Raw genomic sequence first — 45,091 nt, forward strand, 5'->3', positions numbered from 1 at the left:
TTGGCTCAGTATGCGACGAACCGTCATCTTCAGGTGTCCCACGAGTGGGTGACTGAGCACACCTTCCGGATGCTCAAACAAACACTGGGCTGGACCAGCCCGAAACTGCGCGACCCGGCTGCCGCCGACCGCTGGACCTGGCTCCTGCTCGCCGCCTATACCCAGCTACGCCTCGCCCGGACGCTGGTCGCTGATCTACGCCGGCCCTGGGAACGCCCGGCCCCGCCACAGCGACTCACCCCAGCCCGAGTCCGGCGAGGGTTTCGGCACCTACACGCTCAAACAGGCACTCCCACCAGCGCACCGAAACCCTCCCGGCCAGGACCCGGCCGACCCACCGGCCGGCGAAACCAGCACCCTGCCACCCGCCACGACGTCCACATCGTCACCAAGGCCAAACCTCAAAACGGCACGAAATCCAAGAAGACCTCGACCACCCCACGGCCACGCCGAACGGGTTAAAACTCAAGCTAGCCCGTGTTTCGTAAGTGGGCCGGGCTGCGCCGGGCCCAGGCGCCGCCTGGCCGCACGCCGGGACCGCCCAGATACAACACCGGTATCCGGACGATCCCGTCGCACACCCAGCCGACCCCTGGACTCCGCCTCGCCGTCGACCCCCTTACGAAACACGGGCTAGACCGGTCAGCCGATGGCCACCTTGATCGCCGCGGTCGCGGCGGCCAGGCCGATCTGCTCACCGATCCGCAGCGCCCACTGCCCCGCCTGGGCGAGATGCTGCCGCATGCCCTGCTCATCCCCCCGGGTAGCAGCGTCCCGCGCGGCCTCCACAGCCGCCACGGACTCCTGTTCCGCAGGTGTGCGTGCGGCTCCCGCGAGCAACTCGCGCAGCTCACCCAGCTGCCCGGCCAGCTCGCGCAGCTCGGTGCCGCCGGCCACGTGCTGGTTGACCTGCCCGGTTTCCACCCGGTTCTCGTTGCCGATGCTCGCGGCGTTGACCGGTGCGTTGAAGGTGAAGTCTCCTGGTGCCACGGCGTGTCCTCCCTGTCCACCCTGGATCTGCATGACGATCTTGTTGGCGTTGTCGAGCTTGGCGTTCAGCGCCGCGATCTCCTTGCGGAAGGTCAGTTCGCGGTCGCAGCGGCGCAGCGTGTTCTGCAGCAGCGTGTCGGTGTCGCCGGATTCCGGGCGCTGGGCGATGATCTCGTGGTAGACGTTGCGGGCGGCGATGTGCGCGGCCCGCCGCCAGTGGTTGCGGGCGCGGCGCACCAGCTCGCGGCATTCGGCCCAGCGTTCCTCGTCGACCGCGAGCTCGGCGGCCGCCCAGCTGAGCCAGCCGTTGACCCGGGCCAGCTCCATCTCGTACAGCGATCGGGCGTTGCGTGGCATCTGGCGCGCGACGGCCTCCCGCAGCAGGCGTTCGTAGCGTTCGACGGCGTCCTCGCCGGACACGACCGCGTCGCCGTAGTGACCGCTCTGCGCTTCCCGCAGCGTCTCGACGAAGCTCTGCACCGCCTGCAGATACCGCATCCCGTCGGTCAGCTGCCGGCGGAGCTCGTCGTACTGGGTCCGTGCCTGGCCCGGCGTGGATGGTCGCTCGCCGTCGGACTGGTGCCGCAACTCGTCGAACGCCACGTACGCGTTGTCGAAGCTCTGGTACGCACCCTTGAAGTCGCCGTTGCGCATGTGCCCGAGCCCGGCCATCAGCTGACTGGCCGCCCGGGTCAGCCGCAAGCGCCAGGTGCCCACCGGGTGCAGGGGCAGGTCGCTGCCGGCGAGTTGCTCGAAGCACTTCATCGCGGTGGCCAGGTAGCGCAGGGCGGTGTCGAAGTCACCGGCGAGGCGTCGCTCGTCGGCGCGGCACACGTACTGCAGGCCCTCGGCGAGCAGCACGTTGCCGGCGGCGGCGTCGCGGACGCCGGCCAGCCGGTCCCGGTACGCCGCGTCGCCGTCCTGGTGCCGGCGTTCGCGCTCGCAGAGCTTGCGCTTGGTGTCGTTGAGCTGCAGGAACTGGGCCAGCAGGGCGTCGGCGCCGGCGAAGCTCAGCTCCTGCTGGCGCCGGGTGGCCTCGCCCATGACGATGTCCCCGAGCGCGGACGCGGCCAGCAGGTAGCGGTCGAATTCCGGCGCGTCGAGGCCGGGCAGGTGTTCGTAGTAGTCGACCTCGGCGAGCAGGCTGGGGAAGTCGTCCGTGGCCGACACCGGCGGCGGCACGGTGCCTGGAGTGGTCATGGTGGCTCCCCGGCGCTGAGGGCGTCGACCGCGAACGGCGGGGAGCCCTCGCCGCGGCGGTGCACCAGGATGCGGGTGCCGGGCGCGGGCTGGTGCTCGAGGATCCACCGGTTGAGCGGGATCCGCACCCAGCGTTCCAGCAGCGGGCTGCGGATCTGCCGGGCGCCGAGGGCGGCGCCGCTGCGCACGATCTCGTCGACCACGGCGCGGCCGATCGCCGTACGGTCGAAGACCAGGTCGTAGCCGCGGGCCCGGGCCGCCATCGCGATCTGGTCCAGGAACTTCGCGGTGATGTCCATGATGACGTTCTCGCGGAGCAGGTCGAACACGACGACGCCGGTGCCGAGCCGGCCGAGCAGTTCGGGGCGGTGCAGGCGGGTGGCGAAGTGCTCGGTGACCGCCTGGCTGAAGTGCTCGCGCACCGCCTCGTAGGACATCGCCGGATCGGTGAAGGTGCGGCCCAGGTCGCCGACCCCGATGTTGGACGTGAAGATCACGATCGAGTGCGAGAAGTACGCGGTGCGCCCCTGCCCGTCGGTGAGCCGCCCGTCGTCGATGAGCTGCAGGAACTTGTCCATGATCTTCTCGTGGGCCTTCTCGATCTCGTCGAACAGCAGCACGCTGAACGGCCGCTCGAGGACCCAGTTGGTGAGCGTCCCGCCGTGCTCGTGGCCGACGTAGCCCGGCGGCGCGCCGGTCAGGCGTTCGCTGGTGTGTTCCTGGCTGTACTCGCTCATGTCGAAGCGGCGCAGCGCCGACTCGTCGTCGAACACCAGCTCGGCCAGGGCCTTGGCCAGCTCGGTCTTGCCGACGCCGGTCGGGCCGACGAAGAAGAAGACGCCCTTGGGGCGGGTGCCGGTCTGCTGACCGGCGGAGACGAAGTCCAGCCCGACCCGGGCGTTCACCAGGACGTCGGTCACCGCGCGGACGGCGGGCAGCTGCCCGATGACCCGCTTGGACAGCAACGCCTCGGCATCCTTGATCTTGCCGAGGTCGAGCTGTTCCCAGGGGTCGTCGCGCAGCCCGAAGCGGTGCCGGGCGACCAGCCGGCGCGGCATGGTGGGCGGGATCCGGGCGACCTGGGAGGTGACCCGCAGCGCGCCGATGTCGACGATCGTCATGCCGTCGGTGAGACTCGCCAGCGTGGTGGTCGCCTCCGCCCGGGCGTCCGGCGTCATCGTGTCGCCGCCGTAGTAACCGGCGACGTCCTCGCGCAGGAAGGCGGCCCGTTCCGCGATCGCCGGCCGGTCCGCCAGCACGGCCACGACGTTCGGATTGTCGCGGTGCAACCAGGACGGCAGGGCGGACAGCTCCCGGGCAACGAAGATCATCGTGTTGTGGTATTTCGGGCTGCCGCCGGGCGTCACCGGATCGGCGGCGAGCAGCCGCCGGACGTACGCCACCTGCGTCACGTGGTCGTTGCTGAAGTGCGAGGGTGCGCCGACGAGCAGGTCGGCGCTCTCCACGATGACCACGCAGGGGCGCTCGTTCTGGTTCATCAGCCGCAGCGCCACCGCCAGGACGTCGACCGCCGTCCGCGGCTCCGCCGACCGCGCCGCCATGAGCTGCTGCTCGAGGACGTCGGCGGAGGTGACGAGCGGGTTGCGGCGCCCACCGTTGTTCGCGGGCGGCTGGCGCGGCGGCGGGGCGGCGGGTCCGTCCGGATCGCTGAGGAAGCGCCGGACGAACTCCCGGCTGGCGTCGTCGTAGTAGCTCAGGCCCTCGACCAGGTTGTACCGGACGATGACCGTGAAGCCCGCCACCGCCAGGAAGTCGGCCACCGTGGCCGCGAACGGCTGGTACCGGTCGTTCCAGCGGATCAGGTCGTCGACGTTGCCGTGCACGACGAGGTGCCGCCGGCGCTGCAGCTCGTGGTAGGCCCGCACCAGCCACGGTGCGCCGCGCGGGGCGGTCACGGTCGCCATGACGGGTTCTCCTCGTGCCGGCTGGACTCCGTGGCGGGCGGGCTCAGCCGGCGCGGCGCGTTGCTCGCCGGCCGGCGCTGGCCGTCGCGTCCCTCCCAGGTGACCGGGCTCATGACGACGCCGTCGCGGCCCGCGCTCTCCTGGAGCACGTCGATGATCTCGAGCAGGCTCCCGCAGGCGGCGGTGCCGTGGCCGGCCCTCTCCTCGTGCTGGACGGCCTCGGAGGCGTACAGGACGCGGTGGCTCTCGTCGGCCTCGGTCTCGGCCTCCACGATCAGGGCGACCGTGTCACCGCCGGGGCGCGACGCCCGCAGCCCGATCGCCCCGTCCTTGCTCTCCATGACGCTGCCCGCGTCGACCGAGAAGCCGACGGCCGGCAGCGCCCGGACCAGCGAGGTCAGCACCGTACGCCGTTCGGCGATCTGGTCGAGGACGGCGTCCAGGTCGTCCTCGATGGCGTCGACGCGCCGTTCCAGCGCGGCGCCGAGCCGCAGCACGTCGGCGAGCTCACCGCGGGCGAGGTGGGCCCGCAGCATGGTGATGGCCTCCCCGGCCCGGTCACCGTCGCGCAACGCTACGTGCGCCGCCTGCCCGTCCGCCCGCAGCCCCGCCAGCCGGGCGGCCAGCAGCTCGATCCGCACCGCCGCCCGCCGGCGCTGCTCCTGGTGCTCGGCGCGGGCCGCGGCCACCCGGTCGAGGTGCTCCCGCACCCGGTCGGCGAGGTCGTCGACCTCCGCGTCGCCGGGCTCGGCCACGCTACGCAGCTGGGCGAGCCGGGAGTCCAGGGTGATCGCGTCGCCGGGATCGTAGCGGCCCCGCTCGGCGTCGGCGTCCCGGACCATCGCGGCCAGTGCGGCGATCCGGTCGGCCGGGCGACCCGAGCGTACGGCGGCGCCGGCCCGCATCGCCCTGATGCCGCGCTCCGCGCGTTCGAACTCGCCCGCGGCCGCCGCCAGCTCGGTGAACGAGGCAGCCTCGCGGACGTGCCCGGCGGCTTCCTCAAGCGCCTGCCCCCGCTCGATGCTCTCGGCACCGAGCCCGGCCAGCGTCGTGGCCAGCGGACCGTACCGCTGCAGGATCTCGCTCCGGGCCACGGCCAGCAGCTCATCGCGGCGCCGGGCCGCCGCGGCCTCACGCCGCAGGTGCCGGGCGTCGCGGTCGTGGTGCACCTGGTCGCGGACCTTCTTGCCGAGCTGCGCGAAGCTGTACTTCGGGGATCTGCTCATCCGGCGCCGGCCCTCCCCCGCGCGCCGGCCGGCATCCCGAGCGCCTGCTCGAGGCACTCCCGGAAGCCGGGGACGGGCGGGACTCCCAGCCACTGCAGGGCTCCGGCCGCGGTGACCTCGAACTGCAGGCCCGCGCCGGGCTCGGTGCCGTCGCCGAGGTCACCGTGGCGCGCGGTGAGGCAGTGGATGCGCTGGTTGGCCGAGCCCCGCCAGCGCAGGTCGGCGTGCCGGTGCGCCTGGTACGGGCCGTCGATCAGGATGTCGAGCTCGGCGAGCAGACCACGCTGGTCGGCGGTGCCGTGCTCCCGCAGGTGGCGCAGGGTGAAACCGGTGTAGGACAGCACGGACAGGTCACGCCGTACCCGGACCAGCTCGACCAGCCGGCGGACCGCCGCGGCCTGGGCGAACGGTTCCCCGCCGGAGAGGGTGAGGCCGTCGACGGCCTCGTCGGCGATGCGCCGGGCGAGCTCGGCCACCGCGACCGGCCGGCCGCCCCGCGCCGGAATCCATTGCGGACTGACGCAGCCGGGGCAGTTCAGCGGGCAGCCCTGGACCCAGACCGCGAACCGGTTGCCCGGCCCGAGCACGGTGCAGGCCGGGTGCGTCGCAGCGATGACGAGCGTCCGGCCGGTCACAGGGAACCATTCCCTGCGGCGACGATCAAACCTGCGACGAAGATCAGCAAAAGCACGACTACGGCCACCACCACCACGAGGCGAGCCACCCTGGCCTTCGAGATCTTCTTCTTCGCGGCCGGCACCGGCGTCGCCGGCGCGTCGGCGTACGGCCGGGGCGGTGCCGGAAAGGTGATCGCCGTCCGGGGCATCGCCACGGTGCCGACAGCGACGCCGGCCCTGGGGACGCGCTGGAGCGGGACGAGTCGTGGCGGCTCGGCCCCGGCGGGCGGCACCCAGCCCGGCGGCGGCGGGAAGTGATCGCCGAATCCCCCGGCGATCCGCGCACACCACACACATCCCGCCGCCGAGCGGTGGTACGCGTGCCGCGGGTTGTACCGGCACCCCATCAGCTCGAAGCTGGTCTGCTCCAGCGCGTGCGCCCAGGTGCTGCCGGACGGACGGATCAGCGGTTCGTCGTACCCGTTCTCGAAGCACTGCCGGATCAGCTCCCGCACCTTGGGCGGCAGCACCTCGGCCGGGATGCTGCCGGACGTGGGCACGAGCCGGTCCGGATGGGTCAGCCGGTTGTTGCGCTGTTTGATGTTCTCCTCGACGCTGGTCGACGGTGGCACCGCCGTGGAGACCCCGCCGAACGGGTGCTCGCCCTCCATCACCAGCTGGCAGATCACCACGCCGAGCCCGAACAGGTCGTGCTCGCGGGTCAGCCCCTTGACGTCGAGCACCTCGGGCGCGGCGTACTCGGGGGTGTACTTCTCGCCGAGGTGCAGCACGCCGGTGGCCGGGTCGGTGAACTGCACGCCGTCGCAGTCCAGCAGGGTCACGTGGCCGTGCCGGTCGACCAGGACGTTGGTGGGACTGACGTCGCCGATCACGATGCCGGCGCCGTGCAGCATGTCGAAGAGCCGCCCGACCCGCGCCGCGATCGTGAAGGTCGTGCGCCACGTCGGTTCGTCCAGCAACCCGATCCGGGCCCGGGCGTCGAGCAGGCGCAGCAGCGGCGTGCCGTCGATGCGCGGGACCACGACGCCGCGCAGCTGGCCCTTGTCGTCCCGCAGGGTCGTCCGGGGCCAGGCCACGTGCAGGTGCTCCGGGCAGTCGCCGCCCCAGGTGACCGGGGCGAGCCGGCTGAGCGCGTCGAGCCGCGGCCCCAGCTCCGCCGAGCGCTCGAAGTCGGAGTAGATCTTGGCGCAGACGTGCGGCGAGTCGGCGACCGGGTAGACGACACCCTCGGCGCCGCTGCCGATCTCCTCGTCCACCACGATCTCGACCGGCCGGCCGGCCGGGGTGTGCAGCCGCCGGGTCCTCATCGGTGCACCGCCATCAGCATGGTCTTGTCGTCACCGGACGAGGCCGCGAACTCCTTCGACTGCAGCTTGCGGCTGAGCTCGCTGCCGTCCACGCCGGGCATCCGGAACGCCGCGAAGTACGCGTCGAAATCCGCCGGGGCACAGGGGTACGCGATCCCGTCGGGTCCCCGGCTCACGTCGAGCATCCCGTCGATCAGTCCATCGGTGCACAGCGCGAGCCCGCGGGCGCCGGTGTCGACGATGAGCCCGCTGCGCAGATCGTCCCGGCGGCCGGCGGAGGTCATGAAGACCGTCTCGTTGGCCGTCTGACGGCCCGTGGGAGGCGGGATCACCAGGTGCGAGCCGCCCGGCGCCCGTTCCATCACCAGGAAACCGTCACCCACGCAGACGTAGGCGAAATACGGCGGATCGGCGACGATGGCCAGCAGCGTGGTGGCGAACTCGGCCCGCGACACCGTGCTGACCCCGGTGGCGGTGGGCCTGTTCCGCAACGGGGTGATGGCCCGCTCGACGAGCTCGTCGAACTGGTCGAGGCACGCTTGGGCGTACCGGGCGGTGGCCTCATGCCATTGACCCAGCGTGCGCGGCACCCTGGCGAAGACGTGGTCGGCGGCCTCCCAGGCCGCCTCCACCGACAGCCGGGAGCCGTGCGCGGAGCGCGGCTGTGATCCGGCGCCGTCGGCCACCGCGAGCAGGTGCAGTCCGTCGCCGACCGCACCCTGCCGCAGGCTGTCCTGGTTTTCGATGCCGAGGCTCGTGTGGTTGGGCCCGGCCACCGACGCGGAGATGACCCGCCAGCGGGTGTCGAACCGGCTATCGGCCATCGGAGCCGGCGCCTTCCTCATCGAGCCAGCGACGCATCTCCTCGTTCTTCTTGTTGTCGCGCTGGAAATGCTCGTAGATCGCTTCGGCCGGGGCGTCGCGCGACTCGGCCTGTGCCGAGCCGATGCTGGTGGAGACCAGCCGGAGCACCTTGCTGAAATCGGTGTCACCGAGCAGGTACCAGGACTTGGGCGCCAGGCCACGCAGCACGTCCTGGTCGGCGCCGCGGACGCCGAGCGCGAAGAAGAGCAGGTGCTTTCCCGCCTCGTGCTGGCGCAGCATCGCGGCCACGTCACGCCACCGGTCGGTGCGGTTGCCCTGCAGGTCGGTCGGCACCCCGTCGGTGATCATGTACATCATCGGCCGGTAGGCGAGCCCGAGTCCCTCGGCCGTGAGCTGGCCCTTGCGGACGCTGAGCACCTCGAGCGCGTACTGGATCGCCTCGACCATCGGGGTGAGCCCGCCGGCGGCGAGCTCCGGCGGGTGGAACTCGCGCAGCGGGACGAACGGCCGGCTGGTCTGACCGGTGACCTGCCCGCTCGGGTCGACGGCCCGCACGTGGTCCTTGCCGAACGTGATCAGCGCGATCTCGCCCGACATCTGCAGCGCGTCGTTGCCGCGCAGCTCGGCGCACCACTTCTGCAGGGCGTCGTTCAGCTCGTCGATCGCCCCGGTCTGCTGCATCGAGGAGGACGTGTCGACCACGAGGGTGATCAGAGTGCGGTTGCGGGCCTGCCGCACCGGCAGGGCATCGACGGTCATTGCCGGACCTCCTCGGTGATGCGGCTGGAGACGACCAGCGCGTCGCTGCCCGCGCTCAGCGCCAGCACGGACAACGGCCGGCCCGGATGCACCTGCTCGCCCGGTCGGTCCAGGCTGGCCCAGAGCAGCACTCCGCCGGCGTCGACGAAGCCGCCCTGCGGGCCGAACCGGGTCTGCGCCCGGACCCGCCGGCCGGCCCCGACGGCGCGCACGACGTCCTTGGGCAACGGTCCGGGCGGTGCGGGTGGATCCGGCTGCGGCGCCGGCCGGCGCTGCGGGGCCGGGGTGGACTGCACAGGTACGGACTGAGCGACGTGCCGCACCACGGGCTGCGGCGGCACGCTGTTGACCGGCTCCCGGCCCCGCAGCGCCGTCCGCCGGCGTACGGCGTCCGCGGCGAAGTACAGGACTCCGGCCGTGATGATCGTCATGATCAGACCAACCCTCAGCGCCTGCGGCCAGCCGAAGTCCTTCCCGTGGCGCACGGTGGTGACGCGGTTTCCGAACGACTCGACGCGCGTCGAACCGGTGTATCGCTCCAGCACGGCGGCCGGGTCCGCCCCGAAGGGGACAGCGATCGTGTCTTCTTTGATCCGATCTAAAAAGTCACACGTTTCGCGCGACTTCGCCGACACACAGGTGAATTCGTCGCCCGCCTGCGACCGGGGCAGAATGATGATCACCCTGCTGACCTCAGCCGCCCGCGCGTCATCAAGATGGTTTTTCAGTGGCTCATCATTGATGGCCGGATAATTGCTCATGTCGACCACCGCGACGTCGCCGTTTCCATCGCCGCCTGGCATGATCGCACCGACCGCCAACGGGCCGAGAACCAGCACAGCAGCCACGCCGAGCGCGGCGGCGGCGAGCCATGATCTGCTGGCGGCCTTCCCCTTCATAGCGGCAATCTAAGCGAGCCCGGCGCCCCCGCGGTTCGTTCGGACAAATTCCCGCCACCAGACCTGGACGAACGGTCAGCACCAAGGAAGCCGATACGCCACATTCGGCATTTGTCATTTCCGACGGACCGCCGATGATTCGCCGGTCAACCCGCGGATGTGGAGCGGGGCGGGACCCGAAAGCCGCGGAAAGGCCGACTCGGATGACATTGACGGGCCGTTACTCGTGCCTGCGGGTCACCGCGTGCCGGCCGGTCATCGCGATCGCCGGGTCGCCGCCGGCGGTCTCGGCCCACTCGCCGCAGGCGCCGCCGCCCTCGCTCACCGCGAGCGTGAGGGGCGTGCCGTCCATGCGCAGCGCGGGATGGTAGTAGTCGGCCACCTGGCGCGCATCGGCCTGGATGTAGTGACCGATCAGCGCCCGCCGGAACCGGTCGCGGCTCACGTTGGGCATGCTGCCGTGCACCAGCGAGCCGTTGAAGAAGAGCACGTCGCCCGGCTCCAGCGGGACCGGGATCGCCTGCTCGCGCGCCGGCACCGGCACCGTCACGTCGGTGAAACTGACCGTCGTGTCGGCCTTCTCGGTGCACAGGATCTGCCACCGATGGCTGCCGGGCACCACCATCAGGCAACCGTTCTCCTCGTCGGCCTCGTCCAACGCCATCCACGCCGCCATGCACGTGCCCGGTTCGGCCCGCAGATAGAAGTTATCCTGGTGCAGCGCCTGGCCGCGCGAGCCGGGCGGCTTGAAATACACCATGGTCTGCACCGCGTACGGCTCGGCGCCGAGCAGTCCGGTCAGCCACCGCCGGATCCGGTGGTCCAGCAGCCACCGCAGGGACGTGTCGTCCCACCGGTGCATCTGGGCCATCCGGGGGTAGCGGCGCAGCGGATCACGAACGCCCGCGTCCACGCCGGCCAGGTCGTGCTGGTCGGTGTTTCGCCGCAACGCCATGTAGTGCTCGCGCAGCCGGTCGATCTCCACCCGGTCGAGCACGCCACGGGCCACAAAATATCCATCACGGTCGATTGCTTCTTTGTGCGATGCACTCATACTGTGCCATCGTCGTACCTCGACGGCAGTGCTGCCAGAGAGGAACGACGCGAGGAGTTGTCTGTTTGACTCACGACCTGGCGACCGGCGCGACGCCGCGGCTGCGGTTGACGAGCCCGCCCACCTACTGGCGGTGCGAGCCGGGCTGGTCCTGGCATTCCCAACCGCTGCCCGACAACCTGCTGTGGTGCGTGCTCGACGGCGTGGGCCGGCTGACCGTACGCGGCCGCGAGTTCGAGCTGCTGCCGGGCGCCAGCGCCGTCTTCGCGCCGGGCGACGCGCCGATCGCCACCCACGACCCGCGCCGGCGGCTGCTGGTCTTCGGCATGCACTTCGAGGTGACCGGCGCCCAGGTGGCGCTCCCCCACCGCTGTCACCTCGTACGCGACCAGGCATTTCTCGCCGCCCTGGCCCGGCGGTCCGAGGCCGGGCACCGCCGCGGCGACCCCCTGGGCCGCCGGCAGAGCCTGCTCTGCCTGGAACAGATCCTGCTGCTGCTCTGGGACGAGTGGACCCACCCGGCGCCCGAGCCGGTGGATGCGGCGCTCGCCGACCTGACCCACACCGTCCGGCAGGACCCCGGCCACCGATGGAGCGTCGCCGAACTGGCCGGGCGCGCCGGGCTGTCCCGAGCGCAATTCACCCGCCGATTCATCGCCCACACCGGGCTGTCACCGACCCGGTTCCTGATCCAGGCCCGGATCGACCGGGCACATCAGCTGCTGACCGAGACGACCATGTCGGTCGGGCAGGTCGCGAGCGCCCTCGGATATACCGACGTGGCGTACTTCAGCAAGCAGTTCACCCGCCAGACCGGCCACTCACCACGGCACGCCCGGAGCCCGGACCGCGCGCGGTCCAGACCTCAACCGTGACGATTGCGCCTTCGGCCATGAAGTAGGCACTATCTGTCCCGTCCGAGGCCCCGGCGGATCGCGATCTCCACGGGCGAGTACGCGCCGTCGGCCCGCTCCAGTTCGTACGGCGCGGCCGGCATCAGCGGCGGCTGGGCCATGAAGCGCGGCCGCTCCCCATGGTGCGGCTGCGCCGCGTGCACCAGGAACGGATGGCACAGGAAGACGTCGCCCGGAGACCCGGTGGCGAGGGCGAGTGGCCGGTGGCCGGACGCCGCCACCAGATCGGCCGCCAGGGCCAGCCCGCTCGCCCCGTCCTCCCCGTACTTCTCCAGCACCTTCGGCACGTCGAGGTGCGAGCCGACCCGGATCCGGGTCGGCGCGTCCCGCTCACCGACCTCGCTGAACAGGAACAGCATCAGCAGCGCCCGGCCCCGGGAGCGCAGATTCGTGAAATACCAGCTCTCACCCTCCGGCAGATAGCTTCCCTCGACGTGCCAGCCCGCGTCGTCCGGCTCCTTCTCATGCGGAAAGCGCAGCGGGAACGTGCCCAGCGAATAACGCGGCTCCCAGCGCCCCGCGCCGACGAGCAGGTCGTACGCGCGGTGGAGGAACGGAGAGTTGGGTGCGGCGGCGAAAGGTCCCTGCGCCATGCCGGCCACCCAGTGCACGGGCTGCGTCCACGTCGCTGGATCGTCCGGTTCGCAACCCGTCTCCCGCCACAACAGCCGCGCGCAGTCCGCGGCCACCCGCGGCGCGACGGCGCCCGCCAACTTCACGAAGCCGTCGCGAAGAAAGCGGGATACCAAGGTCGTGTCATCCATGCCCCCATCGTGCGGCGACACCGGTCCCGACCGCCCGACACTTTCCGCACAGCCTTTGTCTGACCGTCATGGCGCCTCGCGAGCCCCGCCGTGCGCACCGCCGCCGGCTCGGCGACCCGAGATCGCAGAAACCCGACAGTAGCGGGGCCGAACCAAACCCCTCGGTGGCCGGACCAACCGGGTGAAGGTCCCAACACTGAAGGAGATCCATCATGCGTACGCATCATCGCGGTCGCATCCGTTCCCGGTTCGTTCTCGCCGCCGTGATCGGCGCGAGCACCCTGGGCCTCGGAGCCTGTGCCCAACCGGCACCGGTCGGCGTGGTCGAAGTCCCGCCGCCCGCCGCTACGTCCGGCACCACGAGCGCCTCCGCCCCGGTCACCGATGCTGCCGCGGCACATTCCCCACCGGGGACCGGCACGTCGTTGCCGCGCGGCTGGAAGCGCTGCGTCAACACCGCCGAGAACTTCTCCATCGGATATCCGGGCACCTGGCACACCACCCAGATCCGGCCGGAGGAGGCCTGCGCCCAGTTCCATCCGAGCCGGTTCACCATCCCGCTGGACAGCGAATACCCGCTGACCGCCCTGAACGCCAAGCGGGTGCAAGCGGCACCGAGCCGCGCCGGCACCGAATACGAGCGCACACTGCTCTGGCAGCAGACCACGGTGGCCGGGCGGCAGGCCGTCCGGTTCGAGACCTCCAGCACCGGCGCGGGCCAGGGCCTGGCCGGCACCAGACAGTACGGCTACGTCATCCGTCTCGGGCACGGCCTGATCTCGATCCACACCACCGCCGAGCCGGGCGAGACCCGCTATGCCGCCTGGAAGACCGTCGTCAACAAGGCGGTCCGCACGCTCACTCCCGCTCCCCCTGGATGCGCTCCGATCCGGCCGGGAACGGGCTTCTATGAGGCCGGGCGGGTCGCGACGGTGCCACTGACCACGCCGGTCTCGCGCTGCACGACGATCAGCGTCTCCGACATCGTCGACCCGGCCAACCCGGCCGACCGCTGCCAGACCTTCCTGGTCGGGTTCTGGCCGCTGGTCAACGGTTCTCTCACCTACACGGAGCCGGTGACGGCGTGCGGCGGAGACCGCACGGTGCTGGCCCGCGGCGTTCCCGACAAGGCCAAATTCATGGTGTTGTACGACGTCGACTACATCGATCCGGATATCCAGAAGGTCAACTTCAAGGTGTGGCGCTGACCGCCCTCGGCCACCGTTCAACAATCGCTCAACCATCGCTCAACGTCGCCCACACATTCTGGAGGGAACAACACTCCTGTTCGACTGTTCCCGAAGGGATCGAGAATGTCCACGATCACCCTGATCTCCATCACCTGCGTCGAGCTGCAGGATTCCATCAGCCACGATGAGACCGAGGTGCGGGTCAATGGGGTCAAGGTCGCCGGCCCGTTCGCCATTCGCAAGAAGCAGACCATTCCGCTGGGCGGGATCACCCGCACCTTCACCGGCAGCGTCAACGTCCAGCTCTTCGAGATGGACAGCAACAGCGCGGACGACAACCTGGGAAGCAACCTCGTCGGCGCCAGCCCGGTCACCAACAACACCCTGGAGTTCAAGGCCGCCAACAAGGCGTTCTACACGATGAAGTACTCGGTCGTCTGAGCCCACCAGCGGCGGGCGGGCGGAGTCAGGCGGCGGAGCGGACGGATTGTTCGCCCCGGTGCAGCTTCGCCCGTACGGCTGTGGCCTCGGGATGGCCGAGGCCCTCGAAGATGGTCAACGCGTTCTGCCAGGCGCGCCGCGCCGCGCCGGTGTCGCCGGCGGCGTGGTGGGCGTCGCCGAGCCTGGCGCACGTGTCGCCCTGCCGATACCGGTCCCCGAGGTCGGCGAACAGGCCGACGGCCTGTCCGTAGTAGACGATGGCCTCGCCCTCCCGGCCGAGTTGATGGTGGGCGTAGCCGAGGCTGTCCAAGGTGCTGGCGGCGCCGTGCCGGTTTCCGAGCTGGTGGTGCAGGGCGAGCGACTTGGCGCAGTAGGCCAGGGCTCGCTGCGGGTCGCCGAGGTGGGCGTAGTGCCAGCCGATGGCGTTGAGGGTGGCGGCCTGGCCGGGCCGGTGCCCGGCGGCCCGATACAGGGCGAGCGCCCGCCGGTCATGGGGCAACGCCTCTCGGTGCCGGCCCTGCCGGGCGTGGACCCGCGCGAGGCTGCGCTGGGTGTGCGCCTGCCCACTCAGGTTCCCGAGGCCGGTGAACAGCTCCAGCGCGTGCCCGAGGTGAGTCCGTGCCTCGTCGTGGCGTCCCAGCCAGACATACGCCAGTGCCAACTCCCGATGGGCGTGGGCCTGCATCCACCGGTCGGTCAGCCGCCGGGCCGCCGCCAACCCGGCCGTGTGTACGGCGACCCCGTCCTGCCAGTAGCCGCACCGGTCGAGGAACGTGGTGAGCGCCCAGGCCAGCTGCCAGACGTGGGTGTCGAAGCCGGTGTCCGCGGCGCAGGTGAGGGCGGCGCGCAACCCGGCGTGCTCGGCGCTGAACCAGGCGAGCGCCGCGCTGTGATCGTCGAACCGTCCAGGTGCGACTCCCGGGTGTGGGACAGCCAGCGCGATCCGGTCGCGGTACGGGGCGAGAAGCCGATCGGCGTCGTCTGCTGTGTGCAGGTAGTGGTCGAGGATCCGGCGCACCGCCGTACGCCGTTCGTCGCCGTCGCCCGTGGTCGCCCGGGCGACCTGCTCGGCCGCGAACAGCCGGACGAGATCGTGCATCCGGTAGCGACCCGGGGCCGGAGTCTGCACCAGATGCCCGGCTGTCAGCTCACGCAGCAGGGCGCCGGCACGGGCGGCGGGCAGGGCGGCCAGGCTCGCCGCGGACGACAGGGCGACATCCGGTCCCGGGCAGAGACCGAGGAGGCCGAAGAGCCGGGCCGCGTCCGGTGTCAGCGCCCGGCATGAGGACGACAGCACGGCCCGCAGGTTGACCGCCACCTCCCCGCCGTCCAGGGCGTCCAGCCGGGAGCCCTCCTCGCGCAACTCGGCGGCCAGGGCGGCCAACGGCAGCTCCGGGTGCGACGCGGCACGAGCGGCCACGATGCTCAACGCCAGCGGCAAACCCGCGCACCAGCGCAGGAGCGCGCCCGCCGCGGCGGGATCCGCGGTCACCCGGCGCGCGCCCACCTGATTCACGAGCAGTTGCCGGGCTTCCAGGTCGGTCAGCACGTCGAGGGTCAGGGGCCGGGCGCCGTACCCGCTCAGCAGGCCCAGCAGCCGGCACCGGCTGGTGACCAGCACCACGCACGGCGCGGTCCCGGGCAGCAGCGGAACGACCTGGGCGGTGTCCCGGGCATTGTCGATGACGATCAGCATGCGCCTGCCGGCGATCAGGCCCCGGTACAGCCCGGCCTGGGCGTCCGGCTCAGCCGGCATGACGGACGGGTCCACCCCGAGGGCCTCGAGGAACGCCCGGATGGCGGTGTCCGGGGACATCGGCTCGCAGGCCGGGTCGAAGCCGCGCAGGTTCACGTAGAGCTGCCCGTCGGGGAACCGGGCCACGTTGTCGTGCGCCCAGCGCATCGCCAGCCAGGTCTTGCCGATGCCACCGGCGCCACCGATCGCGGAGATCACCACCATGGGCGCCTGATCGGTGGGTGCCGCCAGCGCCGCGCTGAGTTCGGCGAGGGCCGCGGACCGGCCGGTGAAGCGGCACGGCGGCGCCGGCAGCTGGCGCGGCACCTGGCCGTGCGGCGGGCTGCCGGCGCGGGCCCGGGTCGCTACCGCCAGGGCCGGATCCCCGTTCAAGATCCGCTGATGGAGCAGCTGCAGCGCGGTGCCCGGATCGGTGCCCAGCGTGTCGGCCAGCAGCCGCCGCAGCCGCTGATAGGTCGCCAGCGCGTCGTTCTGAAGGCCGCAACGGTATTGGGCGAGCATGAGCTGAGCGCCGAGTCGCTCGTCCAGTGGCTGCGTCTCCGCGAAGGCCACCAGGTCCGGCAGCAGCTGACCGTGCCGCCCGACCCGCAGGCCCGCGTCGTTGCGGTCCAGGACGGCTGCCCGCCACTGGCCCTGCAGCCCGGCCCGGGCGCCGTTCAGCCAAGGGGTGTCCACCAGGCCGAACGGCTCCCCGCGCCACAGGCTGAGGGCCTGTTCGAACAGCTCCACCGCGCTGTCGCCGTCCTCGGCGCGCGCCTGAGCGAGCAGGGCGCCGAACCGGTGCAGGTCCACCGCCGCCGGGTCGACGGTCAGGACATAACCATCGGGCCGATGGACGATCTCCACCTCGGTCGCCGAGGCCAAGGCCCGCCGCAACCGCGACAGGTAGGTGCGCAACACGCCTCCGGCGCGCTGCGGAGGGAATTCTCCCCACACCCGTTCGAGGATCCGATCGGCCGGCACCGCGCGGTTGGCCTCGACCAGCAGGACCGCCAGCACGCAGCGCTGCCGGGCGTGGCCCAGCTCGATGCGGCCGCCGTCCACCACCGCCTCCACCGCGCCCAGCAGGCGGAACTCCACCGCCATCAGCCTCCGCTCGGCAGCGCCGGCGACCTGCCGGCTGGTGACAGTGTGAGCGGCGCCATAGCCGAAATCACCGGTGTGTCAGCCACCGGACCTGGCGGTGGGTAAGCGTCCGACTTATTCACTTATGCCACAAATATGCATTTCTGCCGGTCGATGCGGTCTACCGACCGAGATCCAGATCTGTCAGGATGATCTCCTTTCGATGAAGGACGCAACTTTCCGGGTTCTGCTCACGTCTTGATTGCAGGGCCTCGAATGGCGCCGGTCGGCATCCCTCGAATGTGAGAGTCATGATTCAGCGACGTAAAGTGATCATCGGCGCGGTTGGTATGGCTGCGGCTGCCACGGCCGCCGGGTGCTCCTCGTCCGGCAAGACGGACGCCAAGAGCTGGGTCGAGCCGGCGGCGAACATCGAGCAGGCGGCCGCCGCGCCCGTCCGGCTGACCGTGACGCCGGCGAACGAGGACACCGACGTGCTGCCGGTGAAGCCGATCGTCGTCAGTGCCGCGGACGGCAAACTCCAGTCGGTCACCGTCACCGCCGGCAAGGCCAAGATCGACGGTGCGATCCAGGACGACGGGACCTGGCGTTCGACCCAGGACCTCGCGTACGGCAAGAAGTACAAGGTGACCGTCACGGCCACCGACAGCGCGGGCGCGGCGACCACCGAGGCCACCACCTTCACCACGCTGAAGCCGGAGAACATCGCCAAGGTCACGTTCCAGGCCAACAGCATGCTCGCCCTCAAGGAGGGCAGGACCTACGGCGCCGGGCAGCCGGTGGTCGTCCGATTCAGCCGCGCCGTCAACAAGAACGCGGCGGAGAAGGCGATCCAGATCAAGACCTTGCCGGCCGTGGAGGGCAAGTTCTACTGGAAGGACGACCGGACCGTGCACTGGCGGCCGGCGAAGTACTGGGCCGCCGGCACGACGGTCAAGGTGAGCGTCGACATGTTCGGCGTCAAGCTCGGCAAGACGACGTACGGGGCGAAGAACGCCTCGACCAACTTCAGGATCGGCCGGCAGCTGATCGCGATCAGCGACAACCGGACCCACCTGACGAAGGTCTACATCGACGGCAAGCTCGTCCGGACGATGAAGAGCAGCCTCGGCAAGGGCGGCGGCACGACCGGGGCGAACGGCGAGAGCATCAGTTACTGGACGGCGGGCGGCCCCCACGTCGTGCTGGGCAAGAAGCGCAAGCACACCATGAGCTCGGCGACGTACGGCGTTACCGACCCCAAGGACCCGAACTACTACGTGTCGGAGAACATCGAGTTCTGCACCCGGATCACCTACTCCGGCGAATACCTGCACGCCGCTCCGTGGAACGGCTCGCTGGGCCAGGCGAACAAGTCACACGGGTGCATCAACCTCAGCACGGCCGACGCCAAATGGGTCTACAACAACTTCCTGGTCGGCGACATCGTCGACGTCAAGAACACCCCGCGCAAGCTCCCGATCTGGAACGGTCTCGGCGACTGGACGGTCCCGTTCGACAAGTACGGCCGCTGAAGGCGGGTTTCAGCGGCCGGCAGCGCCGCCCTGATCACCGCCCCGAGCCGGTGGTCAGGGCGAGGCGCCGCGCGCGCGGTAGGCCGACGGGCTCAGTCCGAAGTGCGCCCGGAAGCGCCGGGCGAAATAGTTCTGGTCGGTCCAGCCGACCGCGGCGGCGATCTGCGCCACCGGGTCGTGCGTGTTGAGCAGCAGGATGGCGGCGGTCTCCACCCGGTGCCGGGTCAGGTAGGCCATCGGTGGCAGCCCGGTGGACGACTTGAAGATCCGGACGAGGTAGTTGGGTGTCACATGGAGCGCCGCGGCGAGACCGGCGAGCGTCCACGCGTCGGCCAGCCGGGACTCGAGCAGCCGCATGGCCTGCATCGCGGTCGGATGGAAATGGCTGGTCGACAACAGCTCGCGCGGGTCGCGGGCGTCGTCGGCGGCGCGGGCCAGCTCGCCCAGGACCAGGGTCACGTTGCCGATGACGTCGCCGCGGTATCGCAGCAGCGGTTCGCCGCGGAGCTCGGCCAGGGCGCGGAACCGATCGGCGCACCGGTCCAGCGCGCGTCGGCCGAGCCGGAACATCAGCAGGCCATGCCGCTTGGGCGCGTACGGGCCGTCCTTGAGGAGATAGCCGAGCAGCGGGTCGGCCATCGCCCAGGTGAGCTCCTGGCGGAACAACGCCGGATCGAGGCAGATGACGAAGATCCGCAGCGCGCGGCACTCCGCGTAGCCGTGGAAGGCGCCGGCCCGCAGCAGGATCACGTCGCCGCGCGCCAACTGCCGGCGCCCCAGCGGGGAGGTGTGCCAACCGTGGCCGCCGAGCACGGTGACGATCACGAGGTAGCCGTGGTCGTGCGCCGGCACTGTCCCGTCGAGCCGGTGCTGGGCGGCGTCGACGAGGGCGCTCTCGGCGAGAAAACCCATGCGCTGACCCCTGGGTAGATTTTGTGCTACTTGCGGGCGACAGCATGCTAACCGCCTCACCGGCCCGCCGCCTAGTCTATTTCCGTGTCACTCCCGCGACATTCTCGCGGAACATTTCCCGGACGTTCTGCCGAGCAGTCCGACATGAATGAGGATTTATGTCACTCAATAAAAGGGTGCTGCGGTTCATGCTGTCCGGAATCGTCGCCGCGACGGTCGCCGGATGCGGCATCTCCGGAGACCGGGCCGGCGCCGAGGCGACCTCGTTGTCATTCTGGCTCGCCCAGCAGACACCGCAGCCGATCAGGGACGGAATCGCGGCGTTCGGCCGGGAGAACGGAATCGCCACCGAAATCGTCACCGTCCCCGACCCGTTCGAGACGAACACCCTGACCAAGTGGGCCGCGGGCGAACGCCCGGACGTCCTCTACTGGCAGCCGGCCACGAAGTTCTTCATTCAGCTCGTCCCGAAGGCCAACCTGCAGGATCTGTCCGGGATGGACTTCGTCGGCCGGACCAGGCACCGGCTCGCCGTCGAATCCGGCGCCCTCGACGGCCGGACCTACACGGCCACCGTGGGCTTTCCCGCCGTCTTCGGCATCTTCTACAACAAGGACGTCTTCGCCCGGGCCGGGCTGACGCCGCCGAAGAACCCGGGCGACCTGCGCGCGGTGTGCCAGCAGCTGAAGGCCGCCGGGGTCGTGCCGATGTCGGTCGCGGGCGGCGACCCGTGGACGATGCAGGTGCCGGTGTACGAGATGCTCACCGACGCGGTGGCCGGCGGCCTGATCGAACGGATCAACACCGCCCGGGCGGCCTGGACCGACCCGGCGGTCGTCGCCGCGCTGCGGGATTTCAAGGGCGTCGTCGACGCCGGGTTCACCAATCCCGACGTCGCCACCGCCAGCTACGCCGACCAGCAGGCGGATCTGCTCTCCGGCGAGGTCGCCATGGTGGCGCAGGGATCGTGGCTGATCTCGGCACTGACCGACACGGCCGGCGCGGAGCGGGTCGACCGGTCCATCGGCTTCGCCCCGTGGCCCTCGGCGTCGGGCAAGGTGATGTGGCAGTCCTCCAACAATGCCTCGGTCATGCTGCCGAAGACCGGGAACGCGGCGCGCGAGCGGGCGGCCCGCGACTACGTCGCCTATGCCACCTCGACCGGCTATCGGCAGGCTCTCGCCGCCGCGAAGGAGCCCTCGGTCATCGACGGGATCGCCGATCCACCCGGGGTGTCCGCGCTGCGGAAGGCGGTCGCGGACGCGTACCTCAACCGCTCCGTCCCGAGCGTCGACATGCAGGCCGTGGCGAGCTTCGGCGACTTCCCGACCCTGATGAGCGAGCTGATCATGGGCCGGGCCGGTCCCGAGGAGGTGGCCGGCCGGATGCAGGAGGAGTTCCGGCGGAACGCGAAGCTGGTCGGCGTCGAGGGATTCTGAGGGCCTCGCCATGACCACCGCCACCCAGCTGCGGTTGCTCGTCGTCCCGCTCGGCCTGTTCGGCGTGTTCTTCCTGCTGCCCAACGTGCTGAACTTCGGGTACGCGTTCACCGACTGGAACGCGTTCCGCCCGGCCGTCGCGTTCGTCGGCCTGGACAACTTCCGGGAGCTGGCCGCCGACGGCACGCTCTGGGCCGACCTGCGGCGCACCCTGATCTATGCGGTCGCCGTGACGCTGCTGCAGAACGCCACGGGCCTGGCGCTCGCTCTGGCCCTGGAGCAACCCACCCGGGGCAACCGCGCGCTGCGGGCCATCCTGTTCCTTCCGGTCCTGCTCGCGCCCCTCGCGGTGGGGTACGTGTTCCAGGCCGTCCTGGCCTACGACGGCCTGCTCAACCAGGCGATCGGGATGGTCACCGGCCGGGCGGCGACCATCGAGTGGCTCGGCTCGGTGAACTGGACGCTCGGCGTGGTCGCCGCGGTCCACGCCTGGAAGTGGTTCGGGCTCACCACGCTGATCTACATCGCCGGCCTGGCGACCGTGCCCCGGGAGGTGCTGCAGGCCGCCCGGATCGACGGCGCGTCCGGCTGGCAGGCCTTCCGCCGGGTGAAGTTCCCGCTGCTGGCGCCCGCGGTCACGGTGAACGTCACGCTCACCCTGATCGGCGCCCTGACCACGTTCGACATCGTGCTGGCCACTACCCGGGGCGGCCCGGCCCGGGCCACCGAGGTGCTCAACGTCTACGTGTTCCAGCAGTTCGGCACCGGCGCGTTCGGCCAGGCCACCGCGACGAGCGCGGTGCTCTTCCTGACCGTGGCGGCGGTGGCCGTCCCGCTCGTGGGCTACCTGCGCCGCCGGGAGGTGACCGGATGAGCCCGTGGCAGGTGCTGCGCCGGCTCGCGCTCTGGGCGTTCGCGGGCGTGACGGTCGGCATCCCGCTGTGGCTGGTGCTGGTGAACGGCGCCAAGTCGTACGCGGAGGCGCAGGATCTCTCGCTGCGGCTGCCCCGGAAGTGGCAGCTCGGCGCGAACCTGTCCACGGTGTTCACCGAGGGTGCCGTGCTGCGCGGCTTCGTCAACAGCTGCCTGGTCACCGTTCCGGCGCTGCTGTTGTTGCTCTTCTTCGGCGCCATGGCGGCCTGGGTCTTCGGCCGGGGCCGGCGCCGCGGCGTGCGCGCCCTGTACTACCTCGCGATCAGCGGCATCCTCTTGCCGCCCGCGATCGTCACCACGCTCCGGGTGCTCGGGTCCTTCGGCCTGGACGGCACTCGCCGGGGCGCCGTGCTGTTCTACGCCGGCGCGTACATGAGCCTGTCGATCTTCCTGATGACCGGGTTCGTCAAGGCCATTCCGTACGAGATGGAGGAATCCGCACGCCTCGACGGCTGTTCCGCCCTGAGTGTCTTCCTGCGCATCGTCCTGCCGGCGCTGCGCCCGGTGCTGCTGACCACCGGCGTCTTCCTCGCCCTGCAGATCTGGAACGACTTCTTCTACGCCTTCTTCCTGTTGCGCGGCAGCGAACGGCAGAGCCTGCCGCTCGGGCTGTTCAGCTTTGTCAGCGGCAATCAGTACCGAACGAACTGGCACCTGATATTCGCCCACATCGTCGTCGTCAGTGCGCCGCTGGTGATGACGTATCTGGTCGCGCAGAAGCGCATTGTCGCCGGCTTGCTCTCCGGCTCGGTCAAATAAGGAGATCCCGTGTCGCCTCACCGCTGGCTACGCCTGTTCACCGCCGCCGCCCTGACCGTTTCCGCGCTCTCGGTGCCCGGCACGGCCGCCGCGGCCGTCGCCGTCGAGGTGACCGCGGACTACGCCACCACGGTCGGCGAGCTGGACAAGAGCCTGCTGCTCAACGTCTCCCAGGGCGGCTACGCGGCGCTGCGGAACCTGCACCTGCTGCCCGGCCAGGCGGCCGAGCTCGCCGCCCTGGGAGTGCGCCAGATCCGGGTGGACCACGTGTTCGACGACGCCTTCTACGACGTCGTGCAGCGCACGGGCTACGACTTCACCCGGCTCGACGCCGTGCTGCGGCCGTTCGTCGACGCCGGCATCCGGCCGTGGATCTCGCTCAGCTACATGCCCTCGGAGGTGGCGCCGACCGTGTTCAGCCCGCCGTTCGGCAACGACTACACGCGGTGGCGCGAGGCCGTCACCGCCATGGTCGAGCACTTCGGCACCGAGTTCGGCCTCTCCGGGCTGAACTGGGAGGTGTGGAACGAGCCGGACCACGAGGACCCCGACGGCGGCTGGTGGACCGGCACCCCCGCCCAGTATCTCGACCTGTACCGGCACAGCGCCGAGGCGGTCCGGCTGGGTGACCCGGCCGCCCAGGTCGGTGGCCCCGCCCTCGCGTACGCCAGCGACCCCCTGCTCGGCTCGTGGCTGGACTTCATCGCCGCCAACCCGCGGGTGCCCTGCGACTTCGTCTCCTGGCACCAGTACGGGGCCGGCGCCGAGTTCGACACCACGACCCAGGTACGCGATGCGCTGACCGCACGCGGCATCACGGGCAAGAAGCTGTACGTCACCGAGTGGAACAGCACCTTCGAGATGGCCAACGGCCCGGGACGGTGGCCGGACACCCACCAGACCGCGTCCTACGCGGCCGACCGGATGAACGCCGCCCTCGGCAACCCGGACGGCCTGAGCGGCATCTTCTTCTTCACCGGCCTCGAGGCCTGGCATCCGGCCCGGGACTTCAACGGCGACCTCGGCCTGATCACGGTGGACGGGCGCCGCAAGGCGGTCGGCAACGTGTACGCCATGGTCCAGTCCATCGGCACGAGCCGGCTGAACGCCACCTGGTCGGCGCGGAACGCCGGCCTGATCACCAAGAACCCGTCGACCCGCCAGGTGAGCGTGCTGCTCTGGAACAACACGCTCGACGCCGCGTCCCACCGCGTGACCGTGCGCAACCTGCCGTACGCGAACTTCGCCGTCACCCGGTACGACATCACCGCCACCGAGAACAACTCGTGGGCCGACCACGCGGCCGGCATCGCCAACCAGCGGCCCGGCCCGAACGAACGCCTCCGGCCCGGCTCCCGCACCGTCCTGCCGGCGGCGGACACCTGGACGGCGACGGTGAGCCTGCCGCCGAACGGCACCACGCTGATCCAGCTCGCCCCGACCGGGGAACCGACCGGCCCCAAGCCGCTGGCGCCGGTGCCGACCGAGGTGAACCTGGCACGGGCGGGACTGGTGTCGGTGAGCTCGACCTACACCAGCGAGGCCGGTGGCTGGTCGCCGCAGCGGGCGGTCGACGGGCGCCGGCACAGCCTGCCGGCGGCCAACAGCGGAGACCCGACGATGGGCTGGACCTCGCAGGCCCACCCCACCCCGAACGTCGGCACCGCCGGCGAATCCGTCCAGGTCGACCTCGGCTCGGCGCAGCGCTTCACCGGCGTGACCCTCTGGCCCCGCGACGACCGGGCGGGCGACGGCAGATCCTTCCCGGCCGACTTCACCATCGCGGGGTCGGCCGACGGGACGGCCTGGACCAGGCTGGCCGGTGGGACCGGCTACGGCGGCGGCGCCCCGGTCACCGGGCCACAGACCTTCCCGGTCTCCACCGGCCCCTACCGGTACGTGCGCGTCACCGCGACCCGGCTCGGGCTGCCGGTGTCCGAGAACGGCACCGACGTGTACCGCTTCCAGCTCGCCGAGCTCGAGGTGACCAAGCCGGCGAGCAACGTGGCCCTGCCGAACCCCGGCTTCGAGAGCGGCACGCTGCACGGCTGGGCCGCCACCGGCAACGGCACGGTGACCGGCACCGGCGGCCGGTCCGGCGCCCCGGCCGCGACGTTCGCCGGCAGCGGCAACGGCCTGCACACCACCGTCACCGGCCTGGAACCCGGTGCCAGCTATACGTTCTCCGGCTATCTGCGCTCGGCCGTGGAGGGCGACGTCGCCCACCTCGGGGTCAAGAACCACGGCGGTACGGAGACCAGCTCGCCGGTCGGGTCCACATCGTACCGACCGACCTCGGTCACGTTCACGACCGGCGCCGCGCACACGTCGGCCGAGCTCTACGTCTACAAGAACAGCGGGCTGGCGCGGGCCTGGTTCGACGACTTCACACTGGTCCGCAACCGGTGAGCCGGCCCGCCTCCGGTGCGCTCCGGGTCCTGCGCACCCGTACCGCCGACCTGGCCGACCCGGTCGGCATCGACGACCCCGCGCCGCGGCTGAGCTGGCAGCTGGCCGCGGACCGCCGCGGCGCCCGCCAGGTCGCGTTCCAGATCCGGGCGGCGAGCGCCCCGAACCTGCTGCTGTCCGGCCGGCCGGACCTGTGGGACACCGGCCGCGTCGGCGGGCCGCAGCAGCGGGTCGCGTACGCGGGCCGCCGGCTCGGCTCGCGTGCCCGGGTCCACTGGCAGGTACGTGCCTGGGGCGGCCCGGGCGGCGCCGGCCCATGGAGCGCGCCGGCCCACTTCGAGCTCGGTCTGCTCCACCGGGACGACTGGTCGGCGTCGTGGATCACCCACCCGCGCTGGGCGGCCGGCGGCGAGCCCGAGGAAGCGCTGCCCCTGTTCGCGGTCGACTTCACGGTGACCCGCCCGGTGGCCCAAGCCCGGCTCTACGTCACCGGCGTCGGCGTCTGCGTGACCACGATCAACGGCCGGCCGGTCACGGACGCGGTGCTGGAGCCGCCGAACACCGACTTCGCCCAGCGGGTCGTCTACACCACGGCCGGCGTGACAGCGCTGATCCGCCAGGGCCCCAACACGATCGGCGTCGAGCTCGGTCCGGGCATCGCGCACGTGCTGCGCGTCCCCGGCCGGTACACGAAGTTCACCGGGACCCGGGCGGTGCCGGCCGCGCTGGTCCAGCTCGAACTGAGCTTCCCCGACGGCACGCGCACCCGGGTGGTCAGCGACACCACGTGGCGCACCACGGCCGGCCCGACGCTGCTGTCGCACTGGTACGGCGGCGAGGACCACGACGCCCGGCGCGAGCTCCCGGGCTGGGACACGCCGGCCTTCGACCGGTCGGCGTGGCACCGGGTCGCGGTGGTGGAGCGGCCGAGGGTCCGGCTCGCCGCCCGGGCCTGCCCGCCGATCCGGGCCGTCGCCGAGCTGCCCACCCGCGAGGTGCTGCGACCCGGTCCCGGCATCCTCGTGTTCGACCTCGGCACGAACGTCGCCGGCTGGCCGGTGCTCGATGTGGACCTGGCGGCCGGCACGGTCCTGCGGGTGCGGCCCGGCGAGCAGCTCGGGCCGGACGGGCGCGTGCTGCAGGACGACGAGTCCACCGGTGCGCCCATTGTGGACACGTACGTCACCCGGGCCGGCCGGCAGCGGTGGCACCCGCGCTTCACGTACCACGGCTTCCGCTACCTGGAGGTGACCGGGCTGCCGGACGACGCCGGCCCGGCCCGGGTGCGCGCCCTCGTGCTGCGCGCGGCCAACGATCCGGTCGGCGGCCTGCACACCTCACACCCGCTGATCAACAAGATCCACGACATCGTCGACCGGGCCGTGCAGAGCAACATGTTCAGCGTCCTCACCGACTGCCCGCACCGGGAGAAGCTGTGCTGGCTCGAGGAGACCCACCTGGTCTTCGACGCCGTGGCGCGCGGCTACGACGTGGCCGCCTACTACCGCGAGTTGGCCCACAACATGGCCGACGCCCAGACCGGGTCGGGCCTGGTGCCCTCGACCGCGCCGGAGTACGTCGTCTTCGCGGACCGCTTCCGCGACGACCCCAACTGGGGCGGCGCGATCATCATGGTGCCGTGGCTGCTGTACCGCGAGTACGGCGACCTGGAGACCGCCCGCCGGCTGTTCCCGCACATGCAGCGGTATCTGCGGCATCTCGCCACCCGGTCGGTCCGGGACACGCTGGACCACGGCCTCGGCGACTGGCTCGCCACCGACGGGTCGACGCCGGTTGCCGTCGCCGCGACGTGGGGCTACCACCGGGCGGCGGCCACCCTGTCCAGGATCGCCGGCGCGCTCGGCGGGCTCGACGCCGAGGCGCGGCGCTATCGCGACCTCGCCGGGCGGATCGCCCGGGCCTTCCAGGACCGGTTCTTCGACCCCGGCAGCGCCGGCTACGGCAGCGGCAGCCAGGCCTGCGATGCCTTCGCCCTGGACCTGGACGTGGTGCCGGCGCGGCTGCGGGAGGCGACGCTCGGCCGGCTGATCGCGGCGATCCGGGCCGCCGACGACCACCTGACCGTCGGCGAGATCGCCCTGCCGCCGGTGTTGCGGACGCTGGCCGGAGCGGGCCGGCACGACGTGGTCTACCGGCTGCTCACCCAGACCACCCCGCCGAGCTACGGCCACCAGGTGCTGGCCGGAGCCACCTCGCTGGCCGAGGCGTGGGACGGACCGGCCCGCGGCCTGTCGCAGAACCACTTCATGCTCGGCGCCATCGCCGGCTGGCTCGGCCGGTGCCTCGGCGGGGTGGACCAGGCCCGCGGCTCGGTCGGCTACCGCCGACTGGTGATCGCTCCGGTGATTCCGGGCGAGTTGCGCTCGATGGCCTACCGCACCCGGATCCCGTACGGCGACGTGCGGGTCGAGTGGCTGCGGCAGGACGACCGGCTCACGCTCGACGTCACCGTGCCGGTGGGCGCCACGGCGACCGTGCGGGTGCCCACCGCCGGCGGACGCGCGGCGGTGTGCGACGACGACGATCTCCGACCGGTGAGCACGACGACCGCGGCTGCCCGGTACCGGGTCGGCGCCGGGCGGTGGAGCTTCGAAACGGAGGATGCGGCAGTGTTCGCATTGCCGCCGGCCTGAGCAGCATGGGGGGACCTGCGGTGGCTCGGAAGATGGTGGTCCGGTTACTGGGACCGTTCGAGGTGATGGTGGACGGCCGGCCGGCGCGGCTGACGACCGGCCGGTTACGGGCGCTGCTCGCGGCGCTGGCGATGTCGGCGGGCCGGGTGGTCACGATGGAACGGCTGGGCGACGCGGTGTGGGGCACGGATCTCCCGGGAGACGTCCGCCGGAGCCTGACGACGTACGTGACGCGGCTGCGGGCCGCGCTGGGCGACGACCTGATCGGCACCGAGCCGCGTGGCTACCTGCTGCGGGCCGACCGGGACGACGTCGATGTGTACCTCTTCCAGCGGCTGACGGACGAGGCGCGGCGCTGCCCGGATCGGGTGCGGCGGCGGGCCATGCTGAGCGATGCGCTGGACCTCTGGCGCGGCGTGCCGTTCGAGGGGGTCCCGTCCCGCTCGCTGGCCGAAACCGAGGCGCCGCGGCTGGTGGAGGCGTACCTGGGTGCGGCGGAACAGCGGATGGACCTCGACATCGACCTCGAGCGGTACGCGGGGCTGGTGGCCGACCTCACCGAGCTGACCGCCCGGTTCCCGCTGCGCGAATCGCTGTGGTTGCGGCTGATGGAGGTCCTGGACCGCACCGGCAGCCCGGCCGAGGCGCTGGCCCGGTACGACCGGATGAGATCGCACCTCGCCGAGGAGCTGGGCGTGGACCCGCGCCCGGAGCTGCAGGACGCGTACGCCGACCTGCTGGCCGGCCAGCCGATCCGGCCGCCCGGCCGGATCGACCGTCCGGTGCCGCCGGCGCAGCTGCCGGCCGAGGTGGAGACCTTCACCGGGCGGCATCTCGCCCTCGCCCGGCTGGACGCGCTGCTGTCCGGCGTGCCGATCGCCGTGGTGCACGGCGCGCCGGGGGTGGGCAAGAGCGCCCTGGCCGTGCACTGGGCGCACCGGGTCCGGGACAGGTTCCCGGACGGCCAGCTGTACCTCGACCTCCGCGGCTACGACGCGGACCGGTCGGCGCTGCCCGCCGCGACGGCCGTGCGCTGCCTGCTGAGCTCGCTGCCGACCCGGCCCGAGCAGCTCCCGTCCGGCCTGTCGGCGCAGGCCGGGTTGCTGCGCAGCCTGCTGTCCGGCAAGCGGATGCTGCTGGTGCTGGACAACGCCCACGACGCCGCCCAGGTGCGCCCGCTGCTGCCCGGCACGGCCGGCTGCCTGGTCGTGGTGACCAGCCGCGACCAGCTCTCCGGGCTGGTCACCGCGGAGGGCGCGCACCCGATGCGGCTGGACGTCCTCACCGCCGCGGAGGCCCGGCAGTTGCTGGTACGCCGGCTGGGCGCGCACCGGGTGGCGGCCGAACCGGGCCCGACCGATGAGATCGTCGCCCGGTGCGCGGGGCTGCCGCTGGCCCTCGCCGTCGTCGCCGCCCGGGCCACCACCAATCCGGCGTTCTCGCTCTCCGCGCTGGCCGGCGAGCTGCGCGACACGCAGGGCCGGCTGGACGCGTTCGCCGCCACCGACGCGGCGACCGACTTGCGCGCGGTGTTCTCCTGGTCGTACCGCACGCTCAGCCCGGCGGCGGCGCGGCTGTTCCGGTGTCTCGGCCCGCCCGCCGCGCCGGACATCACCGCGACCGCCGCGGCCGCCCTGGCCGGCATACCGGTGCCGCAGGCCCGGCTGCAGCTCGACGAGATGGCCCGGGTCAACCTCGTCCACGAGCACCGGCCCGGCCGCTACGCCGTGCACGACCTGCTGCGTGCCTTCGCCGCGGAACTGGCCGCCGGGCAGCACGACCGGGCGGAGCGGACCGCCACGACGACGGCCCTCCTCGGCTTGGGCGAGCGACACGGCGAGGGCACCAGCCTCGCGGGTCTTGCCGCCGCCCGCCGGGAGATCCGGCGTCTCGCCCGGGCCGGCGGATGAAGCAGGTCTGAAGTCGCCGCTCGCTAGCGTCCTCCACGTTTCCGGTATCAACCTCGATGAATGCATTCGAGCCGGGTGGAAGGAATGAAATGCGGATGATCGCTGCTACGAAATCGGGGCCACGCCTCAGGATCAGACGGTGGTTCGGTTCGCTGGCCATGGTGCTGGCATTGAGCGTCGGCGCGGTCGCGGCCGGCACCGGCTACGACCTGGCCGGTGGGGCCACCGGCGCCTACGCGGCCACGAGAGACGACATCACCAGGGTCGCGAACGCCGAGGTCGGCTATGCCGCAGACGCCAACCAATGCAACAAGTATGCCAGCTTGTGCGATGACTGGTGCGCGATGTTCACCAACTGGGTCTGGCGCACGGCCGGCGTGTCACCGGTGCCCGACTCGTTCGTGGCGACGGCGGTCGGCCAGTGGGGCGTCGCTCGAAACCTCTTCAAGCCCCGGCCGCCGAACTCGGTCGGCGACCCACAACCAGGCGACATCGCCGTCTACGGCGCACCGGGCTCGGGCCAGGGCGGACATGTGTCCATAGTGTTCTCCGTCGACGGCGGCAACCGCATCACCACGATCGACGGCAACTACAGCAACCGGGTCGCGAAGCGGCAGATCGACGCGACGACGGCCACCGCCGGCTCCCGCGACGTAAGAATCTCCGGGTACGTCACACCGCCCAACGTGACTGCCGGAGGGCGCGGGGCGCACGTGGTCATCAGCGGCATGGACAACGCGCTGTATCACGAGATGCGCCTCCCGGGCGGGCAATGGACCGGCTTCCAACCACTGAACGGCTCCGCATCACGGGTCAGCATCGCCGCGATGCCCGACGGCACCGCACAAGCCGTGGTCATCGGCCAGGACGGCGTGGTCTACCACGAAGGCCGACACGCCAACGGACAATGGACCGGCTTCCAACCAATCCCCGGCAACACCAAAGCCAAAGACGTCGCCATCGCCGCCCTACCCGACAACACCTCCCAGGTCGCCATCGTCGGCGACGACGACATCGTCCACCACCAAGGCCGACACGCCAACGGACAATGGACCGGCTTCCAACCAATCCCCGGCAACACCAAAGCCAAAAGCGTGTCCATCGCCGGACTACCCGACAACACCTCCCAGATCCTCATCACCGGCGACGACGACGTCGTCTACCACCAGGGCCGGCACGCCAACGGGCAGTGGACCGGTTTCCAGCCCCTGACCGGTAACACCAAAGCCAAAGACGTCACCATCGCCGGGCTACCCGACCGCAGCTCCCAGGTCGTCATCGTCGGCGACGACGACATCGTCTACCACCAAGGCCGCTACCCCAACGGACAGTGGACCGGCTTCCAACCCCTCAACGGCATGGGCACCACCACACCCGCCAAAGCAAAACGCGTCAGCATCGCCGGACTACCCGACAGCACCTCCCAAATCCTCATCACCGGCCTCAACGACGACGTCGTCTACCACCAACTCCGCAACCCCAACGGACAGTGGACCGGCTTCCAACCCCTCAACGGCATGGGCACCACCACACCCGCCAAAGCCACCGACGTAGCCATCGGCTGAGATCCTCTCCGGGGCTCGGCGGCGACCAACGCGCCGCCGGGCCCCGGGCTACAGGCCGAACAACCGGAACCTGAGAGACATATGATCACTCTCCGTGTGGGCTCCCCCACCACTGTAGACCGGACATGTCCGGCGAGGAACCGGTGTCCTGCGGGGCCTCGTCGAGGAATTCCTCCACCATCGGGGCCAGCAGCGCGGCCCGCTGCGGCAGCGAGGCGTGCGTGGTGCCGGGCAGGATCGCGAGGCGGCAGCGCGGCAACGCGCAGACGTCGCCGGGAACGCCGCCGCCGAGCAGCCGGAACATCCGGACGGCGTGTTCCGGCCGGACGATGTCCGCGTCGCCCAGCACGACCAGCGCGGGGGCCCGCAAGGCCCGGATCTGCGCGGCCGTCCACTCGGGCGGGTGCGCGTCCAGCACGGCCATCTTGGTGACGAGGCGGTCCCAGCCGGCCGGGTCGGGCGCGGTCCGCAGATACTCCTCGTGCAGCTCCGAGCCGTACAGGTGCTCGGGCCGCAGGTCCTGGGCGCCGTCGAGCAGCCCGGGGTGCAGGCCGCCGCGGTCGAAGGCCGCCGAGGCGAGCACGAGCCGGCCGGCCCGCGCCGGGTGGTGGGTGCCGAGCCGCAGCGCGACCGCGGCGCCCAGGCCCCAGCCGAGCACGTCCGCCTCCGGCAGGCCGAGCCGGTCCAGCAAGTGCACCACCTCCGCCGCGAAGCCCTCGACGGTGTACGGGCCAGCGCAGTCCGGACTGCGGCCGTGCCCCGGCAGCTCGATCGCGACGACGCGCCGCCTGCTGGCCAGCAACGGCAACAGCACGCCGTACGACGTTCGGATGCCGGACAGCGCGGCCGGCACGAGGATCAGCGGCAGTCCCGGGCCGGTGCCATGGTCCTCGAAATAGATCTCCATGCGCCCAGCGTGCGTGGTCGCGCTTACGGTCGGCTTACCGCCGTAACATGTCCCGCTGTGCGCTTCGGGATTCTCGGTCCGCTCGCCGTCACCACCGACGACGGCGAGCCGGTGGTGGTGCCCGGCGCCAAGGTGCGGATGCTGCTCGCCGACCTGCTGGCGCACCGCGACAAGGTGGTCTCCGCGGACCGGCTCATCGAGGACCTGTGGGGCGACGACGCGCCCGCGAACCCGTCCGCCGCGCTGCAGGTGCGCGTGTCGCAGCTGCGCAAGGCGCTCAACGACGCCGAACCGGGTGCCCGCGACCTGATCGAGTCGCGGCCACCGGGCTACCGGCTGCGGGCCGACGACGTGGACGCCGACCGGTTCGCCGCGCTCGCCGACGCCACCGACGTGGACCGGCTCGGCGCGGCGCTCGCGCTGTGGCGCGGCCAGGCGTACGCCGACGTGGCCGACCAGGAGTTCGCCCGCGCCCCGGCGACCCGGCTCGCCGAGCAGCGCCTCGTCGTGCACGAGCGGCTCGCCGAGGCCCGGCTGGCCCGCGGCGAGCACGACCTGGTCGCCGCGGAGCTGGCCGAGCTGGTCGAGCACCATCCGCTGCGGGAGGGCCTGCGCGCCCTGCACATTCGCGCCCTGTACGCCGCGGGGCGGCAGGCCGAGGCCCTGGAGAGCTACGCCGGGCTGCGCGAGCGGCTCGCCGACGAGTTGGGCCTCGACCCGGGCCCCGAACTCGCCGCTCTGTACCGGCAGATCCTCGACCAGGACCCGGGCCTCAGCGCCCCGCCCAGGGCCGCGATCGTCCGGAACAGCCTGCCCGCCCAGCTGGACGAGCTGATCGGCCGGGCCGAGGCGCTCGCGGAGCTGCGCACCCTGATCCCGGCCGGCCGGCTGCTCACCCTGGTGGGGCCGGGCGGAGTGGGCAAGACCCGGCTCGCCGCGGCGGCCGCAGCCGACCAGGTGCAGCCGGACGGTGTGCATCTGGTGGAGCTGGCGCCGCTTCCGCCGGCGGACACGCGGGTGGCGGAGCAGGTGCTCGGGGTGCTCGGCCTGCACGAGGCGCCGGGCACGACCGGGTCCGCGGCCGACCGGCTGGTGGCGGCGCTGCGGCACCGCGAGATGCTGCTCGTGCTGGACAACTGCGAGCACGTGATCGAGGCGGCTGCCGCGCTGGTCGGCCGGCTGCTCCGCTATGCGCCCGGGGTGCGCGTGCTGGCCACCAGCCGCGAGCCGCTGCTGCTGGTGGGCGAGCGGGTCTGGGAGGTGGGTCCGCTCGCGCTGCCGTCCGATCCGGACGACGTCGACGCGGTACGGCGGTCGGCCGCGGCACGGCTCTTCGCGGCGCGCGCGGCCGCTCAGCACCGCGGGTTCCGGCTCGACGAGCAGACCGCGCCCGCGGTGGCGCAGCTCTGCCGCCGGCTGGACGGCCTGCCCCTGGCCCTGGAACTGGCCGCGACCAGGGTGCGTACGCTCGGCGTACAGGGCGTCGTGGATCGCCTGAGCGACCGCTTCCGGCTGCTCACCACGCGGCAGCGAGATGTGCCGGAGCGGCAGCGCACCCTGACCGCGGTGATCGCGTGGAGCTGGGATCTGCTGGACCCGGAAGATCGGGCGGTGCTGGCCCGGCTCTCGGTGTTCCGCGACGGCTGCACGCCCGAGGCCGCCGAGCGAGTGTGCGACGCCGACCTCGACGCCGTGGACCGGCTCGTGGAACGGTCGCTCGTGGTGGCCGAGCCGGGGCCGCGCTACCGGCTGCTGGAGTCGGTCGCGGAGTTCGGCGCCGCACAGCTCACCGATGCCGCCGCGGTCCGGAGCCGGCATGCCGCGTACTTCCGGTCGCTCGCCGAGCGCGCCGATCCCCTGTTGCGCGGCCCCGAGCAGCGGGAATGGCTCGCGATCCTGGACGCCGAGCGGGCCAACCTGCGGGCGGCGCTCACGCACGGCGGTGGCTTGCGGCTGGCGCTCGCGCTCACCTGGTACTGGGTCCTGCGGGGCCGGCTCAGCGAGGCGCGCGCTGCCTTGGCGCCGGCGGGCACGGCCGAAGAAGAGCGCCTCGCCGCGCCCTGGCGACTCGGTCTCGCTCTGCTGCAGGGCGAGCAGGTGCCGTCAAACGTACGGGATGTGCTTGCTCTTGATCCGGCCGGGCGGGCCGCCTGGTTCGTGGCGGACGCCGTGCTGGACCGCGGTGACCTGGCGCTCGCCGCCGCGCTGCTGCCGGAGGAGTTCGACGATTCGTGGACCGAGGCGGCGGTGCTGGCGTCGCGGGCGATGCTCGCGCACGCGGCCGGTGATCTGCCCGCGCTGGAGGCGGCCGCCACCCGCAGCGACGCGCTCTTCGCCGAGCTCGGCGACCGGTGGGGGCGGCTGCGGGCCAGCGACTGGCTCGGCGGGCTGGCGGAGTTTCGCGGCCAGAACGAGCGGGCCGCCGCCGTGCACCGGGAAGGGCTGCGCTGGGCGACCGAGCTTTCGCTGTGGCCCGAGGTCGGTGCCAAGCAATCCTGGCTGGCCTGGCTAGCCGTGCAGGGCCGGGACTACGAGGTCGCGCGGGAACTGGCGGAACGCGCCTACCGGCTGGCCGTCCAACAGGGCGCGCCCACCGCGGTGGTGTTCGCCGAATTGAGCCTCGGCATCGCGGCCCGCCGCTCGGGCCGCCTCGACCAGGCCGTCACCCACCTGACCCGGATCGCCGACCATGGCCGGATCGAGCCGCAGCCGCCGCCGTACCTGCCGATGGTCCTGGTCGAGCTGGGCTACGCCCGCGAACTCCAGGGCGACCGAACGGCCGCCTGGGCGCTGCAGGTCGAGGCGTACGACGCCGCCATCGGCTCCACCCGCGACGGCATCGGCGCGGTCGAGGGCATGGCCGCCCTGGCCGAGCCCGCCGTGGCGGCCCGGCTGCTGGGCGCCGCGGCCACCGCCCGCGACCACAACGCGGCCCCGGCCGCCCCGGCCGAGCAGGATGAGCTCGACCGGGCGGCGCGGCGGGCAGTTGCTTCGCTCGGCCAGGAACGCTTCGACAACCTGGTGGCCGAGGGCGCCAAGCTCACCCTCGATCAGGCGGTGGCCTTCGGCCGGTAGGTGGCGACGATGACGCCGTTCTTGAAGACCCGGGTGTCGATCAGCTCGAACGTGGCCTTCACGTCGCTCAGCGCGCCGGCGAAGCTGGGGACGCCCTCGATGACCGGGTGGATCCAGAACTTCACCTCGTCGACCAGGCCGGCCTTGACGAGCCGCGCGGTGACCTCGCCGTAGCCGTACTGAACGATGTCCTTGCCCTCCTGGGCCTTGAGCTTCGCGACCGCCTCGACCAGGTCCCCCTCCAGCACCTCGGTGTTCTTCCAGGAGGGATCCCGCAAAGTCGTCGACGCCACGTACTTCTTCACGTTGTTGAAGAAGGCGGCACCGGTGCTGGGGTCACTCTCGTCCATGGCCGGCCAGGCCTGCGAGAAGCCGTCGTAGGTGGCCCGGCCCATGATCAGCGCATCCGCGCCGGCGGTGAGCCCGGCGGCCACCTCGGCCGCCTCCTCGGCGAAGTAGGGCGACGTCCAGACGGGGTTCTCGATGACGCCGTCGAGGGTGAGGTAGGTGGAGTTGATGAGCTTGCGCATCGGAAGTTCTCCCAGGTGGGTTGCCGTGTCGCTGCTGACAGGGAGAACCTTGCCGAAGGTCGCTTACGATTTCCTTCAGGTCCCCTTCGGGTGGGCGCGGGAGGCCGTGCGGCCGACCACCGGCGGCTTGTCTATTCGCCTCTATTCGCCCAGGAATTCCGGCGTGCGTCGCTGCAGGCTGGCCTCGATGCCCTCCGCGCTGTCCCGGGTCGCCCAAAGGATCTTCTGCTCGGCCAGTTCGTGATCCAGCGCCCGCCGAACCCGGGCCGGCAGATCCCCACGCAGGGTCGCCCGGATGGACCGGACCGCCAACGGCGCCGACGCGGCGACCCGGGCGGCCAGTTCCCCGGCCGCCTCCCGCACCCGACCCGGCTCGGCGAGCCGATCGGCCAGCCCGATCCGCACCGCCTCCTCACCACCGATCCGACGGCCGGTCAGCAACATGTCGGTCGCCGCCTGCCGCCCCACCAACTCCGGCAGAGTGACACTCAGCCCGAAACCCTGATGAAAACCCAACCGCGCGAAGTTCGCCACGAACCGCGTCGACGCCTCCGCGACCCGGAAGTCGGCTACGCACGCCAAACCCAGGCCGCCGCCCACGGCAGTGCCCTGCACCGCCGCGATCATCGGCGTACGCACCTCGAACAGCTCAGCCGCCCGCCGATACAACCGCTCGGCCGCGGCCACCTGATCCCGCGCGAAGTCCCCGCCGCCGAAGTCCGCCCCGGCACAGAAGTGCTTACCCCGCGACGCCAGCACGATCACCCGACACCCCGGGTCGTCGTCGAGACCCACCGCGGCGTCCACAAGCCGTCCGATCAGCAGCTCGTCGAAGTGATTGGCCGGCGGCCGGCACATCTCCAGCAACGCGACACCCTCGCCGACGGTCACGGACAGATCCGCGCTGTTGTCCGCACTCACCACAAGCCTCCCGGGGCAAACCGCTACGAGCTCCGTCCCGACTCCACGGGCTGCACGAAGACGGGTCATCCCATGATCGCAGCCGGACGCGTCGGGGCGGCACGGGGCTCCGCGCCGGGATGAGCTTTCGACCTCATTTCGTGAGGCGGATGAAAACGATCCGGTGAACCAGGTCGACACTTCAGGATTTCCCGGGTAAGACAATTGCGCATTCTCGCCGGGTCGTTCAGCAGCGGCGTGGACACCGACGCTTTCATAGCACCTCCCCTATCTGCCCTGCGATATGGCGGGTGGATTCGGATGGCGCTCAGCCGTCGACCAAATATTGACGTAGGTCAAATCGATGCTTAGCGTTCAGGCACGCACCCGGCGCGGGCCACCCCCTGTCCGCGCCGACTCCTCCGCGCGAAAGGGCGTTGACCATGCTCCGAGGAGTACGTCGCACGACGCTTGCCGCCACCGCACTTCTCCTGCTGCTCGCGTTCGCCGGCCCACCGGCCACGGCGCACGACCCGGACACCCCGGAGGGCAAGGCTGAACAGGCGGAACTGGTCCGCATCTACGAGCCCGCCTGGCGCAGCGGCGAACGCCTCGCCGGCGCCCCGATCACCTGCGTCAACGGCATGGCCGACAAATACCCGTGCAAGAACGTCGACCTGCTCAGCTTCCTGCCGCAGTCCGCGCTGGGCGGCGGCGGCTCGTCGAGCATGTGGTACTGGACCGACGCCCGCGACAGCAACGAGTACATCCTGTACTGCCGCTCCAACGGTGTCTCCTTCATCAACGTCACCGACCCGGGCGACCCGAGATACCTCGGAAACCTGCCGGCCGCGAATGGTGTCAGCTCGTCGTGGTGCGATATCCGCACGTACCAGAATTACGCCTACATCGGCAAGGATTCGGTCAGCCACGGCATCCAGGTCTTTGACCTCAACAAATTGCGCGGCGTGACCACGACCCAGACGTTCACCGCGGACGCTCGCTTCACCGGCCTGACGAACAGCCACACCCTGTGGATCAATCAGAGCACCGGCTTCCTGTACGTCTCCGGCGCGAACACCTGCCGCAAGGGTCTGACCATCTACGACATCAAGACTCCGCTCACCCTCAAGTTGGCCGCGTGCTACGACCGCGAGGTCTACTCGCACGAGTCCGTCGTGGTGAACTACGCCGGTCCGGACACCCGGTTCACCGGGCGGGAAATCGCGTTCAACTACACCGGCCAGGGCAAGAGATTCCAGATCCTCGACGTCACCGACAAGGCGAACATCCAGGTGCTGTCCAGCGTCACCCACCCGGGTGCCAGCTTCGTTCACCAGGGCTTCGCCACCAGCGACTACAAGCACATGATCGTCAACGACGAGACGATCAGCACCCGTGGCGGCAGCCCGGCATTCGTCTACAACATCGAACGGCTCGACGCGGCGCGATACGTGGGCAAGGACGTCGCCGCGCGCGGCGAATTCGTCAACCACAACGGCTACACGGTCGCCAACCGGCACTTCCAGGCGTCCTACCGCGGTGGCCTGCGGATCCTCGACACCACCTCCGCCGCCTCGGCCCAGTTGCCCGAGGTGGGCTATTTCGACGTCGACCCGGCTTCCAACGCCAGCGGCTACAGCGGCAGCTGGATGGTCCTGCCGTACCTGAAGAACGGAGTGGTCGCCGTCCAGAGCATCGGCGTCGGCCTGTTCCTGGTGCGGCCCACCGGCTCGGCGGCCGTACGCTGACCGGTCAGCCCGCCGGCGCCCAGCGTCACCGCCGCCTGATGGCGGCGGTGACGCTCGCGGGGTTCCTCGGGGCCGCCTACCTGTTCGCCGACAGCCGCGGCCCGGCCGCGGCGCCGGCGCCGGCCCGCTCGCCGGTCACCTACCACAGCGACGGGCTCTCCGACGCCTACGACGGCTTCCGCGCGGAGCCGCTGGCCCTGCCGACCAGCCGCGGCCCGGGCACCGTGTCCTTGCGCGTCACCGGCCCGGCCGGGCCGGCCACCGACTTCCAGCGCGTCCACACCAAACCGGTGCACATGTACGTGCTACGCGACGACCTGTCCGGATACCAGCACCTGCACCCCGAGTTCGTCAACGGCACGTGGACCGCGCCGGTGACCATCACCGACGGCGGCGCCTACCGGGTGTATGTCGAGTTCGTCCCGCACGGCCGCCCCACCGGAGCCGAACCCACTGTTCTCGGCGTACCGTTCGTCATCGGCGGCGACACCGCGATGATCCCGGTTCCCGCCCCGCAGGCGCAGGCCAAGTCAGGTCCGTACACCGTGCGCCGCCTCGACGGCACCGCCGACCTGACCTCCGGTGCCCAGACGGCGCTGCAGTTCCAGGTGCTCCGCGACGGCCGTCCCGCAGCGCTCGAACCGTACCTCGGCGCCTACGCCCACCTGTCCAACTTCGAGGTCCGCACCCAGGGCCTCCAACACCTGCACCCACTGCCCACCAATGCCACCGGCGACGCACCGGCCGACAGTGTCCTCGCCTTCCACGCCGCCTTCGCCGAACGCGGCGACAAGCGCATGTTCCTGCAGTTCCGCGCCGACGGCACCGTCCACCAGGTGGCCTTCACCGTCTTTACGACGTGACCCGCGCAGCCACAACGAGGAGCCGCGCCGGCGATCAGGTGCGGTGGGCGAGGGTCAGCCGGGTGAGGTGTCGCTTGGTGATGTGGCCGTGGTGGTCCCGGTCGATGAGGTTGCCGAGACAGGCCAGCAGCCGGTCGCGGTCCGGTTGGGGCAGGGAGCGGGTTGGCGAGTACGTCATCAGCAGATCCAGGTAGCTGCGAGTGGTGTACGCCTGTTCCCACTCGTACCGGTGGAATTGGGCCGGGCCGAAGCGACGAGAGCGGTCGATCTCGCTCGAGTCGTCGGGGATGTCGGCGGCGAGCTGTTGACGCCATCCCGGCGTGGTCTTCGGGTCGAAGCGTTCGTAGCAGTCCTGCGCGTCGATAAAGAAGCGTTCGGTTCCGCCGGCGACGTGTTCGGAGTGGATCAGGGCGAGGGTGCCGTTCGGGCGCAGGATGTCGGCCGCTTTGGGAACGCGGATGTCGGGGTCGATCCAGTGGAACGCGGTTGCCGAGAGCACCAGGTCGAACGGGGTTTCCGGGGGTGTCCACCGCTCGAACGGGCACACGTCGATGGTCACGTTCGGAAACTGGCGCAGGTTACGTCTGGCCACCGCCGCCATCTCAGGGCTGAGCTCGACGGCGACGACGGTGCACCCGAGCTGGGCGAGAGGGCGGGTGGCCTGGCCGGTGCCGCAGCCGACCTCCAGGACGCGAGACTGCGGGCTCAGCCCGGCGAGTCGGGCGAGGTCGGCGAACAGTTGGGCGGGGTAGCCGGGGCGCGCCTGGTCGTAGAGCTCGGCGTCCTGGCCGAAGATGGCGCGCAGAAATTCACGGTCGGCGTCGGTCACGGTGGGACATTACCCGTCAAGCTCGGCGAGGTTGGGGCGGCCGAGATCGCGGTGCGTCGTCGGGGAACCCGGCCGGCCCGGAAGGTCTCAGACGCGTTGCCGTCGACGCGCGGGACGAAGGTCGGAGGCTGCCGGGCCTCGGCGACATAGGCCAGTCATCCGGCATGTTCGTAATCGTGGCGGAGCCCGCCGAGACGACGATCGTGGGCGGCTGGACAGATCCGTGATCGAGGCGGGATCGGATGGGCGGTGGCGCCGAGGCCTCAGGGGCCGACGGCGTCCCGGTACGCCTGCCCCGCCGCGGTCAGCCCGGCCTGTTCGCGGTACAGGCCGATTTCCGCGGTCTCGCCGGCGGCCGGCAGCGAGAACCACGCGTATCGCTCGACGTAGGGTGCAGCGCGCATCGCCGTGGTCGTCTTCGCGATGAAGGTGCCGAGCTGTTGCGCGTTCGGGTAGCGCGGCGTGCCGGTGAAGTTGATCAGACCGAACTCGGTGACCCAGATCGGCAAGCCGTACCGCTCGTGCACCGCGTTCAGGTAGCCCATGAAGTGATCCGCCGCCGCGTCGCCGAAGTCCGAGCCGTACCAGTGCAGGGCGATGAAATCGACCCGCTGCCCACGTTCGCGCGCGCCCGCCATGAACCGGTCCAGCCAGCCGCCCGGAGTGTCGCCGCCGAATGCCACCGCCGGGCTACCCAGACGCATGCCGGTCTGCTCCAGACGCGGCCACAGCGACAGCGCCTGCTCGACAGTCATGTTGGCCTGGCCGGGCAGATCGGGCTCGTTGAAACCCAGCAGCGTGCTGCCCGATCGCCGCGCGGCGGCCAGGTCGGCGTCGTTGACCGAGGCGGGGCCCCAGATCATCGGGACGAACTCGGCCGGCGCCGGTACGTCGTCGTTGGATGCGGACCAGTCGAAGTACCAGCCCGCGCCGACGTCGCGGACGGCGTCGGCCACCCCCGGGAACGCCCACGTGCTCACGCCCTTCTTCGCGGCACCCGGCACGGCGGGAGGCGCGGCGCCCAGCAACGACCACGCCTGCGTGGGAGTGCCCGCACACGTCCAGATCCGCAGCGGCGTACCGGTCGCGGAGCCGCCGTGCGCGTCCAGGCACTTGCCCGAACCGGTATTGACCAGCGAGCCGTTCCTGGCCGACCAGCGCTGCGCGGCTGTGCCGTTGCAGGCGAACAGTTGCACGGTCGCGCCGTCGGCGTGCGACGCATCGGCCACGTCGAGGCACTTGCCGAGCGCCTGGATGGTCTCGTCGGTGCCACTCACGACCCAGTTCTGCGCGTCTGTGCCGTTGCAGTCGTAGAGCTGCACCGGGGTCCGATCGGCCGTCTGAGACCACGTCACATCAACACATTTGGCAGCGACACCGACGATGCCGGCCCCGGCCCCGGCTTGCGCCGTGGGCACGGCGACCAGGCCGGCCGCAACCGCGACGAGCACGGCCGTCAGGATCCCGATGGCGCGAATCGGCCGGCTCCGGTAGATCTTCCGTACCAAAATGAACGCTCCTCGTCGGATCATCGAACGCCGGTGGGCACCGGGCCCCCGCTACAACGGGCGCTACGGTCGCCCGGTTCATGCGGTGCCGGCACAAACTGGTCCGGCGCGAACCCGGCGACGTAGAGCAGCGCCTTGACGTTCGGGTCGCCGGTCCGACGCAGGCGACTCGGCTCGCAGTGCTGAGCAGGCGGTCGGCTGCGGTGGGTTGCACGCGCGGACCATGGTCCTCAACGACATCGGCTCGTGCCATGCCCACTGGGCAACCACCAGCAGGTCCTCACGTACTGCGGCCAGGCCCTCGCCGCATTCGAGGAGACGGGCGAGCGCAGCGGCGAGGCCGCCACCTGGGACAACTATCCTCGGCCTGTGACCGCACCCGCCAGGATCGGACCGTACCGGATCGAGCGACTGCTCGGCGCCGGATCGTTCGCCACCGTCTGGTTGGGGCACGATCCGGCGCTCGGCGCGTCCGTGGCGATCAAGGTTCTGGCCGAGAACTGGTCGCACGACCTGCGCGTCCGGGAACGCTTCCGCGACGAGGGCCGGCTGCTCTGGCGGCTCGACCACGAACGTGTCGTCCGGGTGCACACCGTGGGGGAACTGCCCGACGGGCGGCCGTATCTGGTGATGACCTGGGCCGAGGATGGCAGCCTGCGGGACCGGCTCGAGGCCGGACCGATCCCGGTGCCGGCGGCGCTGGCCCTGCTCGGCGAGATCGCGATGGGCGTACGGGTCCTGCACGACAACGGCATCGTGCACCGCGACCTCACCCCGGGCAATATCCTGTTCCGCGGGCGTGACCGCGTGCTCATCGCCGACCTCGGGCTGGCCAAGGCGCTGGCCGCAGCGTCGGGGCTGACCGCCCGGGCCGGCACCCCCGGCTACATGGCGCCCGAGCAGGACAATCCCGGTGCGGTCGTGGACAGGCGCACCGACGTGTACGCGCTCGGCCGCCTGGCCGAACGCCTGCTCACCACGGGCGGGCGGCTCCGGCCGGGCGTACCCGAGGGCGTGGCCGAGGTGCTGCGGACCGCGACCGCGCACCGGCCGGGCGACCGCTTTCCGGACGCAGCGGCCTTCGCGGCCGCGCTCGAGCGGGGCGGCACCGCGACGCCGGCGTGGCGGCGGCACCGGGTCCTGCGCGGTGCCCTCGCGGTGGCGCTGCTCGCGATGTTGGGCGCGGACGCGGCTGTGACCGGCCCGCTCACCGACCCGACCGGACACCTCCAGGTCCTCGCGCCCGCCGGGTGGCGTGCCGATGGCGCGGGCTGGGAGGGCCAGCGGACGGCGGGCGGCGACCGGGACCCCGCGTACGTGGTCTCCCCGGACCCGGGCAGATGGTTGTCGGATCCCGGCGTGCCCGGGGCCTTCCTGGGGTTGTCCCGCGGCATAGCCGCGCGGACCACCCCGGCCGAGTTCGTCGCCGGCCGGCACCACTCCGGCTGCACCGCCGTTCCGGTGCGGGTCGTCCACACGTCCACGATGGACTTCACCGTCGCCGGTTATCATTCCTGCCGCGGTGGCAAGCCGGTGGTCGCCGAAGCGGCCGCGTTCGCGCCCCGCGCCGAGGGTCTGGTGTATGTGCAGGTCGCGCCCCCGGCGAAGGACGGTCTACGGTTCGTCGACACGCTGCTCGCCGGGGTCGACATACGCTGACATTCAGCGTTTCACAATGACGGTGACGGTCCACGTCCCGCCGCCGTGCGGATAGGTCACTGTGACCGTGCCGGCGCCGACGAACCGGACGTCGGTGACGCCCCCGGCGTAGTTGCTGCTCGTCCGGGAGGTCGGGGTCGCGCGGACCTCACCCGGTCCGGCGCCCGCGACGCGGAGGACCCCGCCGACATGGAAGCAGAGACTGGCCGGCTGAAGCTCCTCCTGCGTGCCGACCTCGAAGCGGACGGCGCCCAGGCAGGCGGACGAAGTCCGCACCTGCTTTGCCGGCGAAGGCCGCGTGTGTGACGGTCCGGTAGGCGAGGCCGAGGGCGCCGGGGTGGGCTCGCTCGCGGCGGTGGTCGTCGCCTCGGCGTCGACGGGCAGCGGGGAGACGGGTTGCGGGGCCGCGCACGCGGTGGCGAGCGCGACGAACAGGGCCGCTGCGGGAACGGCGGAGAAGCGGTGGATCATCGGAATCTCCTCATGGGTTCTGGGAGCGAGCCATCCGGCGAACTCCCTTCGCCACTGTTCGTCCGGGCCGAGGCCGCATTTGTTCGGTGTATGTCGTGGATCACATCGCTTCGTCGTTCAGGCTGTGCCGGAGCCGGCGTCGGCCCTCGTGGATCCGGGACTTCACAGTTCCCTCAGGCAGCCCCAGCCCATCCGCGATCTCCGCGTAGGCCAGCCCCAGCAGGTCGCGCAGGACCACGGGCTCGGCGAGCGCAGGACTCAGCTGGGCCAGCGCCTCGAGCAGGTCGATGCGGGTGCCGGCCACGACACTGGTGCGCTGCCGCGCCGGCGTCTCCGGCAGCACGTCGCCGGCCGCCTCGGCCAGGAACCGGGCCCGGAGCAACTGGTACGTGGACCGCGCCCGGTTGGCGGCGATCCGGTACAGCCAGGTGCGAAACGCGGACCGGCCCTCGAACCGGCCGATGCCCTGCGCGACCGCGAGGAGCGTCTCCTGGCATGCGTCCTCGGCGTCGAGACGATCGGGCAGGAAACGCGCGCACATCCGCAGCACGTCGGGCCGGATGGCCGCGAGCAGGCGGTCGAGGGCCGCCAGGTCGCCGCCCACGGCAGCCCGGACCAGCTCCTCGATACCGCTCTCGCCGTCCGTCATGGTGCACAGAATGCACCACGGTGGCGTGTTCGATGACCGCCAGTCTCGTGGAGGATCCTGACCCCGAACATTGGCGGGCGGACATCAGGCGATCTTCTTCCGGTAGGTGAACATCGCGAACGCGTACGCGATGACGAGGATGCCGGCACACCAGGCCAGCGCTGCCCAGATGCCGGTGCCGACCGGCTGGCCCGCGAACAGCGAGCGGATCGAGTTGACGATCGAGGTGACCGGCTGGTTCTCGGCGAACGCGCGCACCGGTCCGGGCATCGTCGCGGTCGGAACGAACGCTGAGCTCACGAAGGGCAGGAAGATGAGCGGGTAGGAGAAGGCGGATGCCCCGTCGGGTGAAGACGCCGAAAGTCCCGGGATCACGGCCACCCACGTCAACGCGAGCGTGAACAGCAGGAGGATGCCGGCCACCGCGAGCCACGCGAGCACCCCGGCTGAGGAGCGGAAGCCGATGGCGAGCCCGGCGAGCACGATGACGGCCACGGAGATGGCGTTGGATACCAGCGAGGTCAGTACGTGGCCCCACAACACCGACGACCGTGCGATCGGCATGGAGTGGAAGCGCTCGAAGATGCCGCTCTTCATGTCGAGGAACAGCCGGAAGGCGGTGTAGGAGATGCCGCTGGCGATGGCGATGAGCAGGATGCCGGGCATCAGGTAGTTGGTGTAGTTGCCGGTGCCGGCCTGGATGGCGCCGCCGAACACGAAGCGGAAGAGCAGCAGGAACGCGATCGGCATGATCGTGACCGTGATGATGGTGTCGATGCTGCGGGTGACGTGGCGGATGGAGCGTCCGAGCATCACCGAGGCGTCGTTGACGGCGTGCGTGATCATCTCTGGTCCTTTCCGACGGTCGCCAAGAAGATCT

Annotated in this window: 35 protein-coding genes and 1 pseudogene; 16 read left to right on the forward strand and 20 right to left on the reverse strand. The window is 71.3% G+C overall.

The annotated features are described in order from the left end of the window. Positions 1–462, forward strand: a pseudogene (locus DMB66_RS65565) (hypothetical protein); the annotation flags it as partial. 180 nt (positions 463–642) lie between these two features. Here the strand turns inward: DMB66_RS65565 and DMB66_RS20915 are convergent. The 9 genes from DMB66_RS20915 to DMB66_RS20955 all read right to left on the reverse strand — a co-directional run bounded on the left by DMB66_RS20915 (position 643) and on the right by DMB66_RS20955 (position 10,823). After that, entirely contained in the window at positions 643–2,190 is a 1,548-nt protein-coding gene (locus DMB66_RS20915) for a hypothetical protein (RefSeq protein ID WP_125805797.1), read from the reverse strand. Next, a complete protein-coding gene (locus DMB66_RS20920) occupies positions 2,187–4,115 on the reverse strand; it encodes an AAA family ATPase (RefSeq protein ID WP_125805798.1) in 1,929 nt (642 codons plus the stop codon). The genes DMB66_RS20915 and DMB66_RS20920 overlap by 4 nt, the downstream gene beginning before the upstream one ends. Further along, positions 4,103–5,341 (reverse strand): hypothetical protein, encoded by a 1,239-nt coding sequence (locus DMB66_RS20925; protein ID WP_125805799.1) that lies wholly within the window; start codon positions 5,339–5,341, stop codon positions 4,103–4,105. The genes DMB66_RS20920 and DMB66_RS20925 overlap by 13 nt, the downstream gene beginning before the upstream one ends. After that, positions 5,338–5,976: a 4Fe-4S single cluster domain-containing protein gene (locus DMB66_RS20930; RefSeq protein WP_125805800.1), complete on the reverse strand. Its 639-nt coding sequence runs from the start codon at positions 5,974–5,976 to the stop codon at positions 5,338–5,340. The genes DMB66_RS20925 and DMB66_RS20930 overlap by 4 nt, the downstream gene beginning before the upstream one ends. Then, positions 5,973–7,286: a protein kinase gene (locus DMB66_RS20935; RefSeq protein WP_125805801.1), complete on the reverse strand. Its 1,314-nt coding sequence runs from the start codon at positions 7,284–7,286 to the stop codon at positions 5,973–5,975. Before DMB66_RS20935 ends, DMB66_RS20930 begins: the two co-directional genes overlap by 4 nt. Next, positions 7,283–8,110, reverse strand: a complete 828-nt coding sequence (locus DMB66_RS20940) for a protein phosphatase 2C domain-containing protein (protein WP_158647304.1) — start codon at positions 8,108–8,110, stop codon at positions 7,283–7,285. Before DMB66_RS20940 ends, DMB66_RS20935 begins: the two co-directional genes overlap by 4 nt. Further along, positions 8,100–8,870: a VWA domain-containing protein gene (locus DMB66_RS20945; protein ID WP_125805803.1), complete on the reverse strand. Its 771-nt coding sequence runs from the start codon at positions 8,868–8,870 to the stop codon at positions 8,100–8,102. Before DMB66_RS20945 ends, DMB66_RS20940 begins: the two co-directional genes overlap by 11 nt. Further along, complete coding sequence (locus DMB66_RS20950) at positions 8,867–9,769, reverse strand: hypothetical protein (protein ID WP_125805804.1); 903 nt, start codon at positions 9,767–9,769, stop codon at positions 8,867–8,869. The genes DMB66_RS20945 and DMB66_RS20950 overlap by 4 nt, the downstream gene beginning before the upstream one ends. A 220-nt stretch (positions 9,770–9,989) precedes the next feature. Further along, positions 9,990–10,823: a phytanoyl-CoA dioxygenase family protein gene (locus DMB66_RS20955; protein ID WP_125805805.1), complete on the reverse strand. Its 834-nt coding sequence runs from the start codon at positions 10,821–10,823 to the stop codon at positions 9,990–9,992. 65 nt (positions 10,824–10,888) lie between these two features. On the opposite strand from DMB66_RS20955, the gene DMB66_RS20960 reads away from it, so the two are divergent. Beyond that, a complete protein-coding gene (locus tag DMB66_RS20960) occupies positions 10,889–11,698 on the forward strand; it encodes an AraC family transcriptional regulator (protein ID WP_199752545.1) in 810 nt (269 codons plus the stop codon). Between the two features lie 29 nt (positions 11,699–11,727). On the opposite strand, the gene DMB66_RS20965 is transcribed toward DMB66_RS20960, so the two are convergent. Continuing rightward, entirely contained in the window at positions 11,728–12,501 is a 774-nt protein-coding gene (locus DMB66_RS20965) for a phytanoyl-CoA dioxygenase family protein (RefSeq protein ID WP_125805807.1), read from the reverse strand. A 212-nt stretch (positions 12,502–12,713) separates the two neighbouring features. Between DMB66_RS20965 and DMB66_RS20970 the strand changes: the two genes are divergently transcribed. Then, positions 12,714–13,709, forward strand: coding sequence for a hypothetical protein (locus tag DMB66_RS20970; RefSeq protein WP_125805808.1), 996 nt, complete (start codon positions 12,714–12,716; stop codon positions 13,707–13,709). Positions 13,710–13,814: 105 nt separating this feature from the next. Next, the gene (locus DMB66_RS20975) at positions 13,815–14,132 is read left to right on the forward strand and encodes a hypothetical protein (RefSeq protein ID WP_125805809.1); all 318 of its coding nucleotides are present in this window, start codon (positions 13,815–13,817) and stop codon (positions 14,130–14,132) included. Positions 14,133–14,157: 25 nt separating this feature from the next. Here DMB66_RS20975 and DMB66_RS20980 read toward each other — a convergent pair whose 3' ends face one another. Beyond that, positions 14,158–16,974, reverse strand: coding sequence for a BTAD domain-containing putative transcriptional regulator (locus DMB66_RS20980; protein WP_125805810.1), 2,817 nt, complete (start codon positions 16,972–16,974; stop codon positions 14,158–14,160). Positions 16,975–17,264: 290 nt separating this feature from the next. Between DMB66_RS20980 and DMB66_RS20985 the strand changes: the two genes are divergently transcribed. Further along, on the forward strand, positions 17,265–18,488 hold the full coding sequence (locus DMB66_RS20985; RefSeq protein ID WP_125805811.1) for an Ig-like domain-containing protein: 1,224 nt from the start codon (positions 17,265–17,267) through the stop codon (positions 18,486–18,488). A 54-nt stretch (positions 18,489–18,542) separates the two neighbouring features. On the opposite strand, the gene DMB66_RS20990 is transcribed toward DMB66_RS20985, so the two are convergent. Beyond that, entirely contained in the window at positions 18,543–19,400 is an 858-nt protein-coding gene (locus DMB66_RS20990; RefSeq protein ID WP_125805812.1) for an AraC family transcriptional regulator, read from the reverse strand. A gap of 158 nt (positions 19,401–19,558) precedes the next feature. Between DMB66_RS20990 and DMB66_RS20995 the strand changes: the two genes are divergently transcribed. The 7 genes from DMB66_RS20995 to DMB66_RS21025 all read left to right on the forward strand — a co-directional run bounded on the left by DMB66_RS20995 (position 19,559) and on the right by DMB66_RS21025 (position 31,069). Beyond that, positions 19,559–20,839, forward strand: a complete 1,281-nt coding sequence (locus tag DMB66_RS20995; RefSeq protein WP_125805813.1) for an ABC transporter substrate-binding protein — start codon at positions 19,559–19,561, stop codon at positions 20,837–20,839. Positions 20,840–20,849: 10 nt separating this feature from the next. Then, a complete protein-coding gene (locus DMB66_RS21000) occupies positions 20,850–21,713 on the forward strand; it encodes a carbohydrate ABC transporter permease (protein ID WP_125805814.1) in 864 nt (287 codons plus the stop codon). Beyond that, complete coding sequence (locus tag DMB66_RS21005) at positions 21,710–22,531, forward strand: carbohydrate ABC transporter permease (protein WP_125805815.1); 822 nt, start codon at positions 21,710–21,712, stop codon at positions 22,529–22,531. The genes DMB66_RS21000 and DMB66_RS21005 overlap by 4 nt, the downstream gene beginning before the upstream one ends. A gap of 9 nt (positions 22,532–22,540) precedes the next feature. Then, a complete protein-coding gene (locus tag DMB66_RS21010) occupies positions 22,541–24,940 on the forward strand; it encodes a discoidin domain-containing protein (RefSeq protein WP_125805816.1) in 2,400 nt (799 codons plus the stop codon). Next, entirely contained in the window at positions 24,937–27,594 is a 2,658-nt protein-coding gene (locus DMB66_RS21015; RefSeq protein WP_158647305.1) for an alpha-L-rhamnosidase, read from the forward strand. Before DMB66_RS21010 ends, DMB66_RS21015 begins: the two co-directional genes overlap by 4 nt. A 20-nt stretch (positions 27,595–27,614) precedes the next feature. Continuing rightward, the gene (locus tag DMB66_RS21020; RefSeq protein ID WP_158647306.1) at positions 27,615–29,504 is read left to right on the forward strand and encodes an AfsR/SARP family transcriptional regulator; all 1,890 of its coding nucleotides are present in this window, start codon (positions 27,615–27,617) and stop codon (positions 29,502–29,504) included. Positions 29,505–29,662: 158 nt separating this feature from the next. Next, positions 29,663–31,069 (forward strand): CHAP domain-containing protein, encoded by a 1,407-nt coding sequence (locus tag DMB66_RS21025; RefSeq protein WP_158647307.1) that lies wholly within the window; start codon positions 29,663–29,665, stop codon positions 31,067–31,069. Positions 31,070–31,154: 85 nt separating this feature from the next. On the opposite strand, the gene DMB66_RS21030 is transcribed toward DMB66_RS21025, so the two are convergent. Next, a complete protein-coding gene (locus DMB66_RS21030; protein WP_125805820.1) occupies positions 31,155–31,976 on the reverse strand; it encodes an alpha/beta fold hydrolase in 822 nt (273 codons plus the stop codon). A 57-nt stretch (positions 31,977–32,033) separates the two neighbouring features. Here DMB66_RS21030 and DMB66_RS21035 point away from each other — a divergent pair, with 57 nt between their 5' ends. Further along, a complete protein-coding gene (locus tag DMB66_RS21035) occupies positions 32,034–35,051 on the forward strand; it encodes a BTAD domain-containing putative transcriptional regulator (protein WP_125805821.1) in 3,018 nt (1,005 codons plus the stop codon). On the opposite strand, the gene DMB66_RS21040 is transcribed toward DMB66_RS21035, so the two are convergent. Both DMB66_RS21040 and DMB66_RS21045 read right to left on the reverse strand, forming a co-directional pair. Beyond that, complete coding sequence (locus DMB66_RS21040) at positions 35,027–35,581, reverse strand: dihydrofolate reductase family protein (RefSeq protein ID WP_125805822.1); 555 nt, start codon at positions 35,579–35,581, stop codon at positions 35,027–35,029. The genes DMB66_RS21035 and DMB66_RS21040 overlap by 25 nt on opposite strands. Positions 35,582–35,722: 141 nt before the next feature. Beyond that, a complete protein-coding gene (locus tag DMB66_RS21045) occupies positions 35,723–36,502 on the reverse strand; it encodes an enoyl-CoA hydratase/isomerase family protein (protein WP_233624736.1) in 780 nt (259 codons plus the stop codon). Between the two features lie 422 nt (positions 36,503–36,924). On the opposite strand from DMB66_RS21045, the gene DMB66_RS21050 reads away from it, so the two are divergent. Both DMB66_RS21050 and DMB66_RS21055 read left to right on the forward strand, forming a co-directional pair. Next, entirely contained in the window at positions 36,925–38,232 is a 1,308-nt protein-coding gene (locus tag DMB66_RS21050) for a choice-of-anchor B family protein (protein ID WP_125805824.1), read from the forward strand. 38 nt (positions 38,233–38,270) lie between these two features. Next, on the forward strand, positions 38,271–39,095 hold the full coding sequence (locus DMB66_RS21055; protein WP_233624737.1) for a hypothetical protein: 825 nt from the start codon (positions 38,271–38,273) through the stop codon (positions 39,093–39,095). A 34-nt stretch (positions 39,096–39,129) separates the two neighbouring features. Here DMB66_RS21055 and DMB66_RS21060 read toward each other — a convergent pair whose 3' ends face one another. Together DMB66_RS21060 and DMB66_RS21065 are read right to left on the reverse strand one after the other, a co-directional pair. After that, the gene (locus DMB66_RS21060) at positions 39,130–39,924 is read right to left on the reverse strand and encodes a class I SAM-dependent methyltransferase (RefSeq protein WP_125805825.1); all 795 of its coding nucleotides are present in this window, start codon (positions 39,922–39,924) and stop codon (positions 39,130–39,132) included. A 263-nt stretch (positions 39,925–40,187) separates the two neighbouring features. Next, entirely contained in the window at positions 40,188–41,375 is a 1,188-nt protein-coding gene (locus tag DMB66_RS21065; protein WP_233624738.1) for a glycoside hydrolase family protein, read from the reverse strand. 303 nt (positions 41,376–41,678) lie between these two features. On the opposite strand from DMB66_RS21065, the gene DMB66_RS21070 reads away from it, so the two are divergent. Further along, on the forward strand, positions 41,679–43,091 hold the full coding sequence (locus DMB66_RS21070) for a serine/threonine-protein kinase (RefSeq protein ID WP_233624739.1): 1,413 nt from the start codon (positions 41,679–41,681) through the stop codon (positions 43,089–43,091). Positions 43,092–43,094: 3 nt separating this feature from the next. On the opposite strand, the gene DMB66_RS21075 is transcribed toward DMB66_RS21070, so the two are convergent. The 3 genes from DMB66_RS21075 to DMB66_RS21085 form a co-directional block, all read right to left on the reverse strand. Beyond that, positions 43,095–43,562: a hypothetical protein gene (locus tag DMB66_RS21075; protein WP_125805827.1), complete on the reverse strand. Its 468-nt coding sequence runs from the start codon at positions 43,560–43,562 to the stop codon at positions 43,095–43,097. Positions 43,563–43,662: 100 nt separating this feature from the next. Beyond that, a complete protein-coding gene (locus DMB66_RS21080; protein WP_125805828.1) occupies positions 43,663–44,211 on the reverse strand; it encodes an RNA polymerase sigma factor in 549 nt (182 codons plus the stop codon). A gap of 84 nt (positions 44,212–44,295) precedes the next feature. Beyond that, positions 44,296–45,057: an ABC transporter permease gene (locus DMB66_RS21085; protein ID WP_125805829.1), complete on the reverse strand. Its 762-nt coding sequence runs from the start codon at positions 45,055–45,057 to the stop codon at positions 44,296–44,298. Positions 45,058–45,091: the final 34 nt, after the last annotated feature.

Source organism: Actinoplanes sp. ATCC 53533 (genome assembly GCF_003947245.1).

Bases quoted from the DNA above. Each gene is read 5' to 3' on its own strand.
- DMB66_RS21085 (WP_125805829.1), bottom strand. From the start codon at position 45,057: ATGATCACGCACGCCGTCAACGACGCCTCGGTGATGCTCGGACGCTCC.
- DMB66_RS20950 (WP_125805804.1), bottom strand. From the start codon at position 9,769: ATGAAGGGGAAGGCCGCCAGCAGATCATGGCTCGCCGCCGCCGCGCTC.
- DMB66_RS20965 (WP_125805807.1), bottom strand. From the start codon at position 12,501: ATGGATGACACGACCTTGGTATCCCGCTTTCTTCGCGACGGCTTCGTG.
- DMB66_RS21050 (WP_125805824.1), top strand. From the start codon at position 36,925: ATGCTCCGAGGAGTACGTCGCACGACGCTTGCCGCCACCGCACTTCTC.
- DMB66_RS20985 (WP_125805811.1), top strand. From the start codon at position 17,265: ATGATTCAGCGACGTAAAGTGATCATCGGCGCGGTTGGTATGGCTGCG.
- DMB66_RS21030 (WP_125805820.1), bottom strand. From the start codon at position 31,976: ATGGAGATCTATTTCGAGGACCATGGCACCGGCCCGGGACTGCCGCTG.
- DMB66_RS21040 (WP_125805822.1), bottom strand. From the start codon at position 35,581: ATGCGCAAGCTCATCAACTCCACCTACCTCACCCTCGACGGCGTCATC.
- DMB66_RS21000 (WP_125805814.1), top strand. From the start codon at position 20,850: ATGACCACCGCCACCCAGCTGCGGTTGCTCGTCGTCCCGCTCGGCCTG.
- DMB66_RS20920 (WP_125805798.1), bottom strand. From the start codon at position 4,115: ATGGCGACCGTGACCGCCCCGCGCGGCGCACCGTGGCTGGTGCGGGCC.
- DMB66_RS20940 (WP_158647304.1), bottom strand. From the start codon at position 8,110: ATGGCCGATAGCCGGTTCGACACCCGCTGGCGGGTCATCTCCGCGTCG.
- DMB66_RS21080 (WP_125805828.1), bottom strand. From the start codon at position 44,211: ATGACGGACGGCGAGAGCGGTATCGAGGAGCTGGTCCGGGCTGCCGTG.
- DMB66_RS21025 (WP_158647307.1), top strand. From the start codon at position 29,663: ATGGTGCTGGCATTGAGCGTCGGCGCGGTCGCGGCCGGCACCGGCTAC.
- DMB66_RS20995 (WP_125805813.1), top strand. From the start codon at position 19,559: ATGTCACTCAATAAAAGGGTGCTGCGGTTCATGCTGTCCGGAATCGTC.
- DMB66_RS20980 (WP_125805810.1), bottom strand. From the start codon at position 16,974: ATGGCGGTGGAGTTCCGCCTGCTGGGCGCGGTGGAGGCGGTGGTGGAC.
- DMB66_RS21005 (WP_125805815.1), top strand. From the start codon at position 21,710: ATGAGCCCGTGGCAGGTGCTGCGCCGGCTCGCGCTCTGGGCGTTCGCG.
- DMB66_RS20945 (WP_125805803.1), bottom strand. From the start codon at position 8,870: ATGACCGTCGATGCCCTGCCGGTGCGGCAGGCCCGCAACCGCACTCTG.
- DMB66_RS20990 (WP_125805812.1), bottom strand. From the start codon at position 19,400: ATGGGTTTTCTCGCCGAGAGCGCCCTCGTCGACGCCGCCCAGCACCGG.
- DMB66_RS20935 (WP_125805801.1), bottom strand. From the start codon at position 7,286: ATGAGGACCCGGCGGCTGCACACCCCGGCCGGCCGGCCGGTCGAGATC.
- DMB66_RS20925 (WP_125805799.1), bottom strand. From the start codon at position 5,341: ATGAGCAGATCCCCGAAGTACAGCTTCGCGCAGCTCGGCAAGAAGGTC.
- DMB66_RS20975 (WP_125805809.1), top strand. From the start codon at position 13,815: ATGTCCACGATCACCCTGATCTCCATCACCTGCGTCGAGCTGCAGGAT.
- DMB66_RS20915 (WP_125805797.1), bottom strand. From the start codon at position 2,190: ATGACCACTCCAGGCACCGTGCCGCCGCCGGTGTCGGCCACGGACGAC.
- DMB66_RS20955 (WP_125805805.1), bottom strand. From the start codon at position 10,823: ATGAGTGCATCGCACAAAGAAGCAATCGACCGTGATGGATATTTTGTG.
- DMB66_RS21055 (WP_233624737.1), top strand. From the start codon at position 38,271: ATGGCGGCGGTGACGCTCGCGGGGTTCCTCGGGGCCGCCTACCTGTTC.
- DMB66_RS20970 (WP_125805808.1), top strand. From the start codon at position 12,714: ATGCGTACGCATCATCGCGGTCGCATCCGTTCCCGGTTCGTTCTCGCC.
- DMB66_RS21075 (WP_125805827.1), bottom strand. From the start codon at position 43,562: ATGATCCACCGCTTCTCCGCCGTTCCCGCAGCGGCCCTGTTCGTCGCG.